Raw genomic sequence first — 57146 nt, forward strand, 5'->3', positions numbered from 1 at the left:
CCATTCAGAGGCGGGGTTTTTTATTTGCACCAATCAAAATATCAAGCCAATAAAAATGCCAGCTTTATAAGCTGGCTTTTTTATTTAGACGCTCAGACCTCGATTATTTCAAGATGCTGCAGTTTGAGCTTACTGAAACCAAGACTTTGCCGAGTGCAGGCACTGATCTTGGGTCCAATGATTTGCCTGTATTGAGAAACGCCACTGAAATGTCTCGAGCTGGGTCAGCCCAGGTCACTATATTAATGAGTCCGAGGTGCCCATAAGCCTTGGCTGCTTTTACACCAAACAGCGAAAAGACGCTTTCGCCCAACATAAAGCCAGTTGAAAATCGAATCGGAATCATCAACGTTTGGTCAATGGTTAACGGCCCTGCGGGACGGGTGGCCAATTTAATGGTTTCTGGATTGAACAACTGTTTGCCATTGAATTCGCCATCGTCCAGCATCATTTGATAAAAACGGCAAACTTCATCTGCTGTGCCGTAAATATTTCCGGCGGGAATACTTGCATCCATGAAGCCACCTGTATTCGAAATACTTGCGATTTTTTCAAAATCAATGTTCAAGGCACGCTTGGCCAATATGTTGATGGGAAAGACCGGGGTAGCACCAGTGCTGTAGTTGTATGCAGCGGTCTGCTGGTGTTGTTTTTCTAGGCCGTACGTCAGGTATTTTGCGCCCAAAGGCTTTGCTATGAATCGGGCCAAATTTTCCTCAATGCTGACTCCAGTAATTCTTTGAACAAGTTCACCTAAAATGTATCCACCCACGATTGCGTGGTACGCCTGTTGGCTACCATCACCGCGCTTGGTATAACCGGAATTGATTAAGTCGATCACACTGTCCCACTTGAACAGGAGTGAAGGGTGAGGATTACTGATTGGTATTTGCGGAACACCTGCCCGATGTGAAAGCACTTGAGCGATGGTTATGTTTTCTTTGCCGTTGCAGGCAAATTCAGGAATGTATGTTCCCACAGTGTCATTCAAATTCAGTTTGCCCAGTTCTTGTAGCTTGTGAACAAGCATAGCCGTGATGGCTTTTGATGCAGAGAACAAACAAATCGGTGTATCAGGTGTCATTACTACCTGATCGGTGTCTTGATCTGGGTGGTTGGGTGGGGGATTGCCACGTGCGTGGCCTATCGATCGCTTTAAAACAACTTCACCCTGCCTGCGGACCACCATCGTCATTCCTGGCTGCAGACCGGTTCGGTAAAAGCTTTCAACGCTGTTCCAGATTGCCTCGACATTGTCTCGAGTCATGCTGACGTCGTAGGGACTGATTTCTGCTTTGGTGTCGACATGGGTAACCGATCCCACGTTCTTCGGAACGGAGATGGTGTTTGTTTTTTTGAACATAGGAGTGACTTGTCTCGTAGTAATTAGTATTTGTGTAACTACTAAGTATCATTCCAAGCCAAAGGCTTGGTCAATCGAGAATTTAGGGCGAAGTCTCTAGCTGCCGTTCGAGCTGGCGGTTTCGGGAATAGTGGTTGAGTGTAGTTTGCGAATGAATTCCTCTATGGGTTTCGCGGTACTGCCTTTGAAAAATAACAAAGGGGACAGTGTGCCGATCAAAGTGACGTGGTCCGTTCCTTCAATGGTTTGCGTAGTGGAGTCATTGCCCGCCGCATCTAGTGCTTTGTGTAGAGTTTCAGTGTTGCGTTCAATGCTGACCAAGGTATCGGTTTCGGGCGCCAAAAGCAGCGTGGGCGCATTGGCGCGTTTGGTGTAATCGATGGGTTGCGATTGAGGTGGATAATCTGGATGGTTAAAGACAGGCTGAACGTCGGTGTCTTTGATGGGATAAATGTTATACGCTCCAGCCAAACCGATAAGTCCTTTCACGCTGGCTGTGTGATCGACACCGACGGTAGTTAACCATCGAGGGTCAAGAGCTAGCATTGCGGCATTGTATGCACCGGCACTGTGGCCCATCAAAATATACTGTGTTGCCGGTTTGTATTGTTGATATTCAGATTTGGCCAGCTCGGTGCGCAAGTTGGCGATACTTTGGGCACCATCTTCCAGAAAGTCGGGATATTTGACTTCGGGGTACAGACGGTAATTGGGCACGGCGGTGATGTAGCCCATAGAAGCCAAGCGCCTCCCCACAAATTCGTATTCAGACTTGTCCCCACGATTCCAGCTTCCACCATAAAAAAACACAATCACCGGTGTGGTGTCGAATTCCTGATTGGCGGTGTCGGGCAAGTAAAGGTCATATTTCAATTTGGGATGGGTGCCAAATACAATGTTTTCCTTGACCTCTGCGGTGTAGATTTTGGAAACCGAATTGACCACTTGCAGTGCGGAGCAGCCACCTAGCAAGATCAAAGGGATTACTTTAAGTGTGCGAAGAAGACGATTTGCTGATTTCATGAAATGCTACAGTGGGTGTGCGTGATGTGCACTGTTAAAAACCAATACCTAATATTAAACACAATTTGAAGACAGGATGAGGATGATGGCAACAATTGAATTGAACAAGCCGGTGTGCGTCACAGGGGCATCAGGTTACATTGCTAGCTGGATCGTGAAATATCTGTTGGAAGAGGGCTTTACGGTTCATGCCACAGTTCGAGATTCCAGCAAAGCCGGTTCGGTGGCACATCTATGGAAGCGTGCTGAAGGAGCGAAGGGCACATTAAAACTGTTCGATGCGGATTTGATCAAGCCAGGCAGCTTTAAGGCGGCGATTGAAGGCTGTGAGCTGGTGATTCACACGGCATCGCCATTCGTAATCAAAGGGTTTACCGATCCACATGCTGCTTTAATTCGCCCGGCTGTGGAGGGAACAGCGAATGTCCTGAATTGCTGCAATGCGGTGCAGACTGTAAGAAGGGTGGTTTTAACCAGTTCAGTTGCCTCGATTTACGGAGACGCAGTGGAAATTTTGAAGGCGCCTGGTGGGGTGTTTACTGAGCAATTGTGGAACAACACGAGTAGTGAAAACCATCAGCCTTATTCTTACTCCAAGGTAATGGCCGAGCGGAAGGCTTGGGAAATTTGCAAGAATCAGTCGGGTTGGGATTTGGTAACAATTAATCCAAGTCTGGTAATGGGCCCTTCTTTGACCACGCAGACCCAATCAACCAGCATTGACGTGATGCGTGACTTGGGTAGCGGCCGCCAGCGTACGGGTGTGCCCATGCTGGAATTTGGTATTGTTGATGTAAGGGAAGTTGCGAGAGCTCACATTCTTGCTGGTTTTAACGCCAAGGCTCAGGGGCGTTACATTTTGTCTGCTCACACTGCAAGCCTGCTACAAATGGCGACAATTTTGCGTGCGAGATTCCCAAAATACCCCTTGCCGAAAAAACAACTGCCCAAATTTTTGGTGAAATTGGTAGCGCCCATTGCGGCGGGTGTCAGCCGCGAGTTCATTGAGAAAAATGTGGGTTATGCATTGCTTTTTGACAGCAGCAGATCAACAAGTGGCTTGGGTGTTAAATATCGTCCTTTGACTGAAACCCTGTGCGACCACTTTGCGCAGATGATTGATGACGGTTTGCTGAAGAAGCGTTGAAAACATCAAGTGATGATTTTTGAACATGTTTTTCGAAAAAGTGAACTTGTTTTCTTGTTTCTTTACTTAAGTTACATGGAGTTTTTTAAAAACCAATGTTTTAGGCTGCTTAGCGTTGGCTTAGTAACTTGAGGAATCTGATCATGGCATGTAATCCAATCGAAGCAATTGATGCTTGTCGACCATCGAAAAATAAACAAGATAACTCTTGCGGTGATCTTGCAGCATTTTACGCCGGAGGCTATTGTCCAACGGTTAACTATGGTGGCGAGGTCGCTACAAACGCGTCAGCAGTTGATAGTGGCTATTCGCCGAGGTCATTAAACGCCGGTTCGAGCGCCGGTTCGAGTATGGGGGCGTTCCAATGGGGTGCTTTAATTGAAAGTTATATGGATCCGAACGACTCGACTCCCCCAAGGTTCTTGGTAAATGGAAATGGTCAGCCAAACGGCACCGGGCCTAATTTCTCTTATTATCTGACGGGCGATCCAAGTCAGCAACGTTACCCTTTGATTTATGATTTGAGTGACCCAAATGTGATTGATATGTTGGGTGGACGCGAGCGCTGGTCTGGCGCGGAGTTAACTGCACTTGGCAATTCAGCGATGCACAAGCCTCCAGAAAAACAAGCGCTGTTTTTTGAAGCTGTCGCTGCGATGGTCGCATCGCCGACTCCTTGGACTTTGAACGAATTTACGGAGTTCTTGTATGCGAATGGGTACGAGAACCACGATCCGCAATATCAAAGCACAGAGGTTCCAGCCTGGTACGTCTGGGCGCAGGAAGGAGATGCTTACAATCTTCGAATGACCTAAATCTTCTTATGCCGCAAGTTATCTTAACTTCAAGCCCTGCTCCCAAATGTGCAGGGCTTTTTTTCGTTCGCTGTTCCATCGGTACTGGCCCAAATCGCCTGTGGCCTTAATAACACGATGGCAGGGAATTAAGAAGGCGATGGGGTTTTTAGCAACTGCGCTGCCCACTGCCCGGCTTGCCGAGGGTTTGCCAATTGCGTTAGCCAACTGCTGATAGCTTGTCAATTGACCGTGCGGCAAATGGAGCAGAGCTTGCCACACTTGTAACTGAAATGCAGTGCCATGGACTTGCAAGGACAAGGCGCCAGTGGGCATCTCGATTTCGTGGAAAGTGATGTCAATTATTGTTTGTACCTCTCGGTCTGATTCCTGGAATTGTGCTTTTGGGTAGATCTGAGATAGTCCTTTTAGCCATTCTAAGTAGCCGAGTGACTCAGTTTGAAATTCCAGGCTGTTAATGCCTTTGGAAGTTAAGCAAACAAAAACTTCGCCAAATGGGCTGCTTCCCCTGCCAATTCGAAATGTGATGCCCTCGCCCTGACGCTTGATTTCTCCGGGTGTGAGCGCCTCAAACTTAACCATCAACTGATGAAGTTTGCTTGAACTTGGATAGCCCATTTCCATGGTGGTGTTAAGACTTGAGTTGCCGGCCAAAAGCAGCTTGCGTGCGTGATCTTTTTGAAGGCACTGAAAAAACTGTTTGGGGCTAATTCCAGCCCATTCTTTGAACACTCGTTGAAGATGGCTGGGAGACATACCCATTAATTTTGCGAGTTCAGCCAATGACGGTTCGTTACTTGATGCACTGATGTTCTTGGAAAGTGAGCGCCGCTCCAGCAGGTGAATCGCAGTTTCTACAAGTTGATAGTGGGCGTGTGGTCTTGATGTATTCAAGTCGATGTTCTGGTAGTTATTCAGATTGTCAGTGTGTTTCTTACGGCGTATTGCTGCAATCTGTTTCTTGCGAAAAATGTCTGAATAGAGCAAAGTAAAGTCGAAATTTACTCACAAGTTACATCCATTTTTGCTGGTGCTTTTCTATATCTTGTGGGTATTGTTCGATTTGTGAATCTAAACCGAGTGTGTCTTAGTAAGAGGGGTTACAAATATACATTCTGGCTTATTGGCCGCACTATCTATTCAAGAGGCCCACACGGCCCTGAGGAGACATACATGATCGGTTTTCTACCCAAGAATTCCACGCTGAAATTATCTATCCTTGTTGCACTGGCATCAATGCACTGTATTTCTAACGCGGCTGGATCATTTGAAGGCCCGGTCGGTATTGAAGGCCGGTGGGCCATGGAAGTGACAGTGGGTGCGTCGATGCGGACCAAAGATGCTGACAAATCCCTGATATTTATTGGCAATGGTGGTAACGCTTCCAGTGGTACAGTTGACGATGGAAACCTGAACTATGGCAAGGGTGATGTATTCAATGCTGTGGCCAAGGCTGTGGGTGAGTTGGAACTGAAGAAAGACAATTACGGCGTTTTCATACGCGCCAAGGCTTTTTCTGATTTTCACAATCGAAGCAACAAGGTGCCTCATGGCTCATCGAACAACGGGTTTCGCCCGAACGAGCCATTAAACGACGATGGGTTCGACAAGGGTACCAAGTTTGAGGATGCTCAATTTCTTGATGCGTATGTCTTCGGTGATTTCGAACCTTTGGGTAAACCGCTGACAATGAAGGTGGGTAACCAAGTTGTAACTTGGGGCGAGGCGCTGTTTGTATTGGGTGGTGTGAATCAGTATTCCAACTTTGACTCGGCGGCATTGCGTCGCCCAGGTGCCCAGCTCAAAGAAGTCTTCCTGCCAATCCCGCAAATTTACGGCAATTTGCAAGCGACCGAGGCGCTCTCTCTGGAAGGGTTTGTACAGCTCAATCACGAGAAAGTAGTTGCCGATGGTTGCGGTACATTTTTCTCGCAGGCAGATCTACTAAATTGTAACCTTCAAGGGGCACCGATTAATCCAGGTGTATTGAGCTTGGGGGGCGCGGACATTGATTTCACCGGATACAACGACCAGCAGACTTTTTCGGGTGGTGGCACCATCAACGCAGGTGGTATTCCGATTGATACATCTTTGCTGGCAGGTTTATCCAATCTGCCAGGTTTGGGAGTTCTTTCAGGTTTGACAGGTCTTCCACTGGATGTTTCGCAACTGAATTTCCGGATGGCCCAATTGGCCGATGGTCGCCCTAAAGACAGTGGACAGGCGGGTTTGGCAGCACGTTATTATGCGGGTGAAATTGGGACAGAGTTCGGTGCTTATTTTGTAAATTATCACCAACGAATTCCCGCTCTGAGTTTGGTTAAAACACCGTCCAATATCGACAATTCGGTTTTTAATGGTTTGGCTGTGGCGGGTCAGGACATTGTTAACCCACTGTCTTATTTCTTTGATTACAGCAAAGAAAACATTCAGGTACTGGGTCTTTCCGCAGCCACAGAATTGTTTGGTTATTCGGTATTTGGTGAAATTAGTTACACAAAGGATTATCCGGCGAGTTACAACACAGCTGACTTGTTGAAGGGCGGGGCAACTGGTGATGGTCCTCTAGGTCGCTTTGGTGATCCCGCCCAGTTTCCTGTGGGTTCTGTGTTGCAGGGCTACAAGCCGTTGGACAAAATTCAGGCGCAGGTCTCAACAATCACTTTGTTCCCCCGTCGATTGGGTGCAAGTCAAGTTGCGATCGTCGGTGAGTTCGGTGCGCAAATGTGGCGCGGTATTGGCAATCCATTCACTGAAGAGCGCTTTGGACGCTCTCCAGCGTTCGGCGCAGGTGCCCACCAGTCTTATGGTGAGTGCACTGCCGGTGTTAACCCCAACCCACGCAACTGCGCGGTGGATGGCTATGCGACTGAAACGGCATTTGGTTATCGTGTGCTTTCTGTTGCCACATATCCTGATGCATTATTCGGTATAACTTTGGCTCCTCGAATTTTCTTCTCGCATGACTTCAAGGGTTATTCAGCCGACGGCGTGTTTCTTGAGGACCGTATGAACTTGGGCTTGGGCGTGCGCGCTGAAATGCAGTCGGCTAAATATTTTGCTGAGATGAATTACAGCATGTTCAATGACAAAGCATATTTTGACCCATTCAAGGACCGTGACTTCCTGTCTTTGGTAGTGGGCGCCAACCTATAAAGGTTGGAATAAAAAGGTGAGCTATTCAAGGTTTGTTTTTAGGAGATTGTTGAAATGAAAGTGATCAAAATCAGGCAAGTGGCCTTTTCGTTGGCCTTGCTGGGTACCGCCGTTGCAGCGCCCGCGTATGCCGTGGATGTTTCAAAGCTGGGTACTTCGCTGACACCAATCGGCGCTGAGAAGGCGGGCAATGCGGCTGGTACCATTCCTGAGTGGAAGGGTGGGCTCACCAAACCACCCGCTGGTTTTGATCCTGCCAAAGGCTACGTGGATCCATTTGCAGCTGACAAGCCCACATTGACCATTACTGCGGCCAACATGGCCGAGCACAAAGACAAGTTGGCGCCAGGTCAAATGGAGATGATGAAGCGCTACCCAAGCTACAAAATAAATGTGTACCCCACACAACGGACTGCGGCATACCGCGCTGATGTTTACAAGTTTGCCAAAGATGAGGCGGCTGGTATTAAATTGGCTGAGGGTGGCAATGGCATTTTGAACTTGAAAAAATCGAATGTGCCGTTTCCGATACCCACCGATGGAATTCAAGTGATCTGGAATCACCTAATGCGTGATTTGGGTGGATCAATCACCCGCTATTCTGCGGACTTTCCGGTTCAGACCAATGGCAGCTTCACCGTGGGCAAGCGAACGGAAACCATTTCTTATGCTTCGTTCATGGCAGATCCTGAGCCCAATCGAATTTTCTATTATCTAAACCAAACCACTGCACCAGCCAATGCCGCAGGTGAAGTGGCCCTGGTGCATGAGCCCTTGAATCAGGTTCAGGAACCTCGTCTTGCTTGGCAATACAACCCGGGTCAACGTCGTGTTATTCGCGCGCCTGAATTGGCCTACGATTCACCGGGTATCGGCGCGGATGGCCTGCGCACGAACGATGACTTTAACGGCTTTAATGGTGCGCCAGACCGATACAACTGGAAGCTGATTGGCAAGAAGGAAATGTATGTGCCTTACAACAACTACAAATTGACCAGCAAGGCGCTGAAGTACAAGGACATTATTCAAACAAATCACGTAAATCCGGATTTGTTGCGTTATGAGCTACATCGTGTCTGGGTTGTGGAAGCAACCTTGAAACCCGGTGCGCGCCATATTTACTCCAAACGCGTGTTCTTCATTGATGAAGATTCATGGGCTGTGTTGCATGCAGACCAGTATGACGCCCGCGGTGGCTTGTGGCGAGTTCGCGAGGTTTATGGCGTGCAATTGTACGATGCACCCGCGTTTGGTCCTGCAGGAGAAGTAATTTACGACCTGCAAGCGCGCCGCTATTTGGTGAATGCTTTGACCAATGAAGAAAAACCGGTCGAGTTTGGAAAAAAGTATACGAATGCTGATTTCTCAACCGCAGCATTGCGTCGCATGGGAAGGTGAGTTTGTCTCGGGAGATTGGGTAAGTTGTGGGTACCTGACCCCGGGATTTGAATTGTTTGTGACCCAGAGAAATCGCTTCTCTGGGTTTTTTAAATTGGAGATGGCATGAAAAAGCCACTGTTGCATGCGGTTTTGTTTGTTGTTGGACTGAGTGTAAGTCAAGTCAGTTATGCCTTTAAAGATCCACTTGACCTACCCGCAACCCAAGCACCCAAAGCGGCGAAGGCGTTGTTGTTGAATGCAACTTCACAGGGCAGCAATGTATTGATGGTGGGTGAGCGCGGAATCATTTTGAAGCGCGATTTTGCTGCGGGTGATGCAGCACAAGGTGTTACCGACAATGAAAACAAGGTGTGGACCCAGGCCAAGGTACCGGTGTCGGTGAACCTGACCGGTGTTGTGTTTGTGAACGACACCCTGGCTTTTGTGGTGGGTCATGATGGTGTGGTGCTGAAGTCGACGGATGCCGGTGCAAGTTGGGTGAAGGTGTTTGATGGTATTAAAGCCAACGAACAAGTGGTTGCCGCAGCCAAGAAGAAAATGGAAGACATGCAAGGGCGTTATGACGCAGCCAACCCCGAAGAGCAAGACAGGTTGAATGAAGCTCTGGAGACGGCAACTTTCGCATTTGAAGACGCCGAGGCCGGTGCACGATTTGGCCCCGCACGCCCAATGCTCGATGTGTGGTTTAAAAACGCAAACACTGGCTGGGTTGTTGGTAGCTACGGTCAAATCTTTGAGACCAACGATGGTGGCACCAACTGGACTTTGATTGCTGATCGTTTGGACAATCCTGATTTTCGTCATTACAACGGTTTGTATGGCGATGAAACTGGATTGTTGCTAATCGCAGGCGAAGCGGGACGCGTGTACATGTCCAATGATTTTGGTGCCACCTGGACCCGATCAGATTCAGGATACAACGGTCATTTTTACGGCACAGTGGTGACTCGCAATGAGACCGGGGCCCCAAATATTTTCGCATATGGCTTCGGTGGCAACGTATATCGCCTGGGAGCAGGTGCACAGCAATGGTGGCAGTTGAAAAGCCCCAGCAAAGAAAGTTATGTGCAAGGGATTACCGTGGGGAGAACCGCTTTGTTGGTTGATCAAAAAGGTCGACTGGTAAGTACCGATGAAACCGGGACCGTCCTGAAAATGATCTACGCCACGGAGGGTAAGCCGGTTACCGGCATGGCCTTGGTGAAAAACACACTGGTATTGAGCGGGCAGAATGGCCCTAGAACCCTTGAGCTGCCACGCTAACTGGAAGAATCGTCATGAGTAATCAAGAAGAATTGGGCAAGGTTGAGCGTTTTTTTGAATCGATTTTATTTGGTCACAGAAAACTGGTGATCGCTGTGTTCGCGGTGTTGTCGGTGTTCTTTGCTTACCATGCTGTGCAGCTGAAGCCTGACGCATCGTTTGAAAAGATGGTGCCGGTGACACACCCTTTTATTGCGAATTACCTGAACTACGAAAATGAGCTTCGACCGTTGGGCAATGTGTTGCGCATTGCCGTGCACAATAAAAATGGCACGATTTACGAGGCTGAGTTTCTTGAAAAGCTGCGTTTGATCACGGATGAAGTGTTTTATATACCCGGCGTGGACAGGGGTAACTTAAGCTCCATTTGGACTCCCAACGTCATGTGGCGCCAAGTCACCGAGGAAGGCTTGAGAATGGGGCCTGTGATTGGTCAGGGATTCTCTGGTTCGCCAGAACAGATTGAGGCAGTAAAGGCCAACGTTGAGCGCTCCGGGCGCATTGGTTCCTTGGTGTCCAATGATCAGCGTTCTGCGATCATTCTGGCGCCGTTGTTGGAGGTGGACCCTGACACCGGCGAAAAACTGAGCTACGGGAAGTTGTCCGAACGCATCGAAGAAGTGGTGCGAGACAAATACCAAAGTGATGACATTTCCATTCACATCACAGGTTTTGCGAAAGTGGTGGGGGATCTGATTGAAGGCGCGAAAGACATTGCGGGTTTTTTCGCCATCACTTTTGTGCTCACAGTTATTTTGCTGTTGTGGTATTCCCGATGCTGGAAAAGCACGGCCGCAACGATTTTTTGCTGTTCACTGGCCGTTATTTGGCATCTGGGCTCGGTTAGCCTGTTGGGGTTTGGCTTGGACCCGTATTCCATCTTGGTGCCATTCCTTACCTTCGCGATCGGTGTGAGTCACGCGATTCAAAACGTACGCACTATGGCAGCAGAGCGATATCACGGTGCCAACAAAATAGACGCATCGAAAGCCACTTTCCATTTGTTGTTCATTCCCGGTTCCGTGGCATTGTTGGCCGATGCGGTTGGTTTTTCAACGTTGCTGGTGATTGAAATTGGTGTGATCCGCGAATTGGCGATTAGTGCATCGATTGGTGTGGCTGTGATTATTTTCACCAAAATGTTTTTGTTGCCCGTGTTGATGAGCTACACCGACGTGACAGAAAGCGGTCTCAGGCAAGTCGCCAAGCAGGAGGCCAGCAAACACACCGTGTCGCATTTGCTTTCCCGCTTAACCGAGAAAAAAGTGGCCTACAGCGTAAGTGCTGTGGCGGGTTTGATTCTTGTGGCGGGTTTGTTTGCATCGGCAGACATCAAGATCGGTGACCTGGACCCAGGTGCACCGGAGCTGCGTCCCGATTCCCGCTACAACCAGGATGTGAAGTTTCTGGTTGAAAATTACTCAACCAGTTCCGATGTGTTTGTGGTGATGGTAGAAACACCTGCTGGCGAATGTGGCGCATATCCGGTTGCCTCTGTTGTTGACCGTTTCCAATGGGACATGGAAAACACGCCTGGCGTCGAGGGAACCGTCTCGCTGTTCACTGTCATGAAGAACATCATCGCGGGTTTCAACGGTGGAAATCCAAAATGGCTGGCGATTTCTCGTGACCGTTTTATTTCCAACGGGGCGCACAAAAATATTCCCACTACTTTATACAACTCTGAGTGTTCAATGACGCCAGTTATTTTGTTTTTGTCGGATCACAAAGCGGAAACACTGGAGCGTGTCGTGGCCAAGGTTCAGGCCTTCGCCGCTGAGAATGATTCTGCGGATGCCAAGTTTATTTTGGCTGCAGGCAACAGCGGTATCGAAGCGGCCACCAACATTGTGGTGGAGCAAGCCCAGAAAACAATGTTGTTGTTGGTGTACGGCATTGTGGGTGCCTTGGTGTGGTGGGAATTCAAGAGCTTCCGCGTGATGTTGGCCATCATGATTCCATTGTTCATCACCGAAGTGTTGTGTAAGGTGATTATGGTGCAGCTCAACCTGGGTATCAAAGTGGCTACGCTGCCGGTGATTGCCTTGGGTGTGGGTATTGGTGTGGATTATGGCATTTACATTTATAACCGCCTGGAAAGTTTCCTGTCGAAAGGGTTGAATTTCAAAGACGCATACTTCGAAACCTTGAGATCGACCGGTGTGGCTGTGGCATTGACGGCAGTGACCTTGGCGCTGGGTGTGTTTACTTGGGCGTTCTCTGCAATCAAATTCCAGGCTGACATGGGCATGCTGCTGGCCTTCATGTTCCTGTGGAACATGGTGGGTGCGGTTATCCTGATTCCTGCACTGGTGCGCTTGTTTGCATTCGGTGATTTGAAGAAACGGTTTGGTCCTTCTGTTGAGGGCCCCGGCCGATAAAAGGTGTTGTCACGATCTGAAGGGCGGCCATGGCTGCCCTTTTTTTTAGCCTGTGGGTTTGTGTTAATCTCCTCGAATCATTGATCACTCTAATCATTTACCATGCAGTTTCCAATGCTTCCAGCCATGCCCCATGCCTTGCAGTTCAAGTCGGTTACATTCACCGCTTTGAAGCCAGGTCCAAAGTTGATCGTGTTGGGCGCAGTGCATGGCAACGAGGTTTCAGGCAGCAAAGCCATTCTTAAAATGATTGCTGAGTTTGAATCGGGCACGCGCCTTTTGCAAAAAGGGCAGGTCACGTTCGTTCCGATCACCAACCCTTTGGCCTACAACCGAAAGCAGCGAAATGGAGACAGAAATCTGAACCGCAATTTGACTGCTACGAACAATCCAGTTGATTTTGAAGACCATGTGGCCAACTGGCTGTGCCCGCTATTGGCCGCGCACGACGTGCTCCTGGACATTCACAGCTTTCAAAAAGGTGATGTACCCTTTGCCTTGTTTGGCCCCAAGAATAACAACAGTGAACTTGAAAAATTTGAGCATGAAGATGCTGAGCGTGGCCTGGCTTTGCGCTTGGGTGTAACGCGGTTCGTCGATGGCTGGCTGGACACCTATGCAAAAGGTGTAGCCAATCGCGTTGCCTTGTTGAAAAGTACGGGACAGTCTGGCGAAGGTTTGAACACAGACCCCCGCTACGGCATGGGTACCACTGAGTGCATGCGCTCTAGCGGTGGTTATGCGGTTACTTTGGAATGTGGCCAGCATGACGATGCGAATGGGCCCGTCGTGGCCTATCAGGCCATTGACAACACTTTGGTTCATCTAGGTTTGTTGGAAGGCATGCCTATTCCAGCCGTTGAAAATTATCAGCACTTGAGCTTGGTCGAAGTCATTGACAAAGTGCATGTTGAGGATCAGTTCGCAAAGGCCTGGTCCAGTTTTGATTCGGTCCACAAGGGCGAGTTGATTGGCGTTCGAAAAACTGGCGACGAGGTACGTGCAAGCCAAGATGGTTTCATCGTTTTTCCCAATACATTGTCTCAGGCCGGGCAAGAATGGTTCTACATTGCTGTATCCAATTAGCATTGTTTCTGAGCTTTATAGGTAATTTTTCCTAAAAGAGTCATCAAATGACTACAAATAAGTAATTGAAAAATATCACTTTTCGGATTGAGGTCTGTATCCGCTTTTGATCAAATAGTGACTTGGTCAAAGGCAACTAAAAAAATGAGTGGTTTTACAAACAGCATTTACAACGCAGACCGTGTTGGTCAGTCCATCGCATTGCTTGGCGGAGCCACTGCTGATGCATACAGTGCAGTTGGGCTGCAATCGTGGCATGCCCACACTGAATTCACTTCGCAATTCATTGACCCCTCTCCTTGGACAAACATTGCGTCCACAATGCGGCAAAATATTGAGGTAATCACCGCGCCTGCGCCTGGACTATCTGCCGTTTCTGAACCGACGACAAAATTGGCTTCCAACGTGGCGCAGTTCAGTTCGCCAGATGAGCTGGCTAATTTTTTGCCTGCGACTCAACAGCCTTCAACGTTTGATGCTGAATTGTTGTCTCGCTATGAAAGTTTTGAATCTTTTTTAGACAGTGCCCCAACTCAATCACTCGGAGGAGTCTTGGAGACTCCTTTCGCTGCAACCGCTGCATCAGATTCTGCAGGGTCCGAACGTGAGGCATTTTCCTTGCTCGACATTCTCGCAGAGGCAATCGAGAGAGCGAAAGAGTCGCAGTCTGAATTTGAAAACACGTTTGATGGGAGCAGGCAGAGTTCTGTTCGCGAATTTCTCGAGTCTACAGGTAGCGACTTGGGGCAGGTTATTCGATCTGGTTTGCAAGACAATCTGGCAGGAGTGCCGCGCGAAATTTTATCAAACCTTCTGGAATCAACAGGTCTGGAGGAGTTAAGCCCGGTTTCTGATCCAATTTTGGCAATCGACTTTTACGGCGAATCTTCGACGGTGATTAATGGTGTCTTGGATTCAGTCAGTCAGCCGATCGGTTCATTGGCGCTTCCGCAGCTGGGCCCTTTGCTGGCGAATCCGCAAAATGAGCTATTTAACACCTTCGCCTAGATAGGGGTGTTCGCTGATCTAAGTCGGTAAAAGACCCCATTTATCCCCTTTCCTAAGTATTTGATCTGGTCGCACTTGGTTCAGAATGAAGTCTGAATCAAACCATGGCCGTTTCCAGCATGAACTACAGCAACGAACCAAAACAGGGCAATTCATCCGCCGAGATGATAGAAATCCTGTTGTTTTCACTGGGTGGACCAGAAACTTTTGGATTGAATGTTTTTAAAATTCGAGAAGTGACGGAGATCAGCCAAGTTACTCAAATCCCCGGTCAGCAAGGTGCGATGAACGGTGTCATTTCACTGCGTGGTCAAGTGCTTCCGGTGGTGGCATTGGGTGACGCAATAGGCATGTCGAATGGGGACCCTAACACCAAGTTGATTATTTCAGAATTTGCATCGCGTTCGGTGGCCTTTGCAGTTACGAATGTAGACAAAATCATTCGTGTGCCTTGGTCCGAGGTAAAGCCCCCCCAACACTATGATTCCGAACAGGGTGCCGTATTCGGTGTTGTCATGCTTGGCAATGGCGATCTGGTTTCACTGGTTGATATTGAAAGCGTCTGTCACAGGGTATTGCCGGAGAAAGATGCAGGCGCTGTAGCCACGGCATTTGACCTGAACCAGGCTGGCCCCGTTTTCTTTGTCGATGATTCAATTGTTGCTCGCAGAAAAATAAGCGAAGTACTGGATACGATGGGACTGCAACACAGCCATGCCGTCAACGGAGTCGAGGCTGAGCAAAAGTTGTTGGCCCTGGCTTCCAGTGCGGAAATCGGTGATGTGCCTATAGAGAAAAAGGTTTCTTTGGTGCTGGTTGACGAGGAAATGCCCATTATGGATGGTTGCACCTTGACCCGTAAGTTAAAGGGCGATCCACGTTTCAAAAACATTCCAATCATCATGTATTCATCGTTGACTTCCGACGAAAATGCCCGCCGAGGTGTTGAAGCGGGTGTAAATATTTACGTGAAGAAGTTCGACTCCACTTCGCTGTCCAATGCCATCGGGCAGCTTTTAGCACACGCCTGATTCTGCGCACAACAGAAAGCGCTACACTTGGCTGCCAGGCGATGTAGCGCGAATTTTTTGGTGGTCAGCGTGGATGATTTCTCTGTAAAGTTTGCTCGTTTGTTTGACTTGATTGCAAACGACATCAAAACTTGTGGCTACAGCGTACAAACTGGTGCTCTGCCGGTCGAGTTGACCGAAGCACTATTGACCAGTTTGCTGACTTTTCAATCGGGTCAGTTGAAACCCGCCGGAGTGGGTCGGGCAGATCAGCACATTTCAAATGCTGCCATTCGGCGAGATACGATTGCCTGGATTGATAGCAGCACTGGGGCGCAGGGTGAATGGCTCAAGTTTTCCGGGCAGCTGCAGCAACATTTGAATCGAACTTTGATGTTGGGGTTGTTCTCGTTTGAATCGCATTTTGCCCATTACGCTCCAGGTGCGTTTTACAAAACCCATGTGGATGCATTCAAAGGCCAGGCCAACCGAGTGTTGTCAGTGGTGCTTTATTTGAATGAGAATTGGCGTTTGGAAGAGGGTGGCGAAATGGTGTTGTATTCAGATGCGCAGCCTGTTCAAACTCTGTGTAACATCGTGCCTCAAGCAGGCACCTTGGTCGTGTTTCTTAGCGAGGATTTTCCGCACGAGGTATTGCCCGCAACGCGTGACCGTTACAGCATTGCAGGGTGGTACCGTGTGAATACTTCGACAAGCGGTCGCGTAGACCCTCCTGCATAGAACCTTACCAGTTCAGCAGCCTGGGGCCCAAAAACGCGCCCACCGCACCACACAAGGCAATGCCCAAGGTGTACCAAATCGCAATAAACGGCGCGGCTGGTTCAGTGCAAGCCAATGCGTAAGCCACAGCTGCCACAGCGCCTGAAAACAAGCCACAAGCCATACCAGCAGAAATTAGACGAGTTGGGGCAAAACCTTTCATGGCCCAAAATGAACCCACCATAACTGGCAAAGACAAGCCCAAAATTGCCCAGGGACAAACCAGCCACGAATGCCCCATCAGTGCTTCCATTCGTTCAACCTCGGGGGTGGCGAAATAAGAAGCTGCACCGGCTAAACCCATAATAGACACTGCACCAACCAGCGCAGTTGTGGCCTGTTTGCCTGATGCACCAGGTCGGCCCAGCCTTGCGAGTAGCCATGCCGCCCCAAACGCCAGCGTGCCCGCGTAGGCAATCTTGATCCAGGGACCAGGCTCGGAAAACATTTCACTGGGAATCAAACCCAATACACTCAACACCATCGCCGCTGCCAACAAGCCGCCAGCAATACCCGCAGGGATCAGGCGCGATGCCAAAGAAATTTTCGGCGCCGGACCCGCTTGCGTGCTCAACATGGCAATCAATTCGTTTGTTTTCATGCCTCACCCCTGACCAGCTCAGCCAAATGTTTAATTCCGCGGTGTACCTGTACCTTCAGCGCAGAAACAGATATCCCACTCTGTTCAGATGCCTCAATCAACGAAAGTCCCTCAATTTTGGTCATAAGGATTGCCTGTCTTTGAACTGCGGGCAGTTGTTCCAGCAATACACTCAAGTCGCGTTTCGAAGGAAATTCTTCCTGCGCGGCAGGGTGTTGATCTTCGGTCATTTCGTCCAGCGAATCATTCAGTTTGTCTTTCCGGCCCCGTCTTCGCCACAAATCAACCAGCTTGTGGCGCGCAATTGCGAAGATCCAGCTGCTGACAGGCAGGGCATCATCGTAAGTGCCGCGCTGCAGATGCAAAGCCAGCAATGTTTCCTGAACCAGATCCTCGACCTCGTCGGGCAGCGCTTGAAGGCGCCGTCCGTAAAAGCGGCGTAGGCGCAATGCGACCTTGGCAAGTGCATCACGGTAAGCCAATGCATCACCAGCCTGCGCGCGCATCCAAAGCGGTTTTAAAGTTCGCTCGAAGTCGTCTGTAGCAGCTACAAAATTGTATTCGTTGGGCGCGGTCATTTGGTTACAAAGCGATGTTCTTTTAATTGAATTGGTTGAGCCCGGTGTGGCAGTGTGACCCAACTGAGAGCCACTATAATAAAGATCGTTTTAACTACTCGCCAGCATTGGGGGAACAAATATGCAATCCATGAAAACACGCGCTGCAGTGGCCTGGGGGCCGGGTCAACCACTTTCCATTGAAGAAGTGGACTTGATGCCACCCCAGAAAGGCGAGGTATTGGTACGCATAGTGGCCACGGGTGTGTGCCACACTGATGCTTACACCCTGTCTGGCGACGATCCTGAAGGCATTTTTCCTGCCATTTTGGGCCACGAGGGTGCTGGCATTGTACAAGCCGTCGGCGAGGGTGTTACCAGCTTGGCCGTGGGCGACCATGTGATTCCCCTTTACACCGCAGAATGCCGGGTTTGCAAATTTTGCACCTCAGGAAAAACCAACTTGTGCCAAGCCATTCGCGCTACCCAGGGCAAGGGTTTGATGCCCGACGGAACAACCCGTTTTTCAAAAAATGGCAAACCAATTTTCCATTACATGGGAACGTCCACATTTGCAGAGCACACCGTGGTGCCGGAAATTTCACTTGCCAAAATTGATCCGAAAGCGCCGCTTGAAAAGGTGTGTTTGCTGGGCTGTGGCGTAACAACCGGCATTGGCGCTGTGCATAACACTGCCAAGGTGAAGGAAGGCGACACTGTAGCCGTATTTGGTTTGGGCGGCATTGGTTTGGCCGCAATTATTGGTGCGGTACAGGCCAAAGCCAGCCGCATTATTGCGATTGATATCAATGCCGATAAATTCGAAATTGCCAGGAAATTGGGCGCGACAGATTTCGTGAATCCGAAGGACCACAGCAAGCCAATTCAAGAAGTGATTGTTGAAATGACTGACGGTGGAGTCGATTTCTCGTTTGAATGTATTGGCAATGTGAATGTGATGCGTGCTGCGCTGGAGTGCTGCCACAAGGGTTGGGGCGAGTCAGTCATTATTGGTGTGGCCGGTGCGGGGCAGGAAATTTCAACCCGTCCGTTTCAGCTGGTTACGGGTCGCGTGTGGCGGGGCAGTGCATTTGGCGGTGTAAAAGGCCGCACTGAATTGCCAGGCTACGTGAACCGTTTCATGAATGATGAAATTGATCTGGACACATTCATTACCCACACCATGCCGCTTGAGCGCATCAACGAGGCCTTTGACCTGATGCATGAAGGCAAATCCATTCGCACAGTGATTCACTTTTAATATGAAAATGCTCAGCAGTGTTCAATGTTTTGGCGGCTTGCAAAACCAGTATGAACATCAGTCAACAACGCTGAATTGCACCATGCAGTTCAGCGTATTCTTGCCGCCACAAGCGGCGGATGGGCAAAAAGTGCCGGTGGCATATTGGCTTTCTGGCTTAACCTGCACCGACCAAAACTTTGCCACCAAGGCAGGTGCGCAGCGAGTTGCTGCACAATTGGGCGTTGCTATCGTGATGCCGGATACCAGCCCGCGCGGGGAAGCCGTCCCCGATGACGCTGACAAAGCCTATGATTTTGGTTTGGGTGCCGGTTTTTATGTGGATGCCACACAGGTGCCGTGGAATGCGAACTACAACATGTACAGCTACATTGTTGAAGAATTGCCCGCGCTGATTGAAGCGCAGTTGACCGTGAGCAACAAGCGTGCAATTTTCGGACACTCCATGGGTGGTCACGGCGCATTGACAATTGCATTGAATAACCCCGGCCAATACACCTCGGTCAGTGCCTTCTCGCCAATCGTAAGCCCGATTCAATGCCCCTGGGGGCAGAAGGCTTTGGGCCAGTACTTGGGTGAAGACCAAGCCAACTGGAAACGTTATGACGCGGTCGAATTGATTCGTGCTGGTGCTAGCCAGTTGCCCATGTTGGTGGATCAAGGTTTGGCAGACAATTTTTTGAAGTCGCAATTGAAAACCGAATTGCTGGAGGCTGTATTAGAAGAAACCGGTTACGCAGCGGACGTGCGCTACCACGCTGGTTATGACCACAGTTATTATTTTATTGCTACATTCATCGAAGATCACCTGCGGTTCCATGCGAAGTACCTGAAATAAACAGGAATGAACAACATTGAGTAAATCGCTGCGCCTGTCTGAAAAGTGGTTTCGCCGTGGCCTGTGGGCTGTGGCGGTGGTGTTTGCCTGGTTTTTAATTGGCTTGGGCGGCACGCTGGTGGGCGATTTGCCCCAAATTGAGGAAACGCAAACACTTGAAGATTTCATGGATCCGATCGAGTTGAAAACGGTTCGGGATGAAATTCGCAAAACAGAGTTGAATGAACGCGAGGTCAGCGATGCGCTTGAGCAATCGCGCCTGAAACACAGCGCCGCTGAGGCCGACACCGATTCCGAGCGGGAAAAGTTCATGGCCTGGGTGGCCACTCGCAAAGCCACCGCTTTGCCCGATCAAGACAAAGAACTGGTGGCGCGCACCGAGCGCGTGGACAACCTGCAAGCGCTGGAACGTGTTGCCTTGGCACAGCTTGAGATGCAACAAAAGCTGTTGCTGGATGCCCAACAGGCCAACCGCAAAGCCCAGTTGCGCTTGAATGAACTGGAGCAGGCCGCGCAGGGCGAGTACAACAGCGCCCGTCAAAGTCAGGAACTTCGCGTATTCATTTACCGATTGGCTTTGACCTTGCCTTTGCTGCTCGCTGCAGGATGGCTCTACAAAACCAAGCGGCAAAGCACATATTGGCCATTTGTATGGGGTTTCATCTACTTTGCGTTGTTCGCTTTTTTTGTGGAGTTGGTGCCGTACTTGCCAAGCTATGGTGGCTATGTTCGCTACATCGTGGGTATTGTAATTACAGTGCTGGTTGGGCGGCAGGCGATACTTGCCTTGAATCGCTATTTGGAACAACAACGCTTGGCCGAAGCTCAACCTGAAACCAAACGCCGCGAGGTGCTTGAATACGACACCGCGCTGGCACGCTTGGCCAAAGGAATTTGCCCGGGTTGCGAGCGCACGGTTGATTTGAAAGACACATCCATCGATTTTTGCCCGCACTGCGGAATCGGCTTGCACGACAAATGCGGTGGCTGCAGCACCCGCAAAAGCACATTCGCGAAATACTGCCATGCCTGTGGTACGGGGGCTGGACTCGCCAGCCCAGCGCAACAGGGTTAGTGCAATTGTTGAAAATTCAACGCGGTGGATATTTCACCGCGTTCTTCAGCAGCTTTTGCTTAGCCGCATCCACAGGGTCGATATTCAGTTGATTGCAAATTTGCAGCAGGTACAGCAGCACATCGGCCACTTCTTCCTTCACCTCGTTCAGCTTCTGCCCATTTATATTGCGAGATTCTTCCTCAGTCAGCCACTGAAAATGCTCGACCAGTTCTGCAACTTCGACTGACAAAGCCATACTCAGGTTTTTGGGTGAATGATACTTTTCCCAGTCGCGTGCCTTGGAAAACTCGACAAGCTGGTTTTGAATGTTGGTAAGGGTGTCTTTGCTCATGCCGAAAGCGTAACAAAAAACGCCAGCTTGTGGCTGGCGTTCTTCTTGTCATTCAAGCGATTATTTTTCACTGGTCAAGGGCCGGGTAATCAATATAACCCTCAGGGCCTGGCGCATAGTAAGTCTGCGGATTGCCTTCTGCCAGCGGGGCATTCAGCTTCAAGCGCTGTACCAAATCCGGATTGGAAATGTAGGCACGTCCAAACGACACTGCATCGGCTGCGCCTGTTTCAAGCGCGTTGATTGCCATTTCACGCGTGTAGCCATTGTTCACCATGTAGGTTCCCTTGAAGGTACTGCGTGCCCATGCATAGTCGAACCCAGGCACATTGCGGTCGCCACCTGTTGAGCCTTCGATCATGTGAATAAAGCCAATGCCACGCTTGTTCAGTTCTTCAATCAAATACCCAAACACCGCTTGCGGATTGCTGTCGCTCAAATCATTGAACGGTGTTACGGGCGACAGACGAATACCCACTTTTCCGGCACCAATTTCTGCAATCACTGCATCGACCACCTCAAGTGCAAACCTCGCACGGTTGTCAACCGAGCCGCCATATTGATCTGTGCGTTGGTTGGCACCGTCACGCAGAAACTGGTCGACCAAATAACCGTTTGCACCGTGAATTTCCACACCGTCGAACCCCGCCTTCATTGCATTGGCTGCGCCTTTGCGGAATTCTTCAACCACCACCTTGATTTCATCGGTGCTAAGTTCATGAGGTACCGGTACATCCACTTTGCCTTTGTGGGTGTAAGCCACCACATTGGGCTTGATCGGTGAGGGGGCAATCGGGTGTGGACCGCCAGTTAATTCCGGGTGGGTAATTCGACCCACATGCCAAATCTGGGCGATGATCTTGCTGCCCGCCTCATGAACTGCCTTGGTGATTGCTTTCCAGCCTTCCACTTGCGCATCAGAATAAATGCCCGGTGTGGCCATGTAGCCTTTGCCAGCGGGCGCCACTTGCGTGCCTTCGCTGATGATCAAACCCGCGTTGGCGCGTTGAAGGTAATATTCAATATTCATTTCGCTGCCAGGAATGTCACCTGCGGCTTCATCCGAGCGGCAGCGAGTCAACGGTGCCATCACAATTCGGTTCTTTACCTCAATGCTGCCGATTTTGCCTGCTTGAAAAAGCTTCAAATCTTCAACACTCTCAATTTGTTCGTTCGTGTGTGGGGTGGGTGCATTCATTGTTCAGTCTTCCTCTTGTGTTGCAGTGCAATGCTGCACATTATGCGCACACAAATCACTAAGATCTACGGAACAGTTGGTATAGTATCTATTCCCTGTAGGAATGAGTGATTCAGGCGTTCTATGGATAGATTGCGGTTAATGGAAACCTTTGTGCGGGTGGTTGAAACAGGCAACTTCTCGGCGGTGGCCAGGCAGGCACACACCACACAATCAGCCATCAGCAAACAAGTACAAGCCTTGGAGGCCGATGTCGGTGTGTTGCTGCTGGTGCGCTCAACCCGAAGCCATTCATTGACTGAAGCAGGGCGCTTGTACTACCAGCGATGCAGGCAGGTATTGGACACGCTTGAAGAAGCACGCATTGAAGTGCATCGCGCCGAACATGAAGTCAGTGGTTTGTTGCGCGTTGCAGCACCCGTTGCGTTTGGGCGCATGCATATTGTGCCGCGCCTGGCCGCCTTTTATGCGCGCTACCCAAAAATGCGAATCGACCTGCAGCTTGATGACAGCTTTGTGGACCTGGTGGCTGCAGGCATTGATGTGACGTTCCGGGTGGGTGAACTCAAAGACAGTCGCCTGATTGCACGGCGTATTGGTTCAGTGTCCAGAGCTGTCATCGTTTCCAGCAGTTACCTGACAAGTCGTGGCACACCACAGAAGCCCGACGACTTGGCCCACCACAACTGCTTGCTGTACACCGGTATTAATAACTTCAATGAATGGACTTTTTTTGGCTTGAAAGACAAGGCAATCACCGTGCGTGTGGGCAGTAACTTTCAGTCGAATAGTTCTGAAGCCATTCGCCAGGGGGTACTGGAAGGGCTGGGAATTTGTTATTCACCGACTTGGATTTACGGACGCGATATTCGGGAGGGCACTGTGCAAACCGTTTTGAAAGATTACAAACCCAGCACATTACCCTTGAACGTGGTGTATCAACCGGAACGGCGTCCCTCTATCAAGATCAATAGCTTTGTGGAATTCTTCACTGATGCATTTAATCAGGATCCGGACTTGGCAACAGTGATTCGCTCTGTTTAAGTGCGTTGCTGCATCCACTTCGTTAGGCCTTCTGCTGCCAACAAAGCCAGTGCCAGCCAAATGGCAATGTAGGTTGGCCATTCCTGTTTTGCAATACTTTCACCGATCAGAAAAGCAACCACGACCAGCAACACCGGCTCCACATAGCCCAACAGGCCGAACAAACTAAAGGGCAGCATTTTGCTGGCCAATACATAAGCCACCAAGGCAGATGCACTCAAAATACCAAGTATTAAAATCAAGAGTGGTAGGCCGTTATCGAGGCTTGCCATTTCGCTGAGTCCTTGGCCCGCAAAAGCAAAATACAAGGCAACTGGCAACATCAACACCATGTCAAACCACAAGCCACCCAAGTTGTCGGTTTTGAATATGGATCGCAGCACGAAGTAATAGGGGTAGCCTAGGCATACCAGCAGCGACGTCCATGAAAACCCACCCGCCTGAACAAGCGCATTGACCACGCCCAGTATTGCGAGTAACACAGCGCCTTTCTGCCAGGCGCTTAAAGTGTCTTTGTAATGAAAGCGGCCAATCAGCACCATGATCAGCGGCATCATGAAATAGCCCAGCGACACATTCATTGCATGCCCATGCAAAGGTGCCCATAAAAACAGCCACAGCTGTATTCCTAACAGCAGCGATGAAAACGGAAGAGCCAGCCACATTTTCCATTCAGTTTTCAAGCGTTGGGCGATGGGTTTAATTAAATTCCAATCGCCGGCCCAAAATAGAAAAATACTCATCGCTGGAAGGGTCAGCAACATGCGCCAGCCAAATATTTCTTCGCCATTTAATGGGGCCAGCAAGGTGGTGTAGTAGTACATGGCACCGAAAAGAATGGAGGCCAGAACTGACAGTGAAATGCCTTTAAGCATGATTGGGGTGGCTATTTCGAAGAATTCACGGAACGATGAAGGGTAGGGGATTTTGGCTCAAAACTCAAATTAGTCTATCCAGGTGATAGTTTTTTATCATCAGGGGGGTAGGCTTTAGACGGAGTTAATTGAACCAATCAGGCACATCGCATTATGAAGCTTTGTTTTGTTTTTTCTTTGGTGCTTTGCGTTGGCATGGTGCTGGGTCTAAAGTCGCTCGATCTTAGTTGGACACTGTCGCTGGTTGGCGGTTTGTTGGCCATTAGCGGTGCCGGAATTTTTTTGCTGGGTTGTAATATGCAGCGCTTGTTGTCGAATGAGAAACAAGCCGAATCGCACAAAGGTCTATTAGCCGATAGTTTAAAGCGAATTCTTGTCGGTAAAAAATAATCTGTTTTGTTGGATGACGCTGGCGGGAAATTCCCGGCACTCGCCTTGCAGGGCTCGCGCGTTCGTCCGGCCCGGCCCCAAACTGTTGGGCCCGTGAAACCCCGGTCTCACCCCGCGCCGCTTGCGTCCGCGGCTTCAATTCCATCAAATCCTTCAGCTCAAAAGAAAAAGGCCACCACAAGGGTAGCCTTTTCTCTTTTGTTTGGTGGAGCCGGCGGGAATTGAACCCGCGTCCGCAAATCCTCCACTACCAGTTCTACGTGTGTAGTCGTCTTGTTTGCATTTAACGGTTGCTGACGAAAAGCGACATCCTGCAGCACCCGCGATCCACCTTATTTAACTTACTGGCCGGCAGCAGTCCAGTAAGCGGTCCGATGTAGATGATCCCACTGCGGGTTTGACCCCGCCCAGCCCATCGGCGAGCTGGTGTAGGAAGTCCAAACTAAACTGGCTTAAGCGGCCAGTTTAAGTTCGGGGCTAAACGAAGAGTCGTTTGCGTTTAAAGTTTTTCAGATGGATTTACGAGGTAACTGATCCTCGACACGCCCCAATAGCTTTGCAATCCACGTCGAAACCAGATCGACCCCATTGGAATACCAATTGTAACACTCTTCAGTTGGGGGCTTACATCCTATTTTCAAGCCACTTGGCTAGATCATGCGTCGTTTTTACCACGGCATCTGCGCCCCACTGATCGATTGGGCTTGCAATGTAGCCGTATTCAACGGCCACGGTCTGCATGCCGGCGTCCCGACCGGAAACAACATCGCGCTCATCGTCACCAATCATGACGCAGTGTTCCGTAGGCAAGCGCATTTGGCCAGCGGCCATGAAACAAGGCATTGGCGACGGTTTGGGTTTTTCAGCGGTGTCGCCGCCAATCAACACGCTACAGCCAACATTCAAGCCGAGTTCATGCACCAGCTTTTCAGCCAGATAATAAGGCTTGTTCGTCACGATACCCCACTGCGCCCCGCGCGCCTTGATTTCATTCAACAAGGGCATGATTCCGCTGTACACAGCACTCTCCCGGGCAATTCGGGCTTCATATCGTTCCAGAAATTCGGCGCGCATGGCTAGAAAATCTGGGTAATGTTGTTCAATCCCGAAGCCCACTTTGAGTAAGGCACGCGCACCCCCTGATGCCAGATGTTCCATGGCGCGGTAGGCCGTTATGTCAACGCCACGGTCACTTTGCATGTCTTGAATGGTGCCGCACAGGTCGGGCGCAGTGTCCACCAGCGTGCCATCCAGGTCAAAAAGAATCCCCTTGAGTTGCATGGGCATTCCTTAAAGGGACTTTCTGCAGGCCACCATGTAGTTCACATCGGTGTCTCTGGCCAGTCGGTACACCTTGGTCAGTGGATTGTAAACCAAGCCAATAATTTCTGAAAAATCGAGTTTGGATTGGCGCGCGTATTGGGCCAGTTCCGAGGGCTTGATAAATTTTTTGTATTCATGCGTACCCTTGGGCAGCAGGTTCAGCACGTATTCGGCGCCAACAATTGCGAATACAAAACTCTTTGGGTTTCGGTTAATCGTAGAGAAAAATAGCCAGCCGCCCGGCTTGCACAAGTCTGCACAAGCTTGAATCGTTTGTGCAGGATCTGGAACATGCTCAAGCATTTCCAGGCAGGTCACCACATCAAATGTGCTTTGTTCTTCCAAGGCCAGTCGTTCAGCAGACACACAACGGTAGTTCACGTTGTTCACGCCAGTTTCCAGTTTGTGCAGCTCAGCGACCTTAAGCGACTTGTCCGCCAGGTCGATTCCCAATACGTCAGCGCCTCGCCGGGCCATGCTTTCGGCAAGAATACCGCCACCACAACCCACATCCAGCACGCGTTTGTCTTTCAAATCCACTCGTTCATCAATCCAGTTCAGGCGAAGCGGATTAATCTCATGCAGGGGGCGGAATTCGCTGTTGGGATCCCACCATTTGCTGGCGAGCGCTGAAAACTTTGCCAGCTCGGCATGGTCAACATTCTTGGATTCGATACTGCTCATGGTGTTGATGCTCGTGAATAAAATTCGACAATCAACAGTTTACCCGAAGGCAGAAACAAAAAAGCCCAGCAATGCTGGGCTTTTTTGATCAGAACCAGAGGTTACGAATTACTTCATAACTTTCTGTGTTGCGTTGAATTCAATTTCAACGCGACGGTTCTGGGCGCGACCTTCACGGGTCTTGTTGTCAGCCACTGGCTGGCTTTCGCCCATGCCTTTGATCTGAATGCGATCAGCAGCTACGCCTTTGCTAACCATGTAGTCTTTCACAGCCTGAGCGCGGCGCTCAGACAGCTTCTGGTTGTATGCATCGGAACCGATAGAGTCGGTGTGACCGATAGCAACTACGCTGTTCAACTCAACTTGACCCAACTTGGCGATTTCAGCGTCGATACGGTCTTTACCGCCTTGCTTCAGTGTTGACTTGTCGAAATCGAAGTATGCATCAGCGTCCAGGCTTACTTTTGTAATAACTGGAGTAGGTGCTGGTGCTGGCTCTGGAGCAGGTGCTGGAGCAGCAACTGGTGCTGGGGCTGGTTTCTTGGGGATCAGGTCTGGATCACATTCCTGAATCGCCAAAGCGGCTGTGAAGTAGCTGGTACGAACGCATTCGCCGGAGCCATCTTTAACTACCTTGCCGCTTGCATCCACTACGTAGCCGGACAGGCCCTCGCCTTTGTCTGTTGTGTGGGCCATAGCGGCTGTAGACGCTGTGCCAATGGCCATTGCCATCAGTACTTGCGTGAGAGTCGACATTTTTTTCATTGTTGCTCCTTGGGTTAAATAGGGGTTCAAGCTGGTTGATAGTTTACAGTAGAGGCTGTCATTGTTATCACCCTCTCAACCAACTTTCTCGACACGAGTCTGCCACACTCGTTGGGTTTTCCGCATGATTTCCCCGACTAATTCTGACCTTTTGCCTACAAGTTGTTGCGATTGCACAACTTGTACGCCTGCCACCCAAACATGCGTCACATCCCGGGAAGCCCCGCTGTAAGCCAGTTTAGACGTCAGATTGTGGTTAGGTAATTGGTGGGGCGCTTCGCCAACCGCCACTGCAATCAGGTCTGCTTGCAAGCCAATTGCGATTCGACCTATCAGGTGGTCTGCACCCAAGGCCTTGGCTGCATGGCAGGTCATACTCAGCAATAGTTCACCAGCATTGAAAGCAGTCGCATCGCCGCTTGTGCCTTTGCACAGCAACGAAGCAAGGCGGCCTTCGTCCCACATGTCCAGCTTGTTGTTGCTAGCGGCACCATCTGTGCCCACTACCACATTCACACCTGCCTTTAACGCGCCTGCCACTGGAGCAAAGCCGCTTGCCAGTTTCAGGTTGGATGAAGGGCAGTGCACCAAACTGGCGCCTTTGGCCGCCATTGTCCTGAGTTCACGTTCGCTCAAATGCACGCCATGTACGGCCATGAATCGTTCATTAATCAAACCCAGATTCTCGAATCGTTCAAAAGGCCGAATGCCATCGCGGCTTATTGCATCATTCACCTCACTTTCGGTTTCATGCAGATGGCAGTGAATTGGCAAGTCCATTTCTTCTGCAAGCATGGCCATGTGCTTGAAGGTTTCATCACTGACTGTGTAAGGGGCGTGTGGGGCTAGCGTCCAGTGCACGGTGGGCTCAAGTATGAATTTGTCACGGGCCGCCAAGCCAAGTTCAATGTACTGTTTGGCTTCTGATGCATACCTCGTCGGAAATTCAATCACGGTAATTCCTGCAAACACCCTGGAACCGACATCCAGTGCGGCTTGAGCGACCTGCTCAGGAAAGAAATACATGTCGTTGAAAGTTGTGGTTCCGCCTAGAAGCATTTCGGCTGCCGCCAACACAGTGCCGTCGTAAACAAACTCCGCGTCGGCCAAGGCGCCTTCCAAAGGCCATATCCGAGTTTGAAGCCAGTCATGCAGCGCCAGGTCGTCGGCTGCCCCACGCAGCAAGTTCATGGCTGCATGGGTGTGGCAATTGATCAGTCCCGGCATCAGCACCTGGCCGGTCAAGTCGACTGGTTCGGCCTGTGGGTACTGCTTGACCAATTCATTCCGGGGGCCGATTGCTAAAATGAGGTTTTCGTTCAGCAAAACCGCATGGTTTTCAAGCACTTCAGCACTGTGATTGAGGCACAGAAGCCATTGGGGGATCAGTAGTTGCATGGGTGGGTTCACTAGATGATTTGGAACGCACCATTGCGCCCAGTTTATTCGATTTTGGCTGATACAATCGAAGGCTTGCAAGTGTAGCGCCTGGGATGTGGCGCAGCCTCAATTGGCAGCGTCCCGAATCGTTATTCCTTCAGTCAAATAATTCAACACAAGAAGAAACATGGATTCATTCGCAAAAGAAACGCTCCCCATCAGCCTTGAAGAGGAAATGCGCCGGTCGTACCTCGACTACGCGATGAGCGTTATTGTGGGGCGTGCGCTGCCCGATGTTCGTGACGGTTTAAAACCTGTTCACCGTCGCGTTTTGTTTGCCATGCACGAGTTGAACAATGACTGGAACCGGGCCTACAAGAAATCGGCCCGTATTGTTGGTGACGTAATCGGTAAGTACCATCCGCACGGCGATTCTGCGGTGTACGACACCATCGTTCGCATGGCGCAAGACTTTTCCCTGCGTTACATGTTGGTCGATGGTCAAGGTAACTTTGGTTCAATCGATGGCGATAACGCTGCGGCAATGCGTTACACAGAAATTCGCCTTGCAAAGATTGCGCAGGAAATGTTGCTGGACATTGACAAAGAAACCGTCGATTTCGGCCCGAACTACGATGGTAGCGAGAGAGAGCCCAAGGTGCTTCCCGCGCGCTTGCCTAACCTGCTGGTGAACGGATCTTCAGGAATTGCCGTGGGCATGGCGACCAACATGCCTCCGCACAACCTGAAGGAAGTGATCGCAGCTTGCCTGTTCGCCATTGATGCACCGGAATGCACCGTAGACGATTTGATCGAGCTGATCCCCGCACCCGACTTCCCGACAGCCGGCATTATTTACGGTATTCAGGGCGTGCGTGAGGGTTATCGCACTGGCCGTGGCCGTGTGGTAATGCGTGCGAAAACCCATTTTGAAGATCTGGACCGTGGCAACCGTCAGTCCATTATTGTGGATGAATTGCCTTACCAGGTGAACAAGAAAACCTTGCTTGAGCGAATTGCCGAGCTGGTTTCCGAAAAGAAAATCGAAGGCATTTCCGATATTCGCGATGAATCCGACAAAGACGGTATCCGTGTCGTTATCGAATTGAAGCGCGGTGAGGTGCCAGAGGTTATTTTGAATAACCTGTACAAGAACACCCAGCTTCAAGACACCTTCGGTATCAATATGGTGGCTTTGGTCGATGGCCAGCCCCGTTTGCTGAACCTTCGCGACCTTATTTTTTACTTCTTGCGTCACCGCCGCGAAGTAATTACCCGCCGTACTGTGTTCGAATTGCGCAAGGCACGCGATCGTGGTCACGTGTTGGAAGGTCTGGCTGTTGCGTTGGCCAACATTGATGAATTCATTGCGATCATCAAAGCTGCCCCATCGCCGCCCGTGGCGAAAGCGGACTTGGTCGCAAAAAGCTGGGATTCTTCCATTGTTCGCGAGATGTTGGCTCGCACCGAGCTGGGCGAATCGGGTGGGGCGAAAGCCTTCCGTCCGGAAGGGCTTCCGGCGCGTTTGGGCATTCAAGACGACGGCTTGTATCGCCTAAGCGAAGTTCAAGCACAAGAAATTTTGAACATGCGCTTGCAGCGATTGACGGGGCTTGAACAAGACAAAATTTTGAACGAATACAAGGAAGTAATTGATCAGATCGCGGATTTGCTCGATATTTTGTCAAAGCCAGAACGTATCAATCAAATTATTAAAGACGAACTGACATCAATCGGAAACGAGTTTTCTGACGAACGCCGTTCAATGATCGAATTCAATGCCACCGAATTGGGCACGGAAGACCTGATCACGCCGCAAGATATGGTGGTCACACTGTCCCATTCCGGCTACATCAAGAGCCAGCCTCTGACCGAATACCGAGCTCAAAAACGCGGCGGGCGCGGTAAACAGGCAGCAACCACCAAAGAAGACGACTGGATTGATTACTTGTTCGTGGCCAACACCCATGACACGATTCTGTACTTCAGTAACGCCGGGCGCGTGTACTGGTTGAAGGTGTATGAGGTACCGCAAGGTTCGCGCACTTCGCGTGGCCGTCCAATTGTGAACATGTTCCCCTTGGCCGAAGGTGAGAAAATCACCGCAGTACTTCCAGTAAAAAGTTTTGAAGAAGACAACCGCTACGTGTTCATGGCCACCAGCCTGGGTACGGTGAAAAAGTCAAAATTGAGCGACTTTTCCCGCCCCATGAAGCGCGGCATTATCGCGGTAAATCTGGACGAAGGTGACTATCTGATAGGCGCAGCCATGACGAATGGCACCAACGATGTCATGTTGTTCAGCGATTCAGGCAAAGCAGTTCGATTCGATGAAAATGATGTGCGTGCCATGGGCCGCAATGCTCGCGGTGTGCGCGGAATGAATTTGGAAGAAGGGCAGTGCGTGATCGCCATGCTGGTTGCTGAAAGCGAGCAACAGTCAGTATTGACTGCCACGGAGCACGGCTATGGCAAGCGCACACCCGTTTCCGAGTACACCCGCCACGGGCGCGGTACGAAAGGCATGATTGCGATTCAAACCTCCGAGCGAAATGGCCGGGTGGTTTCCGCGGTATTGGTGAATCCCACTGACGAAATCATGTTGATCACCACCGGTGGTGTTCTGGTGCGTACACGGGTATCTGAAATTCGTGAAATGGGCCGCGCCACCCAAGGCGTTACCCTGATTAATGTGGATGAGGGCACTTGGTTGTCGGGTTTGCAACGCATTGTTGAGTCCGATGCCGAAGACATTGTCGATGAGTTGGAAGAGGGGCAGAAAGGTGACGATGCGAAAGCTGGCGATTCATCGGATGCCCCCGCAGGAACAGACGAGTAACAGTGAACGGTTGATTGCACAGGGCAAGCATGTCTAGAGTTTGGAATTTTTCTGCGGGTCCGGCGGCCTTGCCTGAATCAGTGCTGCGCCGTGCGGCCGAAGAAATGCTGGATTGGCAGGGCAAGGGTTTGTCTGTGATGGAAATGAGTCATCGCAGCCCGGAATACACCGACATTTTCGAGAAAACCCGCAGCGATTTTCGTAAACTGCTGAACGTGCCGGAAACGCACGATGTGCTTTTTATGCAAGGCGGCGCCGTGGGTATGAATGCGATTGTGCCGATGAACCTGATGAACGGTTTTGAGCAAGCGGCATTTGTTAACACTGGCGCTTGGTCAAAAAAAACTGCCAAAGAGTTTTCTAAATATGGTCTTTCCCGTGTGGTGCTGGACAATGCCAATTCGGTGGCCGATTCCGCAGTATCGTGCTACGTGCCTGAATGCGCACCTTTGCTGGATCGTGTGAATGGTCAGCAAATGGCTTATCTGCATTATTGCGACAACGAAACCATTAGCGGTGTTGAGTTCAACGGACAAGTTGAAGCCATCGCCAGTCAACTGGATTGCCCCGTGGTTGCGGATATGTCGTCCAATATTTTGTCCAAAACCCTGGAAGTGTCGAAATATGGGGTGATCTATGGCGGCGCGCAGAAAAATGTGGGGCCGGCGGGTGTCACGATTGTGATTGTTGACAAAGCGCTTCTAAACCGCGCCTTGCCGATTTGTCCGTCGGCATTCACTTTCGGCACTGTGGCGGAAAATGGCTCCATGTACAACACGCCACCCACTTATTCAATTTATATTGCTGGCCTGGTGTTTGAATGGCTGATCGAGCAGGGTGGTGTGCAATGGGCGCAATCCCAAGCACAGGAAAAAGCAAGTTTGCTTTATGGCACGATTGACAGCAGCACTTTGTACAATTGCCCTGTTCGCACCGAAGACCGTTCCCGAATGAATGTGCCATTCACCCTGGCTGATGAGTCGTTGAACGCAAGGTTTTTAAGCAGAGCGGCTGAACAAGGCTTGGTTCAGTTGAAAGGACACAAGTCAGTGGGCGGCATGCGCGCGTCAATTTACAATGCCATGCCCTTGGAAGGGGTAAAGGCCTTGGTTGAATTCATGTGTGAATTCGAAAAGTCGGAGACCTGATGAACACACCTGATATCAATACTGAATTATTGAAGTTTCGCGATCAAATCGACGAAATTGACCAGCAAATGCTGGTGTTGTTGAACAAGCGAGCAAGCTTGGCCCAATCGATTGGCCACGTGAAAGCGAAAGCCGATGCTCCCGTAATGCGCCCAGAGCGGGAAGCACAGGTGCTGGACAAGTTAAATGCCGCCAACAGCGGTCCTTTAAATGCCCAACACGTAAATACCTTGTTTAAAGAGATTATGTCTGCTTGCCGTTCGCTGGAACGCGAGGTTCATGTGGCTTTTCTGGGCCCACTGGGCACTTACAGCGAACAGGCCGTGTGGTCGTTTTTCGGCCATTGTGTGCAGGCCGAGCCGGTTGAAACCATAGAGGAAGCTTTTCGCCAGTTGCAGGCGCAGCAGGTTGATTTTGCCGTGGTGCCTGTTGAGAACTCAACTGAAGGCTCGATTGCCCGCACCTTGGATGCTTTGGTGGAATCAAGTGCCAAGGTGTGTGGCGAGGTTCAATTGGCCATCCACCACCAGTTGCTTTGCCAAACCGGGTCGCTGGAAGGCATTGAGAAAATTTGCGCGCATCCGCAAGCCCTGGCGCAATGTCGCGGATGGCTTGCCCAATATGCGCCGCATATTCAGCAAGAAACCGTTGCAAGTAATGGCGTGGCCGCACGAATGGCCAGCGAGAATTCAAGCATTGCTGCGATTGCCGGGCAGGCTGCCCGGGAACGTTATGGTTTGAAAGCCTTTCAAGAACATATTCAGGACGATGCACACAACACCACACGTTTTTTGGTGTTGGGCAATCAAGTCACAGGGCCTTCAGGGCAAGACAAAACCAGCCTGGTTGCATCGGTTCCGAATCAGCCAGGTGCAGTTTACAAAATGCTGGAGCCCTTCAACGCTGAAAACGTGTCAATGACCCGGCTTGAATCCCGCCCGGCCCGCAACGGCCGATGGGAATATCATTTTTTCATCGACTTGCAAGGCCATCAAACAGAGCCGGCGGTGGCCAAGGCACTTGAACAATTGAATAAAAGCGCATCCTTTTTGAAAGTGCTGGGTTCCTACCCGGCCGCACAACGAAACTGACGTAGCACCATGCAAAAACTGACTGAGCAAGCCCCACAATTCATTCGCGACATTGCCCCGTACAAGGCGGGCAAGCCTGTGTCAGATGTAGTTCGTGAATTGGGCCTGGACCCAAACACGGTTGTCAAGCTGGCTTCAAATGAAAATCCGCTGGGATTGGGCGAAAAAGCCAAAGCGGCGATAGCTCAAGCTGCTTTGGACTTGGGGCGCTACCCCGATGCAAATGGTTTTTCGCTGAAGGCAAGGTTGGCCGCTCGGCATGATGTAAAAGCTGAGCAAATTACCCTTGGAAACGGTTCCAACGATGTGTTGGAATTGGCTGCCAAGGCATTTCTTACCCAAGGCACCAACGCGGTCTTCTCACAGTACGCATTCGCTGTGTATCCACTGGCTACTCAGGGCTGCGGTGCGCAGTCCAAAGTCGTGCCGGCTCTGTGCTACACCCATGATCTTGATGGCTTTTTGAACGCCATTGATTCAGAAACACGTGTGGTGTTTATTGCAAACCCGAACAACCCCACCGGCACTTTTTTGCCGCAGGAAAAGCTGCTCGCGTTTCTGAAGCGGGTTCCCCAACAAGTACTGGTGGTGCTGGATGAAGCGTACAACGAATTTTTAAAGCCCGAAGATCAATACGATTCCACGCAATGGGTTGCCCAGTTCCCCAATTTGCTGGTGTCCCGCAGTTTCTCCAAGGCGTATGGCTTGGCAGGTTTGCGGGTGGGCTACGCGGTTTCCAGCACTGAGGTGGCCGACTTGATGAATCGGGTTCGCCAGCCTTTCAACGTGAATTCGCTGGCATTGGCTGCCGCTGAAGCGGCGATTGATGACCGTGAGTTTTTACAAAAAACCTATGAAATCAATTTGAGAGGCCTGGAACAAATTCAAAGTGGCTTGAAGTTTTTGGGGCTGGAATACGTACCTTCCTACGGCAATTTTGTGTTGTTCAAAGCCGGAAATACACCTGAGGCAGGCATGAAAGTGTTCGACGCCCTGCAGCGTTTGGGTGTGATTGTACGCCCTGTAAATGGCTACGGCTTGCCCGAATGGTTGCGTGTGTCCATCGGCTTGCCCCATGAAAATGAGGCTTTTTTGGCTGCATTGCTCACGGCACTGGCTGCCATGAAGGCGCCGTAATGGCCAAAGGCATCATCTTCAATCGCATGCTCGCCATTGGCGTGGGTTTGATTGGTGGATCAATCTGTTTGGCAGCCAAGAAAAGAGGCCTGGTGGGGCATGTGCTGGGTTATTCCCGCAAACTGGAAACTTCTCACGAAGCGTTGAAGCTTGGGATTGTTGATGAATGCATCGCAGGCCCGGGCGACTCGAATGTGCGCAACGTTGATGTGGTTGTGCTGTCCATTCCCGTGCGTCAGTACAAGCAGGTGCTAACGCAATTCCTTCCCTCCTTGCCACCCAATTGTCTGATTTTCGATGCTGGCAGCACCAAGTCGGATGTGGCTGTGATGCTGAACGAGCTTGAGCAACAATTCCCGGGGCTAAAATCCAGGTTTGTGTTGGCCCATCCAATTGCGGGTGGTGAATCGCATGGTCCTGGAGCGGCTGTGGCCAACTTGTTCGAAGGCAAAAATTGCGTGCTGTGCCCGCTGGAACAAACCAGCGCCAGTGGCTTAAAGAAAGTAGAAAATTTCTGGTTGGGCATTGGTGCCAAGTTGAGCACCATGAACGCGATGGATCACGATGAAATGTTTGGCGCTGTCAGCCACCTGCCGCATTTGTTGGCTTTCTCCTATGTATCCAGCGTGTTGGGGCATCCCAAGGGCGCTGAGTTCATGAAAGAGGGCGGAGCCGGGTACCGTGATTTCACACGCATCGCCGCCAGCTCGCCTGAAATGTGGGCTGATATTTTCCAGAACAACAGTGCGGCCTTGTTAAGCATGTTGGGCATGTTTGAAGCCAATATTGCAAGCCTGCGCTCAGCCATCGAAAGCGATGACCGGGCCACGCTCGAACGAATTTTGGCGCAAGCCTCAGGCTACCGTAGCAACTGGAAACACAACTGATTATTGCCCGGGGTTTTTTCGGACACCAGGCGGATACATTGAGCGGATACATATTGTTATGTCAGATTTGAACTTGATTGAATTCCACGCCAGCAGCACCGAACACATGTCGGGTTCGGCACGCGTACCAGGCGACAAATCAATTTCCCATCGATCCATCATGATGGGTTCGATTGCCGAAGGCACCACCGAGGTGGAGGGTTTTCTTGAGGGTGAAGATGCGCTTGCCACCATGAACGCATTCCGGGCCTTGGGGGTGAACATTGAAGGCCCTGACCACGGCAAAGTAAAAGTACATGGCGTGGGCATGCACGGCCTGAAAGCGCCTAGGGAAGTGCTCGATTGCGGCAACTCCGGAACATCAATGCGATTGATGTCGGGTTTGTTGGCTGGTCAAGACTTTGACTGCATGCTGACCGGCGATTCAAGCTTGGGCAAGCGCCCAATGAAGCGTGTCATCGACCCGCTGGTGCTGATGGGCGCCCGAATTGAAGCGCAGGAGGGTGGTCGACCACCCCTGCACATTCATGGTCGCACCACCTTGAAGGCAATTGATTATGTGTTGCCCATGGCCTCTGCCCAAGTGAAGTCATGTGTACTGCTGGCCGGCTTGTATGCCGACGGAACCACCACAGTGACCGAGCCTGCTGTAACCCGTGACCACACCGAACGCATGTTGCGCGGATTCGGCGTGGAGGTAACAACCCAGGGTTCCAAAGCCAGTGTGAAAGGCGGCCAAACCTTGAAGGCCACAAAAATTGATGTGCCTTCAGATATTTCATCTGCTGCGTTTTTCATGGTGGCTGCATCTATCGCGCCGAAAGCCGACGTTACTTTGAAGCATGTGGGCCTGAACCCCACGCGCACAGGGGTTATCGACATTTTGAAGTTGATGGGCGCTGACATTGAATTGAGTAACCACGCAGAAGTGGGCGGCGAACCAGTGGCCGATGTGCGAATTCGAAGTGCAGCCTTGAAAGGCATTGAAATTCCAGAGCACTTAGTTCCTTTGGCCATCGACGAGTTTCCAGTTTTGTTTGTGGCTGCTGCCAATGCCACGGGACGCACGGTACTTACCGGCGCAGAAGAATTGCGTGTGAAAGAATCAGATCGAATTGCGGTGATGGCGCATGGCCTTCAAAAGTGCGGCATTGATGCCGAACCCACTGAAGACGGAATGATCATTCAAGGCCTGGGCCACATGGAAGGTCTGCGTTACAAAGCCACCAGCATTGAATCGCAGGGTGACCACCGTATTGCAATGTCATTCAGTGTGGCGGCAATTCGTGCTGAGGGCACAATGGTTATTCATGGTGCGCAAACCGTAGACACCTCATTTCCAGGTTTCGTGACTTTGGCCAATTCCTTGGGTATGCACGTTCAGTCAGTGCGAAAAGGTTAATGCAATGAATAACTCAGACTGCCCGGTCATTGCCATTGATGGCCCCACTGCGTCTGGCAAAGGCACTGTGGCGGCGTTGGTGGCAGCCAATTTGGGTTATCAATACCTGGACAGCGGTGCCATTTATCGCGTCTTGGCGGTGGCTGTTGCCAAGCTCGGCTTAAATCCAGAAATCCCTGCTAATTTGTTGCAAATCATTGCAATGGCCGCGAATTTGCCGGTGCAGTTTCAAGCCGACCAAGTATTGCTGGGCGGGGAAGATGTGTCCGATGCCATACGCACCGAAGTGGCTGGCGTTATGGCGTCCCGGCTTGCTGTGGTGCCCGAAGTTCGAAACGGCTTGCTCCAACGGCAACGTGATTTCCGGCAAATGCCAGGTTTGGTGGCCGATGGGCGTGATATGGGTTCGGTTGTTTTTCCTGATTCAGTCCTAAAAGTGTTTTTAACGGCCAGTGCGCAAGTGCGCGCGGAGCGCCGCGTGAAACAAATCGAGGCGCGTGGGCAGAAGGCTGATTTCCAAATTATTTACAACGACCTGGTGGCGCGTGACAAACGCGACTCTGAGCGAGCAGTGGCCCCACTGAAACCCTGCGACGACGCCTTGGTGCTTGACTGTTCAAACATGCCGATCGATCAGGTGGTGGCAACCATTCAAAACTGGGCACGAGAACGCATTTAAACGCTTGATCAGCAAAGGCTTTCTTGTTACACTTTCATCCCTCGTTTGGCTAACCTGTTGCAGGTTGGCTTCGGGAATGCCGCATTGACCAATCCCGGTAAATGCGTTTTTGAACTCCGCCTTGCTTCCCGCAGTGGCGTGTTAAATCTCAAATTTATGACCACAACTGAAATTACCCAAGCCCCAGATAGCTTTGCAGCTATGTTTGAAGAAAGCCTGAATCGCAAAGAAATGCGTACAGGCGAAGTGATCACAGCCGAAGTTGTTCGTGTTGATTACAACTACGTAGTTGTGAATGCCGGGCTGAAATCTGAAAGCTACATTCCCCTCGAAGAATTTAAAGACGACCACGGCAATATTGAAGTCAACGATGGTGACTTTATTTCCGTGGCCATCGAAGCCCTGGAAAACGGCTACGGCGAAACGCTGCTGTCCCGCGACAAGGCCAAGCGCCTGTCTGCATGGCTCAGCCTTGAGCAAGCGCTGGAATCTGGCGAGCTGGTTACAGGTACCATTACCGGCAAGGTGAAGGGTGGCTTGACAGTAATGGTCAACAGCATCCGCGCTTTCCTGCCAGGTTCACTGGTAGATGTGCGCCCTGTAAAAGACACCACCCCATTCGAAGGCAAGACCCTCGAATTCAAGGTGATTAAGCTTGATCGCAAGCGCAACAACGTGGTGTTGTCACGCCGTGCAGTGGTTGAAGCCACCATGGGTGAAGAGCGCGACAAGTTGCTGTCCAACCTGCAGGAAGGTTCTGTGGTCAAGGGCATTGTCAAGAATATTACCGACTACGGCGCGTTCGTGGATCTGGGTGGTATCGACGGCTTGCTGCACATCACCGACCTGGCATGGCGCCGTGTACGTCACCCGTCAGAAGTGCTGACAGTTGGCGAAGAAATCGAAGCAAAAGTATTGAAGTTCGATCAGGAAAAGAACCGCGTGTCCTTGGGTGTGAAGCAGCTTGGCGAAGACCCATGGGTCGGTTTGTCACGTCGCTACCCTGCTGACACACGTTTGTTCGGAAAGGTTACCAACATCACTGATTACGGCGCATTTGTTGAAGTTGAGCAGGGCATCGAAGGTTTGGTACACGTGTCTGAAATGGACTGGACCAACAAGAACGTAGACCCCAAGAAAGTGGTTACTTTGGGCGATGAAGTTGAAGTCATGGTTCTGGAAATCGACGAAGAACGTCGTCGTATCAGCCTGGGCATGAAGCAATGTGCAGCCAACCCTTGGGAAGAGTTCTCTACCAGCTTCAAGAAAGGCGACAAAGTGTCTGGCGCAATCAAGTCGATCACTGACTTCGGCGTGTTCATCGGCTTGCCCGGTGGAATCGACGGTCTGGTGCACTTGTCTGACCTGTCCTGGAACGAAACCGGTGAAGAAGCCGTGCGCCGTTTCAAGAAAGGCGACGAAGTTGAAGCCTTGGTATTGGCCATCGACACAGAACGCGAGCGCATCAGCTTGGGCATCAAGCAGTTGTCTGGCGATCCATTCACCGTATTTGCATCGACCAATGACCGTGGCAGCATGATCAATGGCACCGTAAAATCGGTGGATGCCAAAGGCGTCGTAGTTGATCTGGGTGACGACATCGAAGGCTACCTGCGTGCTTCCGAAATCTCCAACGACCGTGTTGAAGATGCTCGCAACGCATACAAGGAAGGTGATGCCGTAACAGCCATGGTAATTAACGTGGACCGCAAGGCCCGTTCAATTGCTTTGTCCATCAAGGCCAAAGACCAGGTTGACACAGACGAAGCCATGAAGAAGATCTCTGAAGAAAGCGCAGGCTCTGCTGGTACCACCAGCCTGGGCGCACTGCTGAAAGCAAAGCTGGGTAACAACCAGTAATCTGTCTGTAGAAGTGGCGCTTCCCACCCGGGAAGCGCCTTTTTATTTTAAGAACAATGACAAAATCAGAACTCATCAATCAGCTGGTCAAGCGGTTTCCCAAGTTGCCAGTGCGCGACACGGATTTCGCTGTCAAAAGCATTCTCGACACCATGACACAAGCCTTGGCCGAAGGTCAGCGCATTGAGATTCGTGGGTTCGGCAGTTTTTCTCTGACCCGTCGCCCTCAGCGCGTGGGTCGCAATCCAAAATCTGGCGAACAGGTGGTTGTGCCTGAAAAGCGTGTGCCACACTTTAAGCCCGGCAAAGAGCTACGCGAGCGAGTTGATTTATACTCCAAGAAAGAGAGTTAAATCGATAGTTCTTCGGTGAAGCCTGAGTCATCACGCCGATGAATGAATCGGTGTCGATCCAACTACAAACAGGGGACCACCTTGAAAATACTTGCCTGGGTAGTGCGAATCGCACTTTTCCTTGTTGTTCTCACCTTCTCCCTTAGAAACACCGACTTGGTCACCGTGAAGTGGTTGCCTGGCCTTGAGGTTCAAACTCAGCTAGTGGTTGCTTTGCTTGTGTCGCTTTTGATTGGCGCGGTATTCGCATGGATTTCTTTGTTGCCCTCGTGGTTGAAAGCCAAGCGCATTGCATCTGTTGCCTCGAAGAACGTGGAGCGCCTTGAACGTGAGTTGTCGCAGATGAAATCACAAGGTGCCGGTGTGGTGGTGGTTGAAGAGCCAGTACCTGCGCTACCCATAGGCCCAAGCCATGGAATTTGAAACCTGGTGGTTGGTACTCATCCCACTAATTTTCAGTTTGGGGTGGATGGCAGCTCGCCTGGAAAAGCGGTCGGATGCATCAGCACGCGGGCAGTTACCGGCATCTTATTTTAAAGGTGTGAACTTCCTGCTCAGTGAGCAACCAGACAAGGCCATTGACGCTTTTCTGGAGGTCGCATCCATCGACACGCACACCGTCGAGTTGCACTTCGCCTTGGCCAATTTGTTTCGCAAAAAGGGCGAGATAGACCGGGCAATCCGGGTTCACCAATTTTTGACCACACGAGATCAAATTACACCCGCGGATCGAGAAAAAGCCACTTACGAATTGGGCGTGGACTTTTTGCGGGCCGGCATTCTTGATCGGGCCGAACAGGCGTTTCACAGCTTGTCCGGTTCGGCCATGAAAGCTGAGGCGTCACGTCAGTTGCTTGAATTGTATGAGCTTGAAAAAGCATGGGACAAGGCAATAGCACAAGCGCATGTGCTTCGCGAATTCGGAGCAAATGTGCCTGCTGGCGACATTGCTCACTTTTATTGTGAATTGGCGGCACAGTTTATTGATGAGGACAACCTGGTTAAAGCCAAGGCAGAATTGCAAAATGCCTTGTTGACCGATCCTCAGAATGTTCGCGCATCACTGCTGCTGGGCGACATCAATTTCACGCAGAACCAATACGAGGAAGCAATCGCCCAATGGCGCGCGGCTGAGCGTCAGAATCCTTGGTACCTGCCTTTGGTAGGGCCAAATATGTGGGCGGCGTATAAAAAGCTTGGCCGCGAAGAGGAAGGCATTAACGCGTTGCGTGAGTATTGTATTGCCTACCCGTCCATCGATTTGTTGCTGGTGCTTTCGCAGGCGGTGGAGGAAACAAAGGGGCCTTTGGCAGCATTTGAACTGCTGCGGGACCAGGTGCGTGCCCGCCCCAGCCTGTTGGGCCTGGACAAATTGCTGGAACACCAGCTGCGCGGGAAAATGGACGACGAGCGCGTGCAAGACTTGCGCCTGACCCGCGAGCTGATTTCCAAGCATACCCAACGGTTGGAACGTTATCGCTGTCAGTCTTGCGGATTCCAGGCCAAGAAATTTTATTGGCAATGCCCCGGTTGCGCCAATTGGGATTCAATTGTGCCTCGCCGTGCTGAAGAGCTCGATTTCTACCCGGTGCCTGCCAAAAAGGCAGTGCCAACCCACTAATACAGGCTAATCAATGGTTGACAGGTCTCAATTCAAAGACGCGAAAATTCTGGTGGTAGGCGATGTAATGTTGGACCGCTACTGGTTTGGCGACGTAGAGCGTATTTCCCCCGAGGCACCAGTGCCTGTTGTGCTGGTGGGCACCAAAGATGAACGTTTGGGCGGTGCAGCCAATGTGGCCATTAACGCCAGTTCCCTGGGCGCGCAACTTTGCATGATGGGCGTGGTGGGCAATGATGAGCCAGGTCACACTGTGGAGGCCATGCTGAACAAAAGCGGTGTGCGTTCACGTTTGCTGAAAGACCCCAACTTCCCCACCACTGTTAAGCTTCGTGTAATAGCCCGACAGCAACAATTGGTACGGATCGATTTCGAAGAGCGTCCTTCGCCCGAACAACTGACCACCAAGCTGGAGTTGTTTGAGCAAGAATATGTCAATTACGATGTGGTGTTGTTTTCTGATTATGGCAAAGGCAGCCTGGAACATGTGGCAGAAATGATCGCCTTGTGCAGGAAGGCTGGCAAAACCACATTGGTTGACCCCAAGGGCGATGACTATGCGAAGTACGCCGGTGCATCGGTGTTGACACCGAATCGATCCGAGTTCAAGCAAGTCATGGGCAGTTGGAAAACAGAAGCTCAGTTGAATGAAAAAGCCCAAACCCTGCGGGAACGTCTGGATTTGGGGGCGTTGCTACTGACCCGTTCTGAAGAAGGGATGACCCTGTTCACCGCAAATGGCAGTTTTCATGTGTCGGCCCAAGCGCGCGAAGTATTCGATGTCTCTGGTGCGGGTGACACTGTGATCGCTACTTTGGCCTGTGCAATTGGCTCCGGAATGAGTTTGCCAGACAGCGTTGCGTTGGCGAACAGGGCCGGCGGCGTCGTGGTAGGCAAGTTGGGTACGGCCGTAATTTTGCCGGAAGAGCTCGACTGAACAATTGAAATTTAAGGACTCAGCATGAAAGTGATTGTGACAGGTGCAGCTGGTTTGATTGGCAGCAATTTGGTGAAAGCGCTGAATGAACGGGGAATTACCGATGTGTTGGCCGTTGACAACCTGACCAAGGGCGACAAGTTCTTGAACCTGGTGGACTGTGAGATTTCTGATTACCTGGACAAAGCCGATTTTTTGGCTCGAGTAGAACGTGGCGAATTTGGCCGCTTCGATGCCATTTTCCATGAAGGCGCTTGTTCCGACACCATGGAACACAACGGCAACTACATGATGGCCAACAATTTCCGCTATACACAAACCCTTTTTGAGTGGGCGCAGCGCACGGGTACGCCGTTTTTGTATGCGTCTTCGGCCGCTGTGTATGGTGGCAGCACGGAATTCATTGAAAATCGCGATGTGGAAAAGCCGCTGAATGTGTACGGGTATTCCAAGTTCTTGTTCGATCAGGTACTGCGGCGTCACATGAAAGCCGGTTTGGATGCTCCAGTGTTTGGATTTCGCTATTTCAACGTGTATGGCGACCGCGAGCAGCACAAGGGCAGAATGGCGTCAGTGGCCTTCCACAATTTCAACCAGTTTCGCGAAGGCGGCTCGGTGAAGCTGTTTGGGCCTTATGGTGGCTATGAAGCAGGTTGTCAGCAGCGCGATTTCGTGTCGATCGAAGACGTGGTTAAAGTAAATATGTTCTTTTTTGAGCAGGCTACTTCGGCGCCCTCTGGCGTTTATAACTTGGGTACGGGGCGGGCGCAAACGTTTAATGATGTCGCCTTGACCACCTTGAACACTTTGCGTGAAAGCCAGGGCAGCGCGCCGCTCAGCCTGCAAGATGCAGTGCAAGGCGGCTTTATTGAGTACATCGAGTTCCCGGATGCGTTGAAAGGCAAGTACCAAAGTTACACGCAGGCTGATTTGAACAATCTGCGAGCAGCGGGGTACAAAGAAAGTTTTTTCAGCGTAGAAGAAGGTGTCGCGAGGTATGTCGGCCGTTTGATCAAAAAATATCAAAAATAATGAAACTAATTGATGGGAGTTGTCACTTATTAATGTTGGTTGATTCGGCTACTTGAACCGAGTCGCCCTGAATGGTGGGGTTCCCCCACGTTTTAAGGGTAGGCCAACTGCTTGTGGACTCGCATACTCACCTCTAGGGGCGAGCTTTGCGACCAAGCAAGTGTCTCTGTCTCCTCAAGCCCTGTTAAGCCCGCTTCTATAAGCGGGCTTTTTTTTGGCAATTGATTTTTAACTCACCATGCCCGAAAAATACCACTGGAACACCATGGCCAGCGTGGCCATGAGGCCGGTCATGGCGAAAGCCAGTGAAAGGGCCACGGACACCACCACTGCGCCCGTGGTTTGTTTTGTGTCCGCAGGATATTCTGGATTCAGCATGGCATTGAATTGCTCGTCTTTCATCAAACCAAATCGCATGGTGTCCACCCACCCTGCGAACGCAGAGACTGGAAAAGTCAGCATGTAAAACCAGAAGCGCTTTTTGCCAGCATAGATCCAGTGGCCACCAATGGCGCCAGTGATCAGCGCCAGCCAGCAGAAAAAAAGCTTGGATTTGAAGGGTTCTTGCGGTGATGCATTCATTTTTTAAAACACTGCTTGTTAGATTGGGTTACGCTGGCTATAATAGCGGGTTATCGGATTTCGTGTGTCGAAATCCCAATGATTCATTCGTTTGCAGTAGTGAAATCAAGCTGCAGCACTAATTTGAAAGAGGAAATTATGGTCGTCATTCGACTCGCACGTGGTGGTTCTAAAAAGCGCCCATTTTATAGCCTGGTGGCTGCTGATTCACGCAACCGTCGCGATGGCCGTTTCATCGAGCGCATTGGTTTTTACAACCCTGTTGCGCCTGCTGGCTCCGAAGGTCTGCGTATCTCCATGGATCGTTTGACCTACTGGAAAAGCGTTGGCGCACAGTGTTCTTCTACTGTTGACCGCCTGGTTGGTGAATACAACGCCAAGCAAGCTGCTTAATTTAAAGATTTATTAGAGTTTTCGCATAGATTGTTGTCGGCGCTTGGTTATCATTGGCGGTAATCGATCACAAATAGCAATCAAGGCCAAAAACTGCTTGTAATCACAAAGTCCGTGAATGTTTACGTTCGCGGACTTTTGTTTTTGCCCCAATGCACAATGCGGAACACTGATTCTGGAAACCGAGCATGAACATACCTGACGATTTGGTTGAGCTGGGTCGAATTGGCGAGCCTTATGGTTTGAAGGGCTGGGTCAATGTACTTCCCTCGTCTGAAGAACCAGATGTGCTGCTGAAAAGCAAGCAGTGGTGGGTGTCGCGTTTGCCAGCCAGTGATGGGGCAGCCGTGCGCCGTGCGGCTCAACCCAAATTTGAAGATTTGGTGTTCGAGTCATTTCGCGTGTTGCAAAGTAAACCCCACTCAAGCCGAATTGTTGCGCACCTTGAAGGCATTGAGCAGCCTGAACTCGCGGCCCAGTTCAAGGGTCGAAGGGTGTATGTGTCACGGGCCCGCTTTCCAGCGCCTGCCGAAGGTGAATATTACTGGATTGACCTGGTGGGTTGCGAAGTGGTGAATGTTCAAAGCCAGGCCTTGGGCTCTGTGATTCAAGTGGTTGACCATGGCGCGCATCCTATTTTGGTGGTAAAAGGCGCTGCAGATCAGGAAATATTGATTCCTTTTGTAGCCGCTTATGTATTGAATGTCGACACGCAAGCCAAACAAATTCAGGCTGATTGGCAGGATGATTATTAATGACGGGCCCGCGCTTTGATGTGATTACGCTGTTTCCTGACCAATTTCCGAATTTGGTTGAACTGGGCGTGGTCGGCAGGGCGCTGAAAAAACAGTTGTTTGAACTGAATTGCTGGAATCCACGCGATTTCACCGATGACCCACACCGAACAGTGGATGATCGTCCTTATGGCGGCGGGCCCGGCATGGTCATGATGGCGGAGCCCTTGGTGCGCTGCGTAAGCGCTATTCGCCAAGCGCGTGGCGATACGGCACCCGTGGTGTTTTTAACTCCCCACGGCCCTTTGTTAAAACAAGCCGATATTCGTGGCCTGAGTAATCTGGGGAAGGGCGCAATTTTGTTGTGTGGTCGCTACGAGGGCGTGGATCAACGCTTTATCGACGACCATGTAGACATCACGTTTTGTCTGGGCGATTTTGTGTTGTCGGGCGGCGAATTGGCAGTAGCCTGTTTTGTAGATGCTTGGGTACGCTTGCTTCCAGATGTGCTGAACCACGCTTTGTCGGCCACGCAAGATTCATTCGAGGCGGGCTTGCTGGATTGTCCGCACTACACCCGCCCGGAAGTATTTGAAAATAAGGCAGTTCCAGACGTGCTTTTGTCCGGAAATCATGCCAAAATAGAGAGTTGGCGTTTTGAGCAAGCAAAAGCTTACACAAATCGCTTTCGGCCAGAATTGCTGGAGGATATACACGTACAAGCAGGTACAACCGCTTCCAGTAAAAAAGCCTAGGTAGTGCTGACATATTGACTAAAGTTGCCGAAGGGTTAAAACCGCCTAGGGGCCAAAGTCAGTCAATCAGCACATTTTAATTTTTCATCCTCTGGCGGCGTGTACTCAAAAAATTTGGGTCAATAAAATGCCGTGAATGATGACTTGGAGATATCAATGAATTTGATTCAACAACTCGAGCAAGAAGAAATTGCTCGTTTGGGTAAAGAAATCCCTGACTTCGCCCCTGGCGACACCGTGATTGTTAGCGTTCGAGTGATCGAAGGCACACGTTCACGTTTGCAGGCCTACGAAGGTGTAGTAATTGCACGCCGCAACCGCAGCCTGAATTCCTCCTTCATCGTTCGCAAGATTTCATCTGGCGAAGGTGTTGAGCGTACATTCCAGTTGTACTCTCCTTCCATCGAAAAGATTGAAGTGAAGCGTCGCGGTGATGTTCGCCGTGCCAAGCTGTACTACCTGCGCGATCGTTCAGGCAAGTCTGCACGTATCAAAGAAAAGTTGCCACAGCGTGTGAACAAGAAAGCAGCCGTATAAGTTTTATTTTTGCGGCGCCTAGTTCACAAGCCTGGGCTGAAATGCCTGGTAGCTTGAAAAAGCCAGTTCCTTGTGAACTGGCTTTTTTTATTGCAGAGCGTTTTTTAGCTAAGCCACCAGGGTGTTTCTTCGATCCAGCGTTGAATGTGCCGACGGGTGTTTTCAGCGTCCATTGGCATTTGTTGCGCCAGCGTTCTCGCCAGTTCCAGCAGGTCTTTGTCTATCATGGGATCGGCATAGCGCATCATCGGCAACCCTGACTGTCGCTTACCCAGCAGTTCACCGGGCCCACGAATTTCAAGGTCTTTTTCAGCCAGGTAAAAGCCGTCGTCACTTTCATGCATGGCCTTCAAGCGCATTTTAGATGTGTTCGACAAGGGGCCGCCAAACAGCAACACACACACACTTTGCACACTGCCGCGTCCAACACGGCCACGCAGCTGATGCAGTTGGGCCAGCCCAAATCGTTCTGCCTGGTCGATGACCATGAGGCTGGCATTGCCAACGTCTACACCTACTTCAATCACTGTGGTTGAAACCAGCAAATCAAGTTCACCGGCAGCAAAAGCAGACATGGTGGCCTGTTTCAGTTTGTTGTCTTGTTTGCCATGCAGCAAACCGATGCGCCGCGTTGGCAGCTGTTCACACAGGTCGGTGTAGGTGGCCTGTGCTGCTTGCAAGTCGAGAGTTTCGCTTTCTTCGATCAAAGGGCAAACCCAGTAGGCTTGTTGGCCTTTCTCAATTTCGCCCTCAATGGCTGCAATCAGTTGTTCCCGTTTTTTCTGCGACAGCAGTTTGGTAATAATGGGTTTTCGACCCGGCGGTTTTTCATCCAGATTCGAAACAGCCAGGTCAGACAAATAAGTTTGTGCCAAGGTGCGGGGAATCGGTGTGGCGCTCATCATAAGCTGGTGGGCCAAGTGTCCCTTGCTGGCTTTGCCAATCAGCGAAAGCCGCTGGGCCACGCCAAACCTGTGTTGTTCATCGACCACGACCAGTGCCAGTGCTTTGAATTCCACATGGTCTTGAACCAGTGCGTGCGTGCCAATGACCACATCCACCTCGCCGGTGGCCAAGGCTTTCAAAACCTGGTCCTTCTCACTTTTTTTCATGGCACCTTGCAGCTTGGCACAGCGAACACCCACCGCTTCAAACAAAGGGGTGAGCTTGTGGTGGTGTTGTGCAGCCAGCACTTCGGTGGGTGCCAATATGGCGGCCTGTTTGCCGTTCTCTATAGCACGCAGGCAAGCCAGTGCCGCCACCAGGGTTTTGCCGCTGCCCACGTCGCCTTGCAGCAGGCGTTGCATGGGGTAGGGCTGGGCCAAATCATTAAAAATTTCCCGACTCGAACGTTCTTGGGCGCCGGTTAGCTTGAAGGGAAGTTGCGCAATGAATTTCTTGACCAAACCGGCTTTGGCTGGTTTCAAAACACTTGCATTTTCCTGGGTGCGTTGTTGCCGGTATTCACGCATCAGTAATTGCTGCGCCAGCAGTTCATCCACTTTCACACGGGTCCAGGCTGGGTGGGTGCGCAAATTCAGGTCGTACAATTCCTGGGGTTTGGCCTGACCATGCAGGGTTTGCAAGGCCACGGGCCAAGGAGTCAATTTGTACTTCTTGCACAGGGTTGGCGGCAGGGTGTCGACAAAGCAAGCCGGGGGCAGTTTTTTCATCCAGCGGTGCCAGTCGCTTTGTTTTAATTGACCTGTGCTGGGGTACACAGGTTCAAGCACCGCGTCGGCGCGCGCCTGCGCACGATCCATTGTTTCAAGGGGCTCGAGCACTGCACCAGCTGGCGCTATTTTCACGGTGGGGTGCACCATCTCGAAGGTACCAAAGCCTTGGCGAATCTGGCCGCTCAATTGAATTCGTGTGCCTTCACTGAGCTTTTGTTGCAAACCCGGGTAGAAATGTAGCCAGCGCAACAGCAGGCTTGTGTCGCCGTCTTCAACCCAAACACGGAGTTGTTTGCGAGGGTGGTATTGAACTTCAGAGCCAACCACAGTGGCTAACAGGTTGACCTTCTGCCCAACCTGAAGCGCGTCCATCGCCGTGATGGACGCTTTGTCTTCAAATCGAAGTGGCAAGTGCAGCGCCAAACCCATCCAGTGCGGCGCATGCAAAATGGCTCCCACTGCATCGGCAATGGGGGGGGGCAGTGGCAGCAGTTCGTCGAAGCTGGGTGCCGGTTTGTGGACTGCTGCAGTCAAGGATAGGGCGGTGTGCGTGTTTACAGGGTTTAAAGGGCCAAAATTGCTTCAACTTCAAAGCGCGCACCTTTGGGCAGACTGGCCACACCCACCGTAGAGCGGGCCGGGAAGGGCGCAGACACGTACTCCTGCATGATGGCGTTGACCTTTGCGAATTCACTAAGGTCGGTCAAGAACAGGGTGAATTTCACGACATTGGCGAGGCTTCCGCCCGCTTCTTCTGCCACGGCTTTCAAATTGGTGAATGCCTGGCGAGCCTGTTCTTCGGTGCCAGGCCCCACCAGGTCGCCGCTAGCTGGGTTCAAGCCGATCTGACCAGAGGTGAAAACCAGATTGCCCAACTTGATGGCCTGGCTGTAAGGACCGATGGCGGCTGGGGCTTTTGGGGTAGATACAACGGTTGCTTGAGTCATGTTGTGTGTGTAATAGGATTGGGTAAATGGATCTAAATCCGCCTGATTACAATGATAACGCGGGGTAGCGCATTGTGTTGCTCATGGGGACGGTATACCATGTTCGACTTGTTTGTTGCACTGCAATGTACGCATGAATCAAACCCCTAGATCAGCCAAAGTTCAACCCTCTTCTTCCCTGAGCACGGAAGAACGCGACGATATTTTTTCGGAAAAGTATGCGTGGGTGGCTGTGGGTGCATGCGGTTTGGCCTCGGTCGCTTTCGGGCCTGAGGAATCTTTCAAGGCTTTGGGCGATTCACGTCACTTACTTCTATTTCTTGGACTGCTGACAGCTTTATCAATTCTGCTGGTGTCGCTGACTTACTTTCGCGTTACTGAATTGTTTCCAAAGGGTGGCGGTGGCTATGCCATGGCGACCAATTTGCTGGGCCCGCGGGTGGGGTTAATTGCCGGCGCGGCTTTGTTAGTGGACTACGTGCTAATGGTGGCACTGGGTATTAGCGCTTCAACACACCTGATGTTCAGCTTTCTCCCGCCTTATTTTTATGATTATCGAGTTTGGGTGTCCATGGCCTTGATGGTTGGTTTGATGGCATTTCACATTCAGGGCCGTCACTTGAACCTGAAGCCTTTCAAATACCTGTTTGTTGCCTTTCTGGTTACGCACCTGATGTTTATTCTGGTCGGTTTCTCCGACCATTTTCAAGATATCGGTGGTGTAGTCAAGCGCAGCGTTGAAACCACTCAATCTGATTTGAACACTTTGGGCTGGCTGCCTGTGCTGGCAATTTTTGCGCGGGGCTTTTTTCTAGGCGGAGGCACCTACACGGGGATTGAAGCTGCATCCGACACAGTTCAGCTAAGCCGTTACCGCCAAAGCAAGGAAAACCGCCGCAAAATGCTGGCGTACGTCGCTTGTGCGCTGGCCTTCGCAGCTGCAAGTTTGGCGGTTTTGTATTCGCTGTGGGATGTGAATGTGGAACCCACTATGGCATTGAATGGTGTGCTATTTGAGCGGGTATTCAGCGACATTGGTTGGGACTGGCCTTACGTAATATTAGGTTTGCTGGTGATGTTGGGGCTGGAAACAGCGGTGTTGCTGCTTGCTGCCCACGTGGCATTTGCGGTGGGCCCGCGTGTGCTGTCAACCATGGCGATTGATTCCTGGCTGCCTCACCAGTTCCGGTATCTGTCGAATCGGTTTGTGACCAAAAACGGGATCATGTTGATGGGTGGCCTGGCGTTGTTGGCAATCTATTTGGCCGATGCCAGTGTGGATTTGTTGGTGGTCCTGTTTTCGATCAATGTGTTTATTGTTTTCAGTTTGTCGATGCTCGGCCTGTGTGTGTACTGGCTAAAAAACCGTCATGAAAAGCGGTTTGTGAAAGGCTTTCTGTCGGCTGCTTTGGGGTTTGCCGTGTCGGCGTCTATTTTGTTGGGCACCATCATCACCCAGTTTTTCCAGGGTGGCTGGATCACCATGTTGATTACCACGCTGGTGGTGTTGGCCTGCTTGTGGATTCGCAATCATTACCGTGAAACAAAAGAAAAAATCGCGAAAATTGACGAAGTGTTTGCCATGGCGCAGTACGGTTCGGCAGCTTCGCCCCCCGAGTTAATCGACAACGGCAATACCGCCGTATTCATCGTCGGTAACAGCCGGGGTGGTGGCTTGCATGCGTTGCTGTGGGTTCAGCGTATGTTTCCCAATCACTTTCAGAATTTTGTGTTCATGAACGCCCGCACTGTTGATTCAAAAGCTTATGGTGGTCGGGAGGCCCTAGAGGCCATGCGGGTAGATGCCTCGGTTTCGCTGAATTACTTTGTGAATTTTTGCCGAAGCCATGGCTTGCGCGCCAAAAGTTATTTGTCTTTCGGTACAGATGCGGTGGAAGAGCTGACAACCTTGGCCAAAGAAGTGGCAGAAAACCATCCAAACGCGATTTTCTTCACCAGCAAGTTGGTGTTTGAAGATGAAAATATTTTGACTCGTTTGTTGCACAACCAGGCTGCGCTTGAATTGCAGCGCCGTTTGCACAACGCTGGCCAGCAAATGGTTATTTTGCCCATGCGGCTTTGAGCCCTTTGCCTAAAAGATGTGTTGCTTGACAGGCGGGGCTTTGTAATAATAATTAAACCTGCAATCTTGATAGCAAAATTAAATGACTCTCACTGAATTAAAGTACATCGTCGCCCTGGCTCGAGAAAAACATTTTGGCCGCGCTGCAGATGCTTGCTTTGTCAGCCAGCCAACTCTTTCCGTTGCCATTAAAAAGCTTGAAGAAGAACTGAGTGTGTCTTTGTTTGAGCGGGGCTCGAATGAAGTTTCACTGACTGCGGTGGGTGAGCGCATCGTAGTTCAGGCCCAAAGAGTGCTGGAAGAGGCGTCTGCCATCAAGTCCATCGCACAGCAAGGCATGAACCCGCTGAACGGACCACTGCGCGTCGGGGTGATTTACACCATTGGGCCATATTTGTTGCCAGGGCTGGTTTCGAGCATGATTGAACGGGTCCCCTCCATGCCTTTGGTGCTCCAGGAAAACTTTACGGTGCGCTTGCTGGAGTTGTTAAGACAGGGCGAGATTGACGTGGCCGTATTGGCGCTTCCTATCAACGAATCGGGATTTGTTATTCAACCTTTGTACGATGAACCGTTTATGGTGGCGCTGCCAAAATCGCACCGATGGGCCAATGAAAAATCCATTCGTTCAGACGATCTGCGCAGTGAAAACATGTTGTTGCTGGGCACTGGCCATTGCTTCCGTGACCAGGTACTGGGTGTTTGCCCAGAACTTTCGCGTTTCTCGCAATCTTCAGAGGGCATTCAACGCACCTTTGAAGGTAGTTCGCTGGAGACCATTCGCCACATGGTGGCTTCGGGTGTGGGCATTACTGTGTTGCCTTCCAGTTCAGTACCCAACCCCGTGCCCAAGGAATCGTTGCTGACTTACATTCCATTGGCCGATGATGACACCCGCCGTACTGTGGCCTTGGTGTGGCGCAAAAGCTTTGGACGCCGTGAGGCACTGGATGCGCTGCGCGACGCCATCATGGAATGCACCTTGAACGGCGTTGAGTTTCTGGATTCACCACAAATGGTTCGCTAAGGCATGGCCGTATTGAACGCAGCGCGCCTGCGGGATTATTACCTGCTGCTGCGCCTGGACAAACCCATCGGTATTTTATTGCTGATGTGGCCCACCCTGTGGGGCCTGTGGATGGCGGCTGAAGGCGCGCCACCGGTGCAAGTGTTGCTGATTTTTGTGGCGGGTGTGGTGTTGATGCGTTCTGCCGGTTGCGCGATTAATGATTATGCAGACCGCGACATCGACTTGCATGTGGAACGCACGCGCAATCGCCCATTAACCAGCGGGCGGATCAAATCAAAAGAAGCTTTACTGCTTGCTGCAGGCCTGGCCATTCTGGCCTTGCTGATTACTTTGCCCTTGGGCTGGCCTGTTATATTAATGAGCATTCCAGCCGTTTTTCTAGCAGGCAGTTATCCCTTCACCAAGCGTTTTTTTCCGATGCCGCAAGCCTACTTGGGCATTGCATTCGGCTTTTCGATCCCAATGGCGTTTGTGGCAGTGCAGGGCAGTGTACCGATGGAGGGTTGGCTGATTTTTGTAGCCAACGTATTCTGGACCATTGCTTACGATACAGAATATGCGCTGGTCGACAAGCCCGACGATTTAAAGCTGAACATTAAAACAGCGGCCATTACGCTGGGGCGGTTCGACATTGCAGGCATCATGGTTTGTTATGCAGCCAGCCTGTTGTTGTGGGCTGTGGTTGCCAATTCTTTAAGTTATGGCCTTGGCTTTTGGGCTGGCTGGGTGGTGGCCTGCGGCATTGCGTTGTATCACTTCATCCTGATTCGCAATCGAGACCGTGCACGCTGCTTCAAAGCGTTTTTGCACAACAACTGGCTGGGTGGCGCACTATTTGCAGGCCTGGTGCTGCAATATCTTTAAGTTTTAATTGCCCGCATTTTTTTGCAATTCCACCGCCCGGTCGCAAGCGGCTTGGGCGGCAATTCCAATGGCCTCTGAAACGCCAAGTGCGCGCAGTTGTTCCAGCCCCGCAAACGTGGTGCCGCCCTTGCTGGTTACCTTTTCGCGCAGCGTTGAGAAGGAATCATCTGATTGTTTGGCCAGGGTGGCTGCACCCAAAAAGGTCTGATTCACGAGCAAATTGGCTTGTGCTTCATTGAAGCCCAGGTTTTGTGCCGCTTTGGCCAGTGCTTCCATCATAAAAAACACATAACCTGGACCACTGCCTGATATGGCGGTAACTGCATTAATTTCTTCTTCAGTGTTGAGTACCAACACCTCGCCACAACTGCTGAAAATTTGATGGGCTGTGGCGTGGTCGGCTTCGGTGCAATTGGCAGTGAAGAACAAACCGGAAATGCCTTGAGAAACCAGTGCGGGTGTGTTGGGCATGCAGCGCACCACACGCGCTGTGGGTTGTGTGCTCCAGTTCTGGATTTGTGCAACGCTGACACCCGCCGCAATACTGATCAGCAACACATTGTTCAGATTTTTGCTTTGGCTGTTCAACACCGCTTGCATCATTTGTGGTTTTACCGCCAGCACCACTACTTCAGGTTTGAAATTGGCTGGCCAATCGACAGTGCAGCTTACTTTCAATTCAGCCATTTTTGCAGTCGCCTCTGGGCTGGGGTCGATGACATGAAAAGCTTGGGCTGGTACGCCATTGCGAATCAAGCCACCAAGAATGGCATAAGCCATATTTCCGCCGCCAATGAATAAAGTTTTTTGCATAGTGGTTCCGAGTATTTATTTGGGATAGCTGCGCGCACCGAACAGGGCTGAGCCTACCCGCACGCAAGTGGAGCCGCATTCAATGGCCAATTCAAGGTCGGCCGACATGCCCATTGAAAGCGTGTCTAGCTTTAATCCTTGATTGTTCAATTCATCAAAAATCGTTTTGCATTGTAGAAACTCAGCCTTGAGTTGGTCGGTGTTCTCGGTGTTGCTGGGTATGGTCATTAGGCCCCGAAGTTTCAGGTTTGGCAGGGCGCTGATGGTTTTGCACAGCTCGACTGCATCAGCGGGTTCAACCCCCGATTTGCTGTCTTCACCCGAGGTATTGATTTGCACCAACACGTTTAAAGCAGGCAGGTTCGAAGGGCGTTGATCAGACAAACGTTGCGCAATTTTTAATCGATCAACACTGTGCACCCAAGGAAAATTTTCAGCGATTGGTTTGGTTTTATTGCTTTGAATGGGGCCAATGAAGTGCCATTCAATGGCGGGCGTATTCTGCTGGGCATTGGGGTGATCAGCCAGCTGGGTGATTTTGTCCAAGGCTTCTTGCAGGTAATTTTCACCAAAGGTGGTTTGCCCACAGGCATGGAATTCAAGCACATCGCTGAGCGGAAAGGTTTTGCTGACCGCCAGTAGCTGTACCGCGTCTGTGGCCCTGCCTGCTTTGGCGCAGGCCATGGCAATTCGCTTTTGAATGTCAGCCAGTTGGTCGGCTCGGCTCATGGTGAATCAACTTAATACTCAAAGGGAGATTATAGCCACATGACACTGACCGAATTGTTGACTTGGGCCGTGGAAGAACATGCATCGGACCTTCATTTGTCAGCTGACATGCCGCCTATGATTCGGGTGGATGGTGAGGTGCGCCGATTAAGTGACGCCGTATTGAGCCACCGTGAAATTTATCGACTTATTCAAGGCTCGATGAGCGAAGCGCAATGGCAAGGCTGGGAGCAGTCGCATGAATGCGATTACAGCTTTGCCGTAGAGGGTTTGTCACGGTTCCGTGTAAACGCGTTCATGCAAAGCCGGGGCGCATCGGCTGCGTTTCGTGTGGTACCCAGCCGTGTAAAAACGCTTGAGGATTTGGAAGCTCCCACTGTATTTCGCCAGATTGCGCGCGAACCCAATGGCCTTGTGTTGGTCACCGGCCCCACGGGTTCAGGCAAAAGCACCACCTTGGCAGCGATGGTCGATGATGTGAATCGAAACCAGAAGGCACACATACTGACTATTGAAGATCCGATTGAGTTCACCCACACGCCGATGAATTGCATTATTAACCAGCGTGAATTGGGTGAGCACACCCATTCATTTGGCGCGGCCCTGCGTTCAGCTTTGCGTGAAGACCCTGACGTCATTTTGGTGGGCGAAATGCGTGACCTGGAAACCATTCAACTGGCTTTGACAGCGGCAGAAACCGGGCACCTGGTGTTTGCAACATTGCACACATCATCGGCCCCAAAAACAATAGATCGAATTATCGATGCGTTTCCTTCCGCCGACAAATCCATGGTGCGCGCCATGTTGTCTGAATCGTTGCGCGCGGTAGTTTGCCAAACTTTGCTGAAGCGCCAGGGCGGTGGCCGGGTTGCTGCGCATGAAATCATGATGGCTACTCCACCCATAAGAAATTTAATTCGGGAGGGTAAAGTGGCGCAAATGTTGTCTTCGATTCAAACCGGCTCCCAGCATGGCATGCAGACCATGGAACAAGCGGTGCAACGCCTGTTGATGAGTGGAAAAATTACTCGGGAAGTGGCGATGAGTGTGCTGTCGGGATCAAACCAGCCCTGAGTGTTTTCGGTTTGAAGGTAAACTTGTTTTTCAATACAAATTTGAAAGGCAGGAACCATGGCAACTGGCGTACACGAATTTTCAAGCAAAACCCTGGATGGCAAACCCCTGAGCCTTGCTGATTTTGAGGGCAAGGTGCTATTGATTGTGAACACCGCAAGCAAGTGTGGCTTTACGCCCCAGTACGAGGGTTTGCAAGAATTGCACGCGGAGCTTGGCCAAAAAGGTTTGGTGATTATCGGGTTTCCGTGCAATCAGTTTGGTGGGCAAGAACCTGGAACTGAAGAAGTAATTGCCAGCTTCTGCCAGAAAAACTACGGTGTTGATTTTTTGATGGCTGAAAAAGTGGATGTGAAGGGCAGCGATGCACACCCTTTGTTCAAGTATCTGACTTCCCAGGCAAGGGGAATTCTTGGTACCGAAGCGATTAAATGGAACTTCACGAAGTTTTTGGTTCGCAAGAATGGTGAGGTATACGACCGTTATGCACCCACCACCAAACCGGCTGATTTGAAAGCTGACATTGCCAAATTATTGGCAGAATAGATCAAGCACCGTTCTGTTCATCATTTTCGGCTGAATTTTCCACTGCGCTATCGAGACTGGCCCGTGGACGATACACGCCTCGGGTCAGTGGAATTTCAAACAGGCGGCATTCAATCGGCCCGTTGAAAAGCGGGCGTTTGCGCTTGGGGCTTAAGCCCAGCGTTTTTTTGATTTCCAGGTCGCCCGAGAACAAAAACGCTGTCCACCCTGCGTAATTCACTTTCAAATGGTCACCATAGGCTTTGAACAGGCGCTCGTAAGCCTCGTCCTCAGGTACATCAGCGCCTTTGGCGCGCACACGTTCGCCATAGGGTGGGTTGCTGAACACAATGCCCGTGGGCGCTGGCGGTTCAACGGTGAGCGCATCGCGTTGTGCGAATTGCACAATGCCTGCATCCAGCAATTCTTCAAAGCCGGCACGCGCCACGTTTTCTTTGGCGATCTCGATCAGCAATTCTGTGATGTCGCTTGCAAACCATTGGAAATAGGGTGTTTTCAGTGCCTTGTCCAAACCCGCATTGAAGCGGCGGTTGGCATCTTCTTGAAGTTCTTTGCCCCAATCCGATGTGAAGGGTTTTAGGTTTTCAAATGCAAAAGGGCGTTCAAGCCCGGGTGCACGGTCGCAAAGTTGTGACAATG

55 protein-coding genes and 1 other RNA gene (1 of these 56 running past the window's edge) are annotated in these 57146 nt (G+C 50.9%); 37 read left to right on the top strand and 19 right to left on the bottom strand.

The features are described from left to right. Positions 1-103: 103 nt before the first annotated feature. Both NSP04_RS13675 and NSP04_RS13680 read right to left on the bottom strand, forming a co-directional pair. Entirely contained in the window at positions 104-1363 is a 1260-nt protein-coding gene (locus NSP04_RS13675) for a serine hydrolase domain-containing protein (RefSeq protein ID WP_257512914.1), read from the bottom strand. A 96-nt stretch (positions 1364-1459) separates the two neighbouring features. After that, entirely contained in the window at positions 1460-2386 is a 927-nt protein-coding gene (locus NSP04_RS13680; RefSeq protein ID WP_257512915.1) for an alpha/beta hydrolase, read from the bottom strand. 85 nt (positions 2387-2471) lie between these two features. Between NSP04_RS13680 and NSP04_RS13685 the strand changes: the two genes are divergently transcribed. Both NSP04_RS13685 and NSP04_RS13690 read left to right on the top strand, forming a co-directional pair. Further along, entirely contained in the window at positions 2472-3533 is a 1062-nt protein-coding gene (locus tag NSP04_RS13685) for an SDR family oxidoreductase (RefSeq protein WP_257512916.1), read from the top strand. A gap of 143 nt (positions 3534-3676) precedes the next feature. Further along, the gene (locus NSP04_RS13690) at positions 3677-4348 is read left to right on the top strand and encodes a hypothetical protein (RefSeq protein WP_257512917.1); all 672 of its coding nucleotides are present in this window, start codon (positions 3677-3679) and stop codon (positions 4346-4348) included. Positions 4349-4366: 18 nt separating this feature from the next. Here NSP04_RS13690 and NSP04_RS13695 read toward each other — a convergent pair whose 3' ends face one another. After that, positions 4367-5335 (bottom strand): methylated-DNA--[protein]-cysteine S-methyltransferase, encoded by a 969-nt coding sequence (locus NSP04_RS13695; protein ID WP_257512918.1) that lies wholly within the window; start codon positions 5333-5335, stop codon positions 4367-4369. 186 nt (positions 5336-5521) lie between these two features. Here NSP04_RS13695 and NSP04_RS13700 point away from each other — a divergent pair, with 186 nt between their 5' ends. The 8 genes from NSP04_RS13700 (at position 5522) to NSP04_RS13735 (ending at position 16394) form a co-directional block, all read left to right on the top strand. After that, positions 5522-7504, top strand: coding sequence for a DUF1302 domain-containing protein (locus tag NSP04_RS13700; protein ID WP_257512919.1), 1983 nt, complete (start codon positions 5522-5524; stop codon positions 7502-7504). Between the two features lie 54 nt (positions 7505-7558). Beyond that, a complete protein-coding gene (locus NSP04_RS13705) occupies positions 7559-8902 on the top strand; it encodes a DUF1329 domain-containing protein (protein WP_257512920.1) in 1344 nt (447 codons plus the stop codon). Positions 8903-9007: 105 nt separating this feature from the next. Further along, on the top strand, positions 9008-10168 hold the full coding sequence (locus NSP04_RS13710; RefSeq protein ID WP_257512921.1) for a WD40/YVTN/BNR-like repeat-containing protein: 1161 nt from the start codon (positions 9008-9010) through the stop codon (positions 10166-10168). Between the two features lie 14 nt (positions 10169-10182). Next, positions 10183-12549: an efflux RND transporter permease subunit gene (locus NSP04_RS13715; RefSeq protein WP_257512922.1), complete on the top strand. Its 2367-nt coding sequence runs from the start codon at positions 10183-10185 to the stop codon at positions 12547-12549. Positions 12550-12663: 114 nt separating this feature from the next. Continuing rightward, positions 12664-13635: a M14 family metallopeptidase gene (locus NSP04_RS13720; protein WP_257512923.1), complete on the top strand. Its 972-nt coding sequence runs from the start codon at positions 12664-12666 to the stop codon at positions 13633-13635. 117 nt (positions 13636-13752) lie between these two features. Further along, a complete protein-coding gene (locus tag NSP04_RS13725) occupies positions 13753-14643 on the top strand; it encodes a hypothetical protein (RefSeq protein WP_257512924.1) in 891 nt (296 codons plus the stop codon). A 104-nt stretch (positions 14644-14747) separates the two neighbouring features. Then, entirely contained in the window at positions 14748-15674 is a 927-nt protein-coding gene (locus tag NSP04_RS13730; RefSeq protein WP_257512925.1) for a chemotaxis protein CheW, read from the top strand. Positions 15675-15743: 69 nt separating this feature from the next. Beyond that, positions 15744-16394, top strand: coding sequence for a 2OG-Fe(II) oxygenase (locus NSP04_RS13735; RefSeq protein WP_257512926.1), 651 nt, complete (start codon positions 15744-15746; stop codon positions 16392-16394). 4 nt (positions 16395-16398) lie between these two features. Here NSP04_RS13735 and NSP04_RS13740 read toward each other — a convergent pair whose 3' ends face one another. Further along, positions 16399-17034: an NrsF family protein gene (locus tag NSP04_RS13740; RefSeq protein ID WP_257512927.1), complete on the bottom strand. Its 636-nt coding sequence runs from the start codon at positions 17032-17034 to the stop codon at positions 16399-16401. After that, entirely contained in the window at positions 17031-17612 is a 582-nt protein-coding gene (locus tag NSP04_RS13745) for a sigma-70 family RNA polymerase sigma factor (RefSeq protein ID WP_257512928.1), read from the bottom strand. The genes NSP04_RS13740 and NSP04_RS13745 overlap by 4 nt, the downstream gene beginning before the upstream one ends. Before the next feature lie 130 nt (positions 17613-17742). On the opposite strand from NSP04_RS13745, the gene NSP04_RS13750 reads away from it, so the two are divergent. Genes NSP04_RS13750 through NSP04_RS13760 form a run of 3 tightly spaced genes read left to right on the top strand, consistent with a single transcriptional unit; the run spans position 17743 to position 20765 of the window. Beyond that, positions 17743-18852, top strand: coding sequence for an S-(hydroxymethyl)glutathione dehydrogenase/class III alcohol dehydrogenase (locus tag NSP04_RS13750; protein WP_257513150.1), 1110 nt, complete (start codon positions 17743-17745; stop codon positions 18850-18852). Position 18853: 1 nt separating this feature from the next. Beyond that, positions 18854-19690 carry an S-formylglutathione hydrolase gene (gene fghA / locus NSP04_RS13755; RefSeq protein WP_257512929.1) on the top strand — a complete coding sequence of 279 codons (837 nt, stop codon included), beginning with the start codon at positions 18854-18856 and terminating at the stop codon, positions 19688-19690. A 16-nt stretch (positions 19691-19706) separates the two neighbouring features. After that, entirely contained in the window at positions 19707-20765 is a 1059-nt protein-coding gene (locus NSP04_RS13760) for a serine endopeptidase (RefSeq protein ID WP_257512930.1), read from the top strand. Between the two features lie 16 nt (positions 20766-20781). Here NSP04_RS13760 and NSP04_RS13765 read toward each other — a convergent pair whose 3' ends face one another. Together NSP04_RS13765 and NSP04_RS13770 are read right to left on the bottom strand one after the other, a co-directional pair. Next, on the bottom strand, positions 20782-21099 hold the full coding sequence (locus tag NSP04_RS13765) for a nucleotide pyrophosphohydrolase (RefSeq protein ID WP_257512931.1): 318 nt from the start codon (positions 21097-21099) through the stop codon (positions 20782-20784). Positions 21100-21166: 67 nt separating this feature from the next. Beyond that, positions 21167-22297: an alkene reductase gene (locus NSP04_RS13770; protein ID WP_257512932.1), complete on the bottom strand. Its 1131-nt coding sequence runs from the start codon at positions 22295-22297 to the stop codon at positions 21167-21169. Positions 22298-22420: 123 nt separating this feature from the next. Between NSP04_RS13770 and NSP04_RS13775 the strand changes: the two genes are divergently transcribed. After that, positions 22421-23341, top strand: coding sequence for a LysR family transcriptional regulator (locus tag NSP04_RS13775; protein WP_257512933.1), 921 nt, complete (start codon positions 22421-22423; stop codon positions 23339-23341). Here NSP04_RS13775 and rarD read toward each other — a convergent pair. Then, positions 23338-24216, bottom strand: a complete 879-nt coding sequence (gene rarD, locus NSP04_RS13780; RefSeq protein WP_257512934.1) for an EamA family transporter RarD — start codon at positions 24214-24216, stop codon at positions 23338-23340. The genes NSP04_RS13775 and rarD overlap by 4 nt on opposite strands. Positions 24217-24369: 153 nt before the next feature. Here rarD and NSP04_RS13785 point away from each other — a divergent pair, with 153 nt between their 5' ends. Continuing rightward, positions 24370-24606 carry a hypothetical protein gene (locus NSP04_RS13785; protein ID WP_257512935.1) on the top strand — a complete coding sequence of 79 codons (237 nt, stop codon included), beginning with the start codon at positions 24370-24372 and terminating at the stop codon, positions 24604-24606. A 203-nt stretch (positions 24607-24809) separates the two neighbouring features. Here NSP04_RS13785 and ssrA read toward each other — a convergent pair. The 5 genes from ssrA to NSP04_RS13810 all read right to left on the bottom strand — a co-directional run bounded on the left by ssrA (position 24810) and on the right by NSP04_RS13810 (position 28776). After that, positions 24810-25193: a transfer-messenger RNA gene (gene ssrA / locus NSP04_RS13790) on the bottom strand. Positions 25194-25230: 37 nt separating this feature from the next. Continuing rightward, complete coding sequence (locus NSP04_RS13795; RefSeq protein ID WP_257512936.1) at positions 25231-25887, bottom strand: HAD family hydrolase; 657 nt, start codon at positions 25885-25887, stop codon at positions 25231-25233. 9 nt (positions 25888-25896) lie between these two features. Then, positions 25897-26613, bottom strand: a complete 717-nt coding sequence (ubiG, locus tag NSP04_RS13800) for a bifunctional 2-polyprenyl-6-hydroxyphenol methylase/3-demethylubiquinol 3-O-methyltransferase UbiG (protein WP_257512937.1) — start codon at positions 26611-26613, stop codon at positions 25897-25899. Positions 26614-26721: 108 nt separating this feature from the next. Further along, positions 26722-27378 carry an outer membrane protein OmpA gene (gene ompA / locus NSP04_RS13805; protein ID WP_257512938.1) on the bottom strand — a complete coding sequence of 219 codons (657 nt, stop codon included), beginning with the start codon at positions 27376-27378 and terminating at the stop codon, positions 26722-26724. 75 nt (positions 27379-27453) lie between these two features. Further along, positions 27454-28776 (bottom strand): amidohydrolase family protein, encoded by a 1323-nt coding sequence (locus tag NSP04_RS13810; protein ID WP_257512939.1) that lies wholly within the window; start codon positions 28774-28776, stop codon positions 27454-27456. A gap of 169 nt (positions 28777-28945) precedes the next feature. Between NSP04_RS13810 and gyrA the strand changes: the two genes are divergently transcribed. From gyrA to rfaD, 13 genes are all read left to right on the top strand, one after another. Next, the gene (gyrA, locus tag NSP04_RS13815; RefSeq protein WP_257512940.1) at positions 28946-31597 is read left to right on the top strand and encodes a DNA gyrase subunit A; all 2652 of its coding nucleotides are present in this window, start codon (positions 28946-28948) and stop codon (positions 31595-31597) included. 29 nt (positions 31598-31626) lie between these two features. Further along, complete coding sequence (serC, locus tag NSP04_RS13820) at positions 31627-32745, top strand: 3-phosphoserine/phosphohydroxythreonine transaminase (protein ID WP_257512941.1); 1119 nt, start codon at positions 31627-31629, stop codon at positions 32743-32745. After that, positions 32745-33836 carry a prephenate dehydratase gene (pheA, locus tag NSP04_RS13825; RefSeq protein WP_257512942.1) on the top strand — a complete coding sequence of 364 codons (1092 nt, stop codon included), beginning with the start codon at positions 32745-32747 and terminating at the stop codon, positions 33834-33836. Before serC ends, pheA begins: the two co-directional genes overlap by 1 nt. Before the next feature lie 9 nt (positions 33837-33845). Beyond that, complete coding sequence (gene hisC / locus NSP04_RS13830) at positions 33846-34973, top strand: histidinol-phosphate transaminase (protein WP_257512943.1); 1128 nt, start codon at positions 33846-33848, stop codon at positions 34971-34973. Beyond that, positions 34973-35860, top strand: a complete 888-nt coding sequence (locus NSP04_RS13835) for a prephenate dehydrogenase (RefSeq protein WP_257512944.1) — start codon at positions 34973-34975, stop codon at positions 35858-35860. The genes hisC and NSP04_RS13835 overlap by 1 nt, the downstream gene beginning before the upstream one ends. 58 nt (positions 35861-35918) lie before the next feature. Then, a complete protein-coding gene (gene aroA, locus NSP04_RS13840) occupies positions 35919-37262 on the top strand; it encodes a 3-phosphoshikimate 1-carboxyvinyltransferase (RefSeq protein ID WP_257512945.1) in 1344 nt (447 codons plus the stop codon). 4 nt (positions 37263-37266) lie between these two features. Beyond that, positions 37267-37941 carry a (d)CMP kinase gene (cmk, locus tag NSP04_RS13845; protein ID WP_257512946.1) on the top strand — a complete coding sequence of 225 codons (675 nt, stop codon included), beginning with the start codon at positions 37267-37269 and terminating at the stop codon, positions 37939-37941. A 156-nt stretch (positions 37942-38097) separates the two neighbouring features. After that, positions 38098-39801, top strand: coding sequence for a 30S ribosomal protein S1 (rpsA, locus tag NSP04_RS13850; protein WP_257512947.1), 1704 nt, complete (start codon positions 38098-38100; stop codon positions 39799-39801). 56 nt (positions 39802-39857) lie between these two features. Beyond that, positions 39858-40154 (top strand): integration host factor subunit beta, encoded by a 297-nt coding sequence (locus NSP04_RS13855; protein ID WP_257512948.1) that lies wholly within the window; start codon positions 39858-39860, stop codon positions 40152-40154. Between the two features lie 81 nt (positions 40155-40235). Beyond that, positions 40236-40577 (top strand): lipopolysaccharide assembly protein LapA domain-containing protein, encoded by a 342-nt coding sequence (locus NSP04_RS13860; protein ID WP_257512949.1) that lies wholly within the window; start codon positions 40236-40238, stop codon positions 40575-40577. Beyond that, entirely contained in the window at positions 40567-41775 is a 1209-nt protein-coding gene (lapB, locus tag NSP04_RS13865; protein ID WP_257512950.1) for a lipopolysaccharide assembly protein LapB, read from the top strand. Before NSP04_RS13860 ends, lapB begins: the two co-directional genes overlap by 11 nt. Before the next feature lie 13 nt (positions 41776-41788). Beyond that, the gene (gene rfaE1, locus NSP04_RS13870) at positions 41789-42712 is read left to right on the top strand and encodes a D-glycero-beta-D-manno-heptose-7-phosphate kinase (RefSeq protein ID WP_257512951.1); all 924 of its coding nucleotides are present in this window, start codon (positions 41789-41791) and stop codon (positions 42710-42712) included. A gap of 24 nt (positions 42713-42736) precedes the next feature. Continuing rightward, positions 42737-43744, top strand: coding sequence for an ADP-glyceromanno-heptose 6-epimerase (rfaD, locus tag NSP04_RS13875; RefSeq protein WP_257512952.1), 1008 nt, complete (start codon positions 42737-42739; stop codon positions 43742-43744). A 228-nt stretch (positions 43745-43972) separates the two neighbouring features. Here the strand turns inward: rfaD and NSP04_RS13880 are convergent, their stop codons facing one another. Continuing rightward, positions 43973-44326, bottom strand: coding sequence for a hypothetical protein (locus NSP04_RS13880; protein WP_257512953.1), 354 nt, complete (start codon positions 44324-44326; stop codon positions 43973-43975). 138 nt (positions 44327-44464) lie between these two features. Here NSP04_RS13880 and rpsP point away from each other — a divergent pair, with 138 nt between their 5' ends. The 4 genes from rpsP to rplS all read left to right on the top strand — a co-directional run bounded on the left by rpsP (position 44465) and on the right by rplS (position 46745). Further along, entirely contained in the window at positions 44465-44719 is a 255-nt protein-coding gene (rpsP, locus tag NSP04_RS13885) for a 30S ribosomal protein S16 (RefSeq protein WP_257513151.1), read from the top strand. Positions 44720-44907: 188 nt separating this feature from the next. After that, positions 44908-45474, top strand: coding sequence for a ribosome maturation factor RimM (rimM, locus tag NSP04_RS13890; protein WP_257512954.1), 567 nt, complete (start codon positions 44908-44910; stop codon positions 45472-45474). Then, positions 45474-46208, top strand: coding sequence for a tRNA (guanosine(37)-N1)-methyltransferase TrmD (trmD, locus tag NSP04_RS13895; RefSeq protein ID WP_257512955.1), 735 nt, complete (start codon positions 45474-45476; stop codon positions 46206-46208). The genes rimM and trmD overlap by 1 nt, the downstream gene beginning before the upstream one ends. Positions 46209-46364: 156 nt before the next feature. After that, a complete protein-coding gene (rplS, locus tag NSP04_RS13900; RefSeq protein ID WP_257512956.1) occupies positions 46365-46745 on the top strand; it encodes a 50S ribosomal protein L19 in 381 nt (126 codons plus the stop codon). Positions 46746-46849: 104 nt separating this feature from the next. Here the strand turns inward: rplS and recG are convergent, their stop codons facing one another. Beyond that, positions 46850-48955, bottom strand: a complete 2106-nt coding sequence (gene recG, locus NSP04_RS13905; RefSeq protein ID WP_257512957.1) for an ATP-dependent DNA helicase RecG — start codon at positions 48953-48955, stop codon at positions 46850-46852. Positions 48956-48984: 29 nt separating this feature from the next. Next, complete coding sequence (locus NSP04_RS13910; protein WP_257512958.1) at positions 48985-49368, bottom strand: RidA family protein; 384 nt, start codon at positions 49366-49368, stop codon at positions 48985-48987. A 133-nt stretch (positions 49369-49501) separates the two neighbouring features. Between NSP04_RS13910 and NSP04_RS13915 the strand changes: the two genes are divergently transcribed. The 3 genes from NSP04_RS13915 (at position 49502) to ubiA (ending at position 53345) form a co-directional block, all read left to right on the top strand. After that, positions 49502-51451 carry an APC family permease gene (locus NSP04_RS13915; protein ID WP_257512959.1) on the top strand — a complete coding sequence of 650 codons (1950 nt, stop codon included), beginning with the start codon at positions 49502-49504 and terminating at the stop codon, positions 51449-51451. A gap of 82 nt (positions 51452-51533) precedes the next feature. Next, positions 51534-52478, top strand: a complete 945-nt coding sequence (locus NSP04_RS13920) for a LysR substrate-binding domain-containing protein (protein ID WP_257512960.1) — start codon at positions 51534-51536, stop codon at positions 52476-52478. Between the two features lie 3 nt (positions 52479-52481). Beyond that, a complete protein-coding gene (ubiA, locus tag NSP04_RS13925; protein ID WP_257512961.1) occupies positions 52482-53345 on the top strand; it encodes a 4-hydroxybenzoate octaprenyltransferase in 864 nt (287 codons plus the stop codon). A gap of 3 nt (positions 53346-53348) precedes the next feature. Here the strand turns inward: ubiA and proC are convergent, their stop codons facing one another. Continuing rightward, entirely contained in the window at positions 53349-54158 is an 810-nt protein-coding gene (gene proC / locus NSP04_RS13930; protein ID WP_257512962.1) for a pyrroline-5-carboxylate reductase, read from the bottom strand. A gap of 15 nt (positions 54159-54173) precedes the next feature. Continuing rightward, positions 54174-54887, bottom strand: a complete 714-nt coding sequence (locus NSP04_RS13935; RefSeq protein ID WP_257512963.1) for a YggS family pyridoxal phosphate-dependent enzyme — start codon at positions 54885-54887, stop codon at positions 54174-54176. Between the two features lie 39 nt (positions 54888-54926). On the opposite strand from NSP04_RS13935, the gene NSP04_RS13940 reads away from it, so the two are divergent. Then, complete coding sequence (locus NSP04_RS13940) at positions 54927-55961, top strand: type IV pilus twitching motility protein PilT (protein WP_257512964.1); 1035 nt, start codon at positions 54927-54929, stop codon at positions 55959-55961. Between the two features lie 57 nt (positions 55962-56018). Continuing rightward, positions 56019-56507 carry a glutathione peroxidase gene (locus tag NSP04_RS13945; RefSeq protein WP_257512965.1) on the top strand — a complete coding sequence of 163 codons (489 nt, stop codon included), beginning with the start codon at positions 56019-56021 and terminating at the stop codon, positions 56505-56507. A 1-nt stretch (position 56508) separates the two neighbouring features. Here the strand turns inward: NSP04_RS13945 and NSP04_RS13950 are convergent, their stop codons facing one another. Next, positions 56509-57146, bottom strand: partial view of a THUMP domain-containing class I SAM-dependent RNA methyltransferase gene (locus NSP04_RS13950; RefSeq protein WP_257512966.1) — the end only. It continues 703 nt past the right edge of the window; only the last 638 of its 1341 coding nucleotides appear in the window; the start codon falls outside the window, past its right edge; it ends in the stop codon at positions 56509-56511.

The organism is Limnobacter parvus (assembly GCF_024623725.1).
GTDB classification, from domain to species: domain Bacteria; phylum Pseudomonadota; class Gammaproteobacteria; order Burkholderiales; family Burkholderiaceae_B; genus Limnobacter; species Limnobacter parvus.

Excerpts from the sequence above, each read along its gene's own strand:
- serC (WP_257512941.1), top strand. The coding sequence starts at position 31,627 with ATGTCTAGAGTTTGGAATTTTTCTGCGGGTCCGGCGGCCTTGCCTGAA.
- ubiA (WP_257512961.1), top strand. The coding sequence starts at position 52,482 with ATGGCCGTATTGAACGCAGCGCGCCTGCGGGATTATTACCTGCTGCTG.
- NSP04_RS13910 (WP_257512958.1), bottom strand. The coding sequence starts at position 49,368 with ATGACTCAAGCAACCGTTGTATCTACCCCAAAAGCCCCAGCCGCCATC.
- NSP04_RS13835 (WP_257512944.1), top strand. The coding sequence starts at position 34,973 with ATGGCCAAAGGCATCATCTTCAATCGCATGCTCGCCATTGGCGTGGGT.
- NSP04_RS13785 (WP_257512935.1), top strand. The coding sequence starts at position 24,370 with ATGAAGCTTTGTTTTGTTTTTTCTTTGGTGCTTTGCGTTGGCATGGTG.
- rfaD (WP_257512952.1), top strand. The coding sequence starts at position 42,737 with ATGAAAGTGATTGTGACAGGTGCAGCTGGTTTGATTGGCAGCAATTTG.
- lapB (WP_257512950.1), top strand. The coding sequence starts at position 40,567 with ATGGAATTTGAAACCTGGTGGTTGGTACTCATCCCACTAATTTTCAGT.
- rpsP (WP_257513151.1), top strand. The coding sequence starts at position 44,465 with ATGGTCGTCATTCGACTCGCACGTGGTGGTTCTAAAAAGCGCCCATTT.
- NSP04_RS13915 (WP_257512959.1), top strand. The coding sequence starts at position 49,502 with ATGAATCAAACCCCTAGATCAGCCAAAGTTCAACCCTCTTCTTCCCTG.
- NSP04_RS13920 (WP_257512960.1), top strand. The coding sequence starts at position 51,534 with ATGACTCTCACTGAATTAAAGTACATCGTCGCCCTGGCTCGAGAAAAA.
- NSP04_RS13690 (WP_257512917.1), top strand. The coding sequence starts at position 3,677 with ATGGCATGTAATCCAATCGAAGCAATTGATGCTTGTCGACCATCGAAA.
- NSP04_RS13775 (WP_257512933.1), top strand. The coding sequence starts at position 22,421 with ATGGATAGATTGCGGTTAATGGAAACCTTTGTGCGGGTGGTTGAAACA.
- NSP04_RS13740 (WP_257512927.1), bottom strand. The coding sequence starts at position 17,034 with ATGAAAACAAACGAATTGATTGCCATGTTGAGCACGCAAGCGGGTCCG.
- ompA (WP_257512938.1), bottom strand. The coding sequence starts at position 27,378 with ATGAAAAAAATGTCGACTCTCACGCAAGTACTGATGGCAATGGCCATT.
- hisC (WP_257512943.1), top strand. The coding sequence starts at position 33,846 with ATGCAAAAACTGACTGAGCAAGCCCCACAATTCATTCGCGACATTGCC.
- rpsA (WP_257512947.1), top strand. The coding sequence starts at position 38,098 with ATGACCACAACTGAAATTACCCAAGCCCCAGATAGCTTTGCAGCTATG.
- NSP04_RS13700 (WP_257512919.1), top strand. The coding sequence starts at position 5,522 with ATGATCGGTTTTCTACCCAAGAATTCCACGCTGAAATTATCTATCCTT.
- NSP04_RS13680 (WP_257512915.1), bottom strand. The coding sequence starts at position 2,386 with ATGAAATCAGCAAATCGTCTTCTTCGCACACTTAAAGTAATCCCTTTG.
- NSP04_RS13715 (WP_257512922.1), top strand. The coding sequence starts at position 10,183 with ATGAGTAATCAAGAAGAATTGGGCAAGGTTGAGCGTTTTTTTGAATCG.
- rimM (WP_257512954.1), top strand. The coding sequence starts at position 44,908 with ATGAACATACCTGACGATTTGGTTGAGCTGGGTCGAATTGGCGAGCCT.
- NSP04_RS13855 (WP_257512948.1), top strand. The coding sequence starts at position 39,858 with ATGACAAAATCAGAACTCATCAATCAGCTGGTCAAGCGGTTTCCCAAG.
- NSP04_RS13710 (WP_257512921.1), top strand. The coding sequence starts at position 9,008 with ATGAAAAAGCCACTGTTGCATGCGGTTTTGTTTGTTGTTGGACTGAGT.
- NSP04_RS13745 (WP_257512928.1), bottom strand. The coding sequence starts at position 17,612 with ATGACCGCGCCCAACGAATACAATTTTGTAGCTGCTACAGACGACTTC.
- NSP04_RS13685 (WP_257512916.1), top strand. The coding sequence starts at position 2,472 with ATGGCAACAATTGAATTGAACAAGCCGGTGTGCGTCACAGGGGCATCA.
- cmk (WP_257512946.1), top strand. The coding sequence starts at position 37,267 with ATGAATAACTCAGACTGCCCGGTCATTGCCATTGATGGCCCCACTGCG.
- NSP04_RS13750 (WP_257513150.1), top strand. The coding sequence starts at position 17,743 with ATGAAAACACGCGCTGCAGTGGCCTGGGGGCCGGGTCAACCACTTTCC.
- rplS (WP_257512956.1), top strand. The coding sequence starts at position 46,365 with ATGAATTTGATTCAACAACTCGAGCAAGAAGAAATTGCTCGTTTGGGT.
- ubiG (WP_257512937.1), bottom strand. The coding sequence starts at position 26,613 with ATGAGCAGTATCGAATCCAAGAATGTTGACCATGCCGAGCTGGCAAAG.
- gyrA (WP_257512940.1), top strand. The coding sequence starts at position 28,946 with ATGGATTCATTCGCAAAAGAAACGCTCCCCATCAGCCTTGAAGAGGAA.
- rarD (WP_257512934.1), bottom strand. The coding sequence starts at position 24,216 with ATGCTTAAAGGCATTTCACTGTCAGTTCTGGCCTCCATTCTTTTCGGT.
- rfaE1 (WP_257512951.1), top strand. The coding sequence starts at position 41,789 with ATGGTTGACAGGTCTCAATTCAAAGACGCGAAAATTCTGGTGGTAGGC.
- NSP04_RS13810 (WP_257512939.1), bottom strand. The coding sequence starts at position 28,776 with ATGCAACTACTGATCCCCCAATGGCTTCTGTGCCTCAATCACAGTGCT.
- NSP04_RS13675 (WP_257512914.1), bottom strand. The coding sequence starts at position 1,363 with ATGTTCAAAAAAACAAACACCATCTCCGTTCCGAAGAACGTGGGATCG.
- NSP04_RS13945 (WP_257512965.1), top strand. The coding sequence starts at position 56,019 with ATGGCAACTGGCGTACACGAATTTTCAAGCAAAACCCTGGATGGCAAA.
- NSP04_RS13730 (WP_257512925.1), top strand. The coding sequence starts at position 14,748 with ATGGCCGTTTCCAGCATGAACTACAGCAACGAACCAAAACAGGGCAAT.
- NSP04_RS13770 (WP_257512932.1), bottom strand. The coding sequence starts at position 22,297 with ATGAATGCACCCACCCCACACACGAACGAACAAATTGAGAGTGTTGAA.
- NSP04_RS13720 (WP_257512923.1), top strand. The coding sequence starts at position 12,664 with ATGCTTCCAGCCATGCCCCATGCCTTGCAGTTCAAGTCGGTTACATTC.
- NSP04_RS13940 (WP_257512964.1), top strand. The coding sequence starts at position 54,927 with ATGACACTGACCGAATTGTTGACTTGGGCCGTGGAAGAACATGCATCG.
- fghA (WP_257512929.1), top strand. The coding sequence starts at position 18,854 with ATGAAAATGCTCAGCAGTGTTCAATGTTTTGGCGGCTTGCAAAACCAG.
- NSP04_RS13795 (WP_257512936.1), bottom strand. The coding sequence starts at position 25,887 with ATGCAACTCAAGGGGATTCTTTTTGACCTGGATGGCACGCTGGTGGAC.
- proC (WP_257512962.1), bottom strand. The coding sequence starts at position 54,158 with ATGCAAAAAACTTTATTCATTGGCGGCGGAAATATGGCTTATGCCATT.
- NSP04_RS13880 (WP_257512953.1), bottom strand. The coding sequence starts at position 44,326 with ATGAATGCATCACCGCAAGAACCCTTCAAATCCAAGCTTTTTTTCTGC.
- trmD (WP_257512955.1), top strand. The coding sequence starts at position 45,474 with ATGACGGGCCCGCGCTTTGATGTGATTACGCTGTTTCCTGACCAATTT.
- pheA (WP_257512942.1), top strand. The coding sequence starts at position 32,745 with ATGAACACACCTGATATCAATACTGAATTATTGAAGTTTCGCGATCAA.
- NSP04_RS13935 (WP_257512963.1), bottom strand. The coding sequence starts at position 54,887 with ATGAGCCGAGCCGACCAACTGGCTGACATTCAAAAGCGAATTGCCATG.
- aroA (WP_257512945.1), top strand. The coding sequence starts at position 35,919 with ATGTCAGATTTGAACTTGATTGAATTCCACGCCAGCAGCACCGAACAC.
- NSP04_RS13705 (WP_257512920.1), top strand. The coding sequence starts at position 7,559 with ATGAAAGTGATCAAAATCAGGCAAGTGGCCTTTTCGTTGGCCTTGCTG.
- NSP04_RS13765 (WP_257512931.1), bottom strand. The coding sequence starts at position 21,099 with ATGAGCAAAGACACCCTTACCAACATTCAAAACCAGCTTGTCGAGTTT.